General features: G+C 62.5%; 42 protein-coding genes and 2 tRNA genes (1 of these 44 only partly in view). 22 read left to right on the top strand and 22 right to left on the bottom strand.

Annotated features, from left to right (window positions below; all coding sequences use genetic code 11):
* From FGW20_RS05355 to FGW20_RS05370, 4 genes are all read right to left on the bottom strand, one after another.
* Positions 1-788: the 5' portion of a methyl-coenzyme M reductase glutamine C-methyltransferase gene (locus tag FGW20_RS05355; protein ID WP_301677060.1), read on the bottom strand. It extends 520 nt beyond the left edge of the window; 788 of the gene's 1,308 nt are visible here — the first part of the coding sequence; the start codon lies at positions 786-788; the stop codon falls past the left edge of the window.
* A 46-nt stretch (positions 789-834) separates the two neighbouring features.
* On the bottom strand, positions 835-1,512 hold the full coding sequence (locus FGW20_RS05360; protein ID WP_301677061.1) for a hypothetical protein: 678 nt from the start codon (positions 1,510-1,512) through the stop codon (positions 835-837).
* A 66-nt stretch (positions 1,513-1,578) separates the two neighbouring features.
* Complete coding sequence (locus FGW20_RS05365; protein ID WP_301677062.1) at positions 1,579-2,655, bottom strand: ABC transporter permease; 1,077 nt, start codon at positions 2,653-2,655, stop codon at positions 1,579-1,581.
* Positions 2,652-4,457, bottom strand: coding sequence for a PrsW family intramembrane metalloprotease (locus tag FGW20_RS05370; RefSeq protein WP_301677063.1), 1,806 nt, complete (start codon positions 4,455-4,457; stop codon positions 2,652-2,654). Before FGW20_RS05370 ends, FGW20_RS05365 begins: the two co-directional genes overlap by 4 nt.
* Before the next feature lie 80 nt (positions 4,458-4,537).
* Here FGW20_RS05370 and FGW20_RS05375 point away from each other — a divergent pair, with 80 nt between their 5' ends.
* Positions 4,538-5,425: an ABC transporter ATP-binding protein gene (locus FGW20_RS05375; RefSeq protein WP_301677064.1), complete on the top strand. Its 888-nt coding sequence runs from the start codon at positions 4,538-4,540 to the stop codon at positions 5,423-5,425.
* 436 nt (positions 5,426-5,861) lie between these two features.
* Here the strand turns inward: FGW20_RS05375 and FGW20_RS05380 are convergent.
* Positions 5,862-5,934, bottom strand: a tRNA-Lys gene (locus FGW20_RS05380).
* A gap of 113 nt (positions 5,935-6,047) precedes the next feature.
* On the opposite strand from FGW20_RS05380, the gene FGW20_RS05385 reads away from it, so the two are divergent.
* The 3 genes from FGW20_RS05385 to FGW20_RS05395 all read left to right on the top strand — a co-directional run bounded on the left by FGW20_RS05385 (position 6,048) and on the right by FGW20_RS05395 (position 9,925).
* Positions 6,048-7,508 (top strand): DHH family phosphoesterase, encoded by a 1,461-nt coding sequence (locus tag FGW20_RS05385; RefSeq protein ID WP_301677065.1) that lies wholly within the window; start codon positions 6,048-6,050, stop codon positions 7,506-7,508.
* Positions 7,505-8,125: a 6-hydroxymethylpterin diphosphokinase MptE-like protein gene (locus tag FGW20_RS05390; RefSeq protein ID WP_301677066.1), complete on the top strand. Its 621-nt coding sequence runs from the start codon at positions 7,505-7,507 to the stop codon at positions 8,123-8,125. The genes FGW20_RS05385 and FGW20_RS05390 overlap by 4 nt, the downstream gene beginning before the upstream one ends.
* 150 nt (positions 8,126-8,275) lie before the next feature.
* Positions 8,276-9,925: a radical SAM protein gene (locus FGW20_RS05395; RefSeq protein WP_301677067.1), complete on the top strand. Its 1,650-nt coding sequence runs from the start codon at positions 8,276-8,278 to the stop codon at positions 9,923-9,925.
* A 591-nt stretch (positions 9,926-10,516) separates the two neighbouring features.
* Here the strand turns inward: FGW20_RS05395 and FGW20_RS05400 are convergent.
* The gene (locus tag FGW20_RS05400; RefSeq protein ID WP_301677068.1) at positions 10,517-11,653 is read right to left on the bottom strand and encodes a CBS domain-containing protein; all 1,137 of its coding nucleotides are present in this window, start codon (positions 11,651-11,653) and stop codon (positions 10,517-10,519) included.
* A 52-nt stretch (positions 11,654-11,705) separates the two neighbouring features.
* Between FGW20_RS05400 and FGW20_RS05405 the strand changes: the two genes are divergently transcribed.
* Both FGW20_RS05405 and FGW20_RS05410 read left to right on the top strand, forming a co-directional pair.
* Positions 11,706-11,969 carry a PRC-barrel domain-containing protein gene (locus FGW20_RS05405; RefSeq protein ID WP_261596342.1) on the top strand — a complete coding sequence of 88 codons (264 nt, stop codon included), beginning with the start codon at positions 11,706-11,708 and terminating at the stop codon, positions 11,967-11,969.
* 32 nt (positions 11,970-12,001) lie between these two features.
* Positions 12,002-12,736 carry a tRNA(His) guanylyltransferase Thg1 family protein gene (locus FGW20_RS05410; RefSeq protein ID WP_301677069.1) on the top strand — a complete coding sequence of 245 codons (735 nt, stop codon included), beginning with the start codon at positions 12,002-12,004 and terminating at the stop codon, positions 12,734-12,736.
* On the opposite strand, the gene ileS is transcribed toward FGW20_RS05410, so the two are convergent.
* Positions 12,719-15,892, bottom strand: coding sequence for an isoleucine--tRNA ligase (gene ileS, locus FGW20_RS05415; RefSeq protein ID WP_301677070.1), 3,174 nt, complete (start codon positions 15,890-15,892; stop codon positions 12,719-12,721). The genes FGW20_RS05410 and ileS overlap by 18 nt on opposite strands.
* A gap of 554 nt (positions 15,893-16,446) precedes the next feature.
* Between ileS and FGW20_RS05420 the strand changes: the two genes are divergently transcribed.
* Complete coding sequence (locus FGW20_RS05420) at positions 16,447-16,929, top strand: TIGR00725 family protein (protein ID WP_301677071.1); 483 nt, start codon at positions 16,447-16,449, stop codon at positions 16,927-16,929.
* On the opposite strand, the gene FGW20_RS05425 is transcribed toward FGW20_RS05420, so the two are convergent.
* Genes FGW20_RS05425 through FGW20_RS05435 form a run of 3 tightly spaced genes read right to left on the bottom strand, consistent with a single transcriptional unit; the run spans position 16,856 to position 20,141 of the window.
* Positions 16,856-18,766: a molybdopterin biosynthesis protein gene (locus FGW20_RS05425; RefSeq protein ID WP_301677072.1), complete on the bottom strand. Its 1,911-nt coding sequence runs from the start codon at positions 18,764-18,766 to the stop codon at positions 16,856-16,858. The genes FGW20_RS05420 and FGW20_RS05425 overlap by 74 nt on opposite strands.
* The gene (locus FGW20_RS05430) at positions 18,760-19,962 is read right to left on the bottom strand and encodes a molybdopterin molybdotransferase MoeA (RefSeq protein ID WP_301677073.1); all 1,203 of its coding nucleotides are present in this window, start codon (positions 19,960-19,962) and stop codon (positions 18,760-18,762) included. Before FGW20_RS05430 ends, FGW20_RS05425 begins: the two co-directional genes overlap by 7 nt.
* Complete coding sequence (locus FGW20_RS05435; protein WP_301677074.1) at positions 19,959-20,141, bottom strand: hypothetical protein; 183 nt, start codon at positions 20,139-20,141, stop codon at positions 19,959-19,961. Before FGW20_RS05435 ends, FGW20_RS05430 begins: the two co-directional genes overlap by 4 nt.
* A gap of 93 nt (positions 20,142-20,234) precedes the next feature.
* Between FGW20_RS05435 and FGW20_RS05440 the strand changes: the two genes are divergently transcribed.
* The 9 genes from FGW20_RS05440 (at position 20,235) to FGW20_RS05480 (ending at position 28,191) form a co-directional block, all read left to right on the top strand.
* Positions 20,235-21,548, top strand: a complete 1,314-nt coding sequence (locus FGW20_RS05440) for a D-aminoacyl-tRNA deacylase (RefSeq protein WP_301677075.1) — start codon at positions 20,235-20,237, stop codon at positions 21,546-21,548.
* Positions 21,545-22,642, top strand: coding sequence for a cell division protein FtsZ (gene ftsZ, locus FGW20_RS05445; protein ID WP_301677076.1), 1,098 nt, complete (start codon positions 21,545-21,547; stop codon positions 22,640-22,642). The genes FGW20_RS05440 and ftsZ overlap by 4 nt, the downstream gene beginning before the upstream one ends.
* A gap of 6 nt (positions 22,643-22,648) precedes the next feature.
* Positions 22,649-22,858, top strand: coding sequence for a protein translocase SEC61 complex subunit gamma (locus FGW20_RS05450; protein WP_301677077.1), 210 nt, complete (start codon positions 22,649-22,651; stop codon positions 22,856-22,858).
* Between the two features lie 5 nt (positions 22,859-22,863).
* Positions 22,864-23,337 carry a transcription elongation factor Spt5 gene (locus FGW20_RS05455; protein ID WP_301677078.1) on the top strand — a complete coding sequence of 158 codons (474 nt, stop codon included), beginning with the start codon at positions 22,864-22,866 and terminating at the stop codon, positions 23,335-23,337.
* Between the two features lie 188 nt (positions 23,338-23,525).
* Complete coding sequence (locus tag FGW20_RS05460; RefSeq protein ID WP_301677079.1) at positions 23,526-24,002, top strand: 50S ribosomal protein L11; 477 nt, start codon at positions 23,526-23,528, stop codon at positions 24,000-24,002.
* Positions 24,003-24,053: 51 nt separating this feature from the next.
* Complete coding sequence (locus tag FGW20_RS05465; RefSeq protein WP_301677080.1) at positions 24,054-24,695, top strand: 50S ribosomal protein L1; 642 nt, start codon at positions 24,054-24,056, stop codon at positions 24,693-24,695.
* On the top strand, positions 24,695-25,723 hold the full coding sequence (locus tag FGW20_RS05470) for a 50S ribosomal protein L10 (RefSeq protein ID WP_301677081.1): 1,029 nt from the start codon (positions 24,695-24,697) through the stop codon (positions 25,721-25,723). Before FGW20_RS05465 ends, FGW20_RS05470 begins: the two co-directional genes overlap by 1 nt.
* Positions 25,724-25,751: 28 nt before the next feature.
* Positions 25,752-26,072 carry a 50S ribosomal protein P1 gene (gene rpl12p, locus FGW20_RS05475; protein ID WP_301677082.1) on the top strand — a complete coding sequence of 107 codons (321 nt, stop codon included), beginning with the start codon at positions 25,752-25,754 and terminating at the stop codon, positions 26,070-26,072.
* Between the two features lie 415 nt (positions 26,073-26,487).
* Complete coding sequence (locus FGW20_RS05480) at positions 26,488-28,191, top strand: RNA-binding domain-containing protein (protein WP_301677083.1); 1,704 nt, start codon at positions 26,488-26,490, stop codon at positions 28,189-28,191.
* Between the two features lie 292 nt (positions 28,192-28,483).
* Here the strand turns inward: FGW20_RS05480 and hypF are convergent, their stop codons facing one another.
* Positions 28,484-30,691: a carbamoyltransferase HypF gene (hypF, locus tag FGW20_RS05485; RefSeq protein WP_301677084.1), complete on the bottom strand. Its 2,208-nt coding sequence runs from the start codon at positions 30,689-30,691 to the stop codon at positions 28,484-28,486.
* A gap of 57 nt (positions 30,692-30,748) precedes the next feature.
* Here hypF and FGW20_RS05490 point away from each other — a divergent pair, with 57 nt between their 5' ends.
* From FGW20_RS05490 to FGW20_RS05500, 3 genes are read left to right on the top strand one after another with little or no spacing between them, the layout of a single operon-like run.
* Positions 30,749-31,261, top strand: a complete 513-nt coding sequence (locus FGW20_RS05490) for an ArsR family transcriptional regulator (protein ID WP_301677085.1) — start codon at positions 30,749-30,751, stop codon at positions 31,259-31,261.
* Positions 31,245-32,054: a DUF7839 domain-containing protein gene (locus FGW20_RS05495; protein WP_301677086.1), complete on the top strand. Its 810-nt coding sequence runs from the start codon at positions 31,245-31,247 to the stop codon at positions 32,052-32,054. Before FGW20_RS05490 ends, FGW20_RS05495 begins: the two co-directional genes overlap by 17 nt.
* A complete protein-coding gene (locus FGW20_RS05500; protein ID WP_301677087.1) occupies positions 32,051-34,060 on the top strand; it encodes a DEAD/DEAH box helicase in 2,010 nt (669 codons plus the stop codon). Before FGW20_RS05495 ends, FGW20_RS05500 begins: the two co-directional genes overlap by 4 nt.
* A gap of 477 nt (positions 34,061-34,537) precedes the next feature.
* On the opposite strand, the gene FGW20_RS05505 is transcribed toward FGW20_RS05500, so the two are convergent.
* From FGW20_RS05505 to FGW20_RS05550, 10 genes are all read right to left on the bottom strand, one after another.
* The gene (locus tag FGW20_RS05505; RefSeq protein ID WP_301677088.1) at positions 34,538-35,554 is read right to left on the bottom strand and encodes a PAS domain S-box protein; all 1,017 of its coding nucleotides are present in this window, start codon (positions 35,552-35,554) and stop codon (positions 34,538-34,540) included.
* 346 nt (positions 35,555-35,900) lie between these two features.
* Positions 35,901-37,094 carry an MFS transporter gene (locus FGW20_RS05510; protein WP_301677089.1) on the bottom strand — a complete coding sequence of 398 codons (1,194 nt, stop codon included), beginning with the start codon at positions 37,092-37,094 and terminating at the stop codon, positions 35,901-35,903.
* Between the two features lie 116 nt (positions 37,095-37,210).
* A complete protein-coding gene (locus tag FGW20_RS05515; RefSeq protein WP_301677090.1) occupies positions 37,211-38,047 on the bottom strand; it encodes a class I SAM-dependent methyltransferase in 837 nt (278 codons plus the stop codon).
* On the bottom strand, positions 38,044-38,892 hold the full coding sequence (locus FGW20_RS05520) for a polymer-forming cytoskeletal protein (protein WP_301677091.1): 849 nt from the start codon (positions 38,890-38,892) through the stop codon (positions 38,044-38,046). Before FGW20_RS05520 ends, FGW20_RS05515 begins: the two co-directional genes overlap by 4 nt.
* Positions 38,893-38,908: 16 nt before the next feature.
* Positions 38,909-40,144: a 2,3-bisphosphoglycerate-independent phosphoglycerate mutase gene (locus tag FGW20_RS05525; protein ID WP_301677092.1), complete on the bottom strand. Its 1,236-nt coding sequence runs from the start codon at positions 40,142-40,144 to the stop codon at positions 38,909-38,911.
* Between the two features lie 27 nt (positions 40,145-40,171).
* Positions 40,172-40,645, bottom strand: a complete 474-nt coding sequence (locus tag FGW20_RS05530; RefSeq protein ID WP_301677093.1) for a hypothetical protein — start codon at positions 40,643-40,645, stop codon at positions 40,172-40,174.
* Positions 40,646-40,771: 126 nt separating this feature from the next.
* Positions 40,772-41,365, bottom strand: a complete 594-nt coding sequence (locus FGW20_RS05535; RefSeq protein WP_301677094.1) for a 30S ribosomal protein S3ae — start codon at positions 41,363-41,365, stop codon at positions 40,772-40,774.
* 4 nt (positions 41,366-41,369) lie between these two features.
* On the bottom strand, positions 41,370-41,672 hold the full coding sequence (locus tag FGW20_RS05540; protein ID WP_301677095.1) for a KEOPS complex subunit Pcc1: 303 nt from the start codon (positions 41,670-41,672) through the stop codon (positions 41,370-41,372).
* Complete coding sequence (locus tag FGW20_RS05545; protein ID WP_301677096.1) at positions 41,669-42,886, bottom strand: single-stranded-DNA-specific exonuclease RecJ; 1,218 nt, start codon at positions 42,884-42,886, stop codon at positions 41,669-41,671. The genes FGW20_RS05540 and FGW20_RS05545 overlap by 4 nt, the downstream gene beginning before the upstream one ends.
* Before the next feature lie 6 nt (positions 42,887-42,892).
* Positions 42,893-43,351 carry a 30S ribosomal protein S15 gene (locus FGW20_RS05550; protein ID WP_301677097.1) on the bottom strand — a complete coding sequence of 153 codons (459 nt, stop codon included), beginning with the start codon at positions 43,349-43,351 and terminating at the stop codon, positions 42,893-42,895.
* Between the two features lie 346 nt (positions 43,352-43,697).
* On the opposite strand from FGW20_RS05550, the gene FGW20_RS05555 reads away from it, so the two are divergent.
* Positions 43,698-43,768: transfer RNA gene (locus FGW20_RS05555), tRNA-Gly, on the top strand.
* Positions 43,769-43,795: 27 nt separating this feature from the next.
* Here FGW20_RS05555 and msvR read toward each other — a convergent pair.
* Positions 43,796-44,614: a transcriptional factor MsvR gene (msvR, locus tag FGW20_RS05560; protein ID WP_301677098.1), complete on the bottom strand. Its 819-nt coding sequence runs from the start codon at positions 44,612-44,614 to the stop codon at positions 43,796-43,798.
* A gap of 326 nt (positions 44,615-44,940) precedes the next feature.
* On the opposite strand from msvR, the gene FGW20_RS05565 reads away from it, so the two are divergent.
* Together FGW20_RS05565 and FGW20_RS05570 are read left to right on the top strand one after the other, a co-directional pair.
* Entirely contained in the window at positions 44,941-46,254 is a 1,314-nt protein-coding gene (locus FGW20_RS05565) for a formylmethanofuran dehydrogenase subunit B (RefSeq protein ID WP_301677099.1), read from the top strand.
* 3 nt (positions 46,255-46,257) lie between these two features.
* Positions 46,258-46,792 (top strand): amidohydrolase family protein (locus tag FGW20_RS05570; protein WP_301677100.1); only part of this gene is annotated, 535 nt, incomplete at its 3' end.

The following is a 46,792-nucleotide window of genomic DNA, read 5'->3' on the forward strand; positions in this document are numbered from 1 at the left end:
CGGACGGCGTCCAGGATCTCGTCGGTGATGCAGTCGACGCGGATGTCCGGGGAGGAGACGTTCTTTTGTCCCATCACCTCCGCCATCGAACGAAGGAGGGCGATGAAAGCTTCCGGGTTCATCTCCCCGCCGGTGGAGCCGTAGAGCGATCCCGTCCCCCCGGAGACCGAGAGCCTTGTCGCTCCGTGCGCCGCAAAGGCCTTCACCTCCTCGATGATGCTTCCGAGCGGGCGGCTCCGGACCGCCCTCCCGAAGAACCGGGGGACCTGGCAGAAGGTGCACCCCCCGATGCACCCCCGATGGGTCTCGATGTAGGCGCTCGCTCCCCTGACGCTCTGGCTCCCGATGTCGTCCGGGATCAGGGGGAGCGGACGATCCATCGACGCCGGTGGAGCGGGCGGCGTCACGACCGGCCGGTCGGCGTCGAGGAACGCGATCCCCAAAAGATCGGGCGACACCCCTTCTTCGACGAGCCGCACCACCGTCTCCTCACCCTCGCCGACGACCACCGCGTCGGGGGCGAGCTCCCCGAGCACCATCTCCGGAGCGGCCGAGACCGGCCCCCCGATGTAAACCTTACCCCCCTGCTCGCGGTGAGTCCGGACCAGGTCCCGGATCGCGGGGTCGAGGAGGTGCTGGGTCGAGAAGAGGCTCATCAGCAGGACCGAGTCGGCCGGCACGGCGGGCGTCCGGGTGAGGGTTACCCTGTGTCCTGCGTCGCGGAGGACACCGCCGATCAGCATGGCGCCGTAGGTGTAGATGCCGGGGGAGAGGATCGTGATCTCCATGATACAGTATCGCCGGAACAGTATACAAAAGGTAGTGATCTGCCGGTCAGAGCGGCGCGGGCTGCCTGAACCGCCGGGCCTCGGCGACGGTATGGGCGGCCCTGTCCGATGCAGCGATCAACCGTGCCTGGAGTCGCATGATGTCGGCGATGATGGGTTGCGGGTGCTTCTCCAGCGCCTCCGCGACAACGGTGCGGGCCTCCCGGAACCTCCCCGCCCTGCGGAGCAGATCGGCGAGAACGGCTTCGTCTGCCCCCTCAAGGGCGGCCAGGCGCTCGCCCTTCTCCCACGCCCGCCGCAGCAGGTCGGCAGCACGCTTCCGGCAGATCCGGGCGGGCACATCCTCCCCCTCGTCGTCGCAGACCCAGGCGGCATGGAGGGACGCCCACGCTGCCTGGGCCGGGGCACCGAGATCCTCCTGGATGATTGACCAGCAGAGGAAGGTGTTTGCGATATTCGGAAACTTCCGGGCGTCGAGTTGCCAGCGGTAGCGCGGGAGTTTCGCCACGTCGGCCGCCCCTTTTGGGGCCTTGCCCGGGTCGGGTGCACAGTAGCCGCAGGACGGGCACCGTTTCACCCATGCGTAGATGGTGGACCGCAGCGGCTCGGCGGGGCGGGTGTCGAGGTCGCGCGACCCGACGCTGCCCGTGGCCTCGGGAATGGTGAACCGGCAGGCCTCGCCGCAGACTGCGCAGGTGGTATTGAGGTGACGGAGGGGGATCATCGATGGGCTGAATGACCTATCCGCCGATATATAGTTTGCCCACGATGGAATGCGGCGAGATGACGGCTACGCTGGAACCCCTTCCCCGACCCGGCGGGCGTAGGCCGTTACCGCCCACCCGAGGAGCGCCGTTACGCCCGCGACCAGAAGAAGGATCAGCCAGTGGACGGGACCGGCGGTGTCCACCGCGAGCCTGACCATGAGGTTCAAGGGGTTGTAGGGGACGGCCATGACGAGGAGGAAGACCACGACGAGCGCGGTCGAGAAGATGAACTGGGCGCTCGTCCGTTCGCGGTAGTGGAGCGCCACGAGAGCTCCGAGCAGGATGAGGAAGAGCCCGCCCGCCGAGGCGTGGAGGAGGATCGCGGCGGCGTTATCGACCGCGATGCCGTTGAACCCGAGGAGGAGGAGCCAGGCTCCGGCCTGAACCGGGACCAGAACCTCGCAGGCGGCAACCTTCCCCCAGACCATCTCCGCGAACGTGACCGGCGTCGACATGAGCGTCTCGAGCGTCTGGCGCTGGTATTCTTCGGTGATGAGGTCGATGATCAGGGCGGCCGAGACGATCGCCGGGAGAAGGACGAGCAGCGGAATGAGGAGGCCGTAGACGAACTCGAAGAAGTTCTCGCCGCCGCCGGACTCGGGGAAGTTCAGCGAGACCGGGAAGGCGGTCATCCGGTCGGCCCGGACCTCCCGCAGTTCCTTCTCGTAGCCCTGGAGCACCTCTTTTACCTTGACGTTGATGACGCTCGACTGCAGGTCGTTCTGGATGAGATAGAGCGTGACCATGACCGGCCCCTCGGCGTCGGGCGGGGTGTCCGGGACGTAAACCACCGCCGAGACCGCTCGTTCGCGGAGCGCCGCAAGCGCCTGGCTGAGATCCATCCGGTGGAGGATGAGGTCGTCTCTCTTCTCGAACTCGTCGATGAGCGGTGAGTCCGCCCCTGCGTAGCCGACGCCGTAGGTGACCGTCGAGTAGCCCTCGATCGCCTCCGGGTCGTACATGGCGGTGAGCCCCACCATCAGAAACGACGAGAACATCGCGATGAAGACCTGCAGGAGGATCGCAAAGACGATCGTCTTCTCCGACGAGAGACCCAGGAGTTCTTTCTTCGCGATAAGGCCGATGTTTCGTCTTTTCACAGGAGCGCCCCCATCAGGAAGTAGAGGTTGTAGAGACTGTGCACCATGCACGCCGCGATGAGCCCCGGCCCGTAACCCTGCCGCCCCCAGAGCAGGAGGAAACCGCCGGTGACGAGCACTCCCGCGATGTGGAGGAGGAGCGGCATCCAGAGCACCTGGAGGGAGAGGAAGAGGACGCTCCCGAAGATCGACTCGGTGATCTGGGCGAGCGTGGCGAAGAGGAGGAGTTTTTCACCGGCCAGGAACCCGAACCCGATCGCGACCGCCCCGAGGAGCAGGTTCTTCGGCGTCAGGAACCCGGGCCGCTCCCGTGCCACCGCGTAAAGCCCGATCGACTTCGCGAACTCCTCGATGAACGCCGCGGAGACGGTCAGGAGAACGAGAGAGAGCGGCATCGGGATGTTGAAGAAGAGGACAAGCGTCAGCATCTGGGCCATGAAGACGAACGGTATCGTGAAACCGGCGATCAGGAAGAGCGAGAGGTGCGGGTGGTCGCGACTTATCCCGCCCGAGACGAAGTCCGCGAGCCTCGATGCAAGCGGCTTCTGCGAGAAGAGGCGTTCCTCGCGGAAATTCGCGATGCCGACGTAGAAGAGGATGATGCTCGTTGCAAAGAAGAGCACGGTCGAGTAGACATACTCCATGGCGGTGAACCCGTCACCCTGGATATCGAGGACGACCAGGGTGAGGGGCGAGATGATGCTGATGACGTGGGTGTTCGCAAAGACCGTCGGGAAGAAGAGGTACGACGTGGCGAGGGTCGAGAAGAAGATCGAGACGAACGAGAGTTCCTTGAAACTCCGGGAGGCCATCCCGATGATCAGGGCGTTTGCGAGGAAAAAGAGGATGACCGGGAGGAGCGGGAGGAGGATTGTCATCGGCGCTCCGGCAAAGAGGGTGATCGCGACGGCGATGAGGAGCATGATCGTGAAGTAGGGGAGCGCTTTGCCGACGACGATCGCGGCCGGCCGGACGGGAGTGGAGAGGAGGGCTTCCCCGGCCCTTCCCACCCGCTCGTTCATCACGCTCATCATGAAGAACTGCGAGGTGAAGTAGAGCGGGAAGATGAAGACGAATACCAGGATGATTGCATCGAAAGGAAGCGGTGGAGAGAGCTCCGAGGGCGTCCTGAACTGCTCCATGGCGGAATCGCCCGAGATGACGCCGGTGTAGCGCTCGATGGGGTGTCCGCTCCCCGTGTCGGCGAGGTGCTCCCGAAGGACGTCCTCGGAGATGGGCATTGCCGACGCCGGCGGTGTCACCGTTTCGACCGGGCCGGGGGGAGCAGGAGGTCTTCCGGTATCCGCCGGGGCACCGACCTGCTGCCCGCTCTGGGTCGCCAGGAAGTCGATCTCACTCTTTACGTATTGCAGGTCTATCCAGAGCGGGTAGGCGGCGAAGAGGTCGGGTTCTCCTGCGGCCACGTAGGAGACGTAGCCATCGTAGTCACGTTCGAGCGTTTTTAGCGCCGCTCGCCCTTTGTCCGTATCGGCGGCATAGACCTCGCCGTTCAGGACGACGACGTCGTACGCGAACCGGTTCTCCCAGAGGGCCGCCCCATTGTCGAGGTAGGGAGTAAAACGGCTGTCGGGAGCGACGATCCTGGCGATCTCGGGGTCGTCGATGCCGATGCGGTACATGCCGTCCTGCATATGGACGCCGCTCTGGGCGGCAAACGCTGTTACCAACATCAGGAGGACGAGAAGCCCCGCCGCGAGCGGGAGGACGCTTCTCCCCATCGTGGTCATCGACCGGTTCATCTCCCAGGCGGCGATCGTCCGAATGGAGGAGGCAAGACTCATAGTAATCCCTGGCGGCGTTAGAGAACCATACTTCTGTGCAGCAACCTATTAGTAGGCATCGGAGACATAAGGGATACCGGATGATCACGGCCCGCTCTATTATCAAGCATTACGGCGACTTCCCGGCTCTCGACGGCGTCTCTTTCGACCTCGACGATGCACGGATACTTGGGGTTATCGGGCATAACGGCGCAGGGAAGACGACGCTCTTGAAGATCATGGCCGGCCTTATCTCGCCGACGGCAGGAAGCCTCGTCATCGACGGGGTTGACGTTGTCAGAAGGCCGCTCGACCTGAAACAGAACCTGGGGTACCTCCCCGAAGAGTCGCGTCTCTACGAGACGATGACCACGGACGCGTACCTCGCGTTCTTCGGTGAGATCTACGGTCTAACGAAAGCGGCTATCCGGGACCGGCGTGACGAACTCCTCGATTCGCTCGCGCTCGATGCGGACAACAAGAAGATCGGGGAACTCTCGAAGGGGATGAAGCGGAAGGTCGCGATCGCGCGGTCGCTGATGCACGATCCGGGGCTGCTCATCTACGACGAGCCCACCTCCGGTCTCGACCCCATGACCTCGCGGTCGGTGCTCGACTACGTCAAGGATCTCCGCGAACGGGGCAAGACGGTGATCTTCTCCGCCCACAACCTCTTCCAGGTGGAGGAAGCCTGCGACCACGTCCTGATCCTGCGCCGGGGGAAGGTGGTGGCGAAAGGCACCATGCCCGAACTCCGGGAGACCTTCGGCTCGCTCACCTACCAGGTCTTCTTCCGGGTGCCCGATCCGGCGACGTTCGCGACAGCGATCGATTATGCGGCCTCCGACGGCCGGTACCTTGCCGAGGCGCGTTCCGTCGAAGAACTGAACCGGACGACCGCGGTGCTTGCGGCCGACGGTGCGACGATCGAGCGGATCGAGTCCCATTACCCGACGCTCGAAGAGATGCTCTTGAAGATCGGGCAGTAAGCCCGGGCCGGCGCGGGACGGCGCCGTGCCGATGAGTGGAGTATTCCAGCCCCCTGCACCTGGGAACCGCGGCCCCCACTCTACCGGCGTGAAGTGTCGAGAATCCGCTCTTTTTTGACCCTGCCGTCTTACCTGCGTGAGGGGGTGTGAAAGAGGTATCTCGGGGCCTCTCCTTCCTGTGCAACGCTCTTGCGGGTTTTCCGCCGGGGCAGAATATATATAGCAGCGGCATATATGTGCCTTCACAACCTTGTTCCCGTTGCAGCAACCGGGCTCCCGTGAGAAAACCCGGCTCGGGCGGAGGGCGGCGGGGGTTGGTCGGACGACCGGGCGTCCCGTCCGTAATGGAGAAACCGCTCTGCGGAGTATGAACGCGCGAACCGAATGTAACCGAAGATCATCTCGGGTGCAAGGATGGGAAAAATCGGGTGTTCGACGGGCCTGAAGGGATTTGAACCCTTGGCCTACGGATTAAGAGTCCGTCGCTCTGCCAACTAAGCTACAGGCCCATACGTCTGACCTAACAGTGTTGCATGGGAAAAGGTATAAACTTTATGGAACCTCCCCAAAAATCGCCGAAATGGAATCCCTTAATACCATGAGAAGTTACACCATTGTACGCATGCCTGAGGCGGTCCAGAACGTTTCAAAGGAACGTATCAAATACATCATTCTTGGCTGCGGGAGCACCGGCTATAACGTCGCCGAGGAGCTCGAGCAGGAGAGCGAAGATCTCATCATCGTCGATAAGAACGAGAAGCGGGTGGAAGACCTTCGCGATCAGAAGTACGAAGCGCTCGTTCGCGACCTCCTTGACCCGGGTTTCATGGAAGGGCTGCCCGTGCCGGAGGTCGCGTTCATCCTCGCGAACGACCGGGAGGCCAACCTGACCGCGCTCAAAACCGTCAAGAACCGGTACCCGGCGACATACGTCATCGCACGCGCCACCGACCCGGTCAGCGTCGACCTCCTCCACCAGGAAGGCGCCGATATCGTCCTCTACCCACAGGAGGTGGTTGCGAGAACCGCCATCCACCACATCAGGAAGCTCCAATCATCGAGGCTCGCCCTGCGGCTCTACGACATGCTCGCCTCCTGGGAGGGGACGCTCTGCATCGTCACCCACTTGAACCCTGACCCCGACTCGATATCGAGCGCCATGGCGCTCTCGATGATTGCACGGCACGCGAGCCGCAACAAGCTCAACTGCCGCATCGTCTACGAAGGGGACATCGGGCACCAGGAGAACCGGGCGTTCATCAATCTCCTCGATATCAAGCTGGAGCGGCTCACCCCCCAGATCCTCGAGGAGTGCGACTACATCGCCCTGGTCGACTCGTCCGGGCCCGGCGTGAACAACGAGCTCCCCAGGTCGACCCGGGTCAACATCATCGTCGACCACCACAAGAACGGCGAGCACCCGTCCACGGTCGCTGACTTCATCGATATCAGGCCGGGGGTCGGCGCCACGGCGAGCATCATGACCCAGTACCTGATGGAACTCGATATCCCGGTGAACAAATCAGTGGCCACCGCGCTCCTGTATGGTATCCGGGCCGACACCCGCGACTTCAAGCGCAACGTCACCCCCCAGGACCTCAACTACGCGGCGTTCCTCCTCCCCCTGACCGACTCGGACCTTCTCGATAAGATCACCTCCCCCTCCATGTCGCTTGAGACGGTGGAGATCATCGGGAACGCCATCCGGAACCGCCGGCTCAAGAGCGGCTATCTCTTCTCGAACGTCGGCTACATCAGGAACCGCGACGCTCTCCCGCAGGCTGCCGATATGCTGATCCACCTCGAGGGCGTGAACACGGCGCTGGTCTACGGCATCAGCGACCGGAACATTGTCATCTCGGCGCGGAACAAGGATATCCGGCTCCATCTCGGCAACGTGATGGCCGAGGCGTTCGGGCCTATCGGTGAGGCCGGCGGGCACGCCACGATGGCGGCGGCCATGATACCGCTCAACTACTTCTCCATGGCGAAGGAGAAGGAAGGCCTGCTCGAGCTCATCATCGATCCGATCCTGAAGAGGTTCTCGAGCATCGTCGGCCTGGACGACGAGGACGGACAATGAGGTTCTCGGACTGGGAGCCTCACTACACTGCAATTTTAGAGTATTTCGGATTCGAGCGCGAGGCGGACGAGGCGGCCGCCCGGGTGCTCGCAGATCTTACCCGGCGTGACGATCTCGGGTTGCTCGAAGCGCTCATCCGGGAGAGGCCGGTGACGGTCTGCGGGAATGCACCCTCTCTCCCGGAGGAGCTCGACCGGATCGAGGGGACGGTGCTTGCTGCCGATGCGGCAGCGGAGGTGCTCGCGGATCACGGGATCCGGCCGGACGCGGTCTTCACCGACCTCGACGGGGCGACGGATATCTTCATAGACCTCTCGGAGCAGGGGACGGTGATGGTCGTGCACGCCCATGGTGACAATCTTCCGCTCCTCCGTCACTGGGTTCCGCGTATCCCCGGCCCGCTGGTCGCGACCACCCAGGCGGCACCGCTCGCGCACATCCACAACTTCGGCGGGTTCACCGACGGCGACCGGGCGGTCTTTGCCGCCGACGAACTCGGGGCGGCGAGTATCCGGATCATCGGGTTCGATCTTGCCGACAAAAACGTCGATCCCCTCAAGCGGGGAAAACTCTACTGGGCGGGGGAACTCCTGCGCCTGATCGGGTATGACCTCTAGTGGACCATCGTACCCGGCATCGCATGTGCATCGTGGCCTCGCGCGAAGCCGCGAAGGACGCGAAGGGAAGGTACCAGGGGGCATCAATTGCATGGTCTTCGCGGTTTCGCGCTCTTCGCGTGAGTCTGCCCGGGAGGGGTGAAATCGAAGATGCCGCGATCGACTAACGCCCTCATCATCGACGGCTACGTCGACGAACCCGCGTGCCTCGGCGTTTCGCCCTACGTCTCCCCGTACATCCGGGAGGTCGCCGGGGTTCTTATCGGGCATGGCTATGCTCCCCGCTACGTCACGATCGACCAGGTCCGGGCCGATCCCGCCCTTGCCACCTCGCCCGGCCGCGGCGATCTCGTGGTGATGATCGCCGGCCTGACCGTGCCGGGAGCATACATCGGGGGGAGACCCGCGACCCTGACGGAGATCCAGCAGATCGGGATCCTGCTCCGGCAGCCGACCACCGCGATCGGCGGGCCGATCGCCTTCGGCTACGCTCCCGGGGGTGGGAAGAAGGCGATCCGGCAGGCGATCGCCGGGTTCGACGTCACGCTCTCCGGATCGCCCGCGGTCGCGCTCGACTCCTGGCTCTTGGGCGGGGAGCCTGCCGGCGCGGGCGATTACTCCCTGACCGACCCCTGGGCCGCAGCGGGCGCCGGGATCATCGGTGGGCACCCGGCATTCCCCTACGTGATCTGCGAGCTCGAGACCGCGACCGGGTGTTCGCGGGCGACGGTCGGAGGATGTTCGTTCTGCACCGAACCGTTCTACGGGCTTCCGCGCTACCGGAGCATCGAGGGGATCGCGGAGGAGGTCGCGGCGCTATATGCGGCGGGTGCCCGCCATTTCAGGCTCGGCCGCCAGCCGGATCTCCTCGCCTACAAGAGCGGCGGCGGGGAGTTCCCGGTCCCCCGCCCCGAGGCGCTCGCCGAACTCTTCTCGGCCGTCCGGGAGAACGCCCCGGACTTGAAAACCCTGCACATCGACAACATCAACCCGGGCACCATCGCCCGCCACGAGGACGCGGCACGGGCGGCGCTCGAGGTGATCGTCGCCGGCCACACCCCCGGCGACACCGCGTCCTTCGGGATGGAGACCGCCGATCCCGCGGTTGTCGCGGCAAACAACCTCAAGGCAATGCCGGATGACGTCTTTCGCGCGATCGAGGTCGTGAACGAGGTCGGGGGGAAGCGGACTCGCGGCATCCCCGAGCTCCTGCCGGGCCTGAACTTCATCGTCGGCCTCGCGGGGGAGACGCCGGCGACGTTCGACGCAAACGAGGCGTTCCTCCGGCGGGTGCTCGATGCCGGTCTTCTCGTCCGGCGGGTGAACATCCGGCAGGTGATGCCGTTTGAGGGAACAAAGGCCTACACCGAGAACACCCTCGGGAAGCACGATGCCCGGTTCCGCTCCTTCAAGGAGTGGACGCGCAAGGAGTTCGACGAGCCGATGCTCCGCCGGGTCTTCCCCGTCGGCACCGTTCTTTCGGAGGTCGTCGTCGAAGTTCCCGGGAAACCGTCGTTCGGGCGGCAGATGGGCTCCTATCCCATCCTTGTCGGAATCCCGCTCGAACTCCCGGCACGGGCGGTGATCGACACCGTCGTGGTCGACTGGGGGATGCGGTCGGTGACGGCGCTTCCCTCTCCGGTCGAGGTCAACACCCTGCCGGCAGCGGCACTCCGGTGGATCCCGGGGGTGGGGAAGAAGAGGGCCGCGACCATCGCCGCCCGCCGCCCGTTCGGAAGCGTCGAAGAGTTCCGGGAGGTTGCGGGGGAGACGGGGATCGAGGGCGTGATGAGGTTTTAGGGGGGACTCTTGTGTCTGGTGTTGTATCTTTTGGCGGTGGGCTGGTGCCTTGCGGTGCCCGGATTCTGACGGTTCTATCCGATTTTCTTTAAATTGGGTTTGATTGACGTTAGAATTCCTAAATTCTTTTGGATCGTTGTTCAGTAACCATGCACGGCTTCCCGGGGAGTATCGCCACGCACTGCCCGCCCCCCTTAGGGGGGCGGGAGGAGCGCGAAGCGCGGGTGGTGGGGGGTTTCTGAGGAGGGGCTTGTAGATGCCCACGTAGGAGAGCGCTCCTATCTTGGAAAAGCCGACGGATAACGCCTGAGGCGTGATATGGCCGAAGAGTGTGAGACAGGGGAGGGGGGATGCTCCCCCCTCCCCGTCAGCCCTACCCCCAATGGCGATATCCCCTAGAAAGCCGTGCACCGGGAGAACCGATGTTCTGATAGGAAGCAGTTATCTGCAAGACCGAGAGTTTGAGGAGCTGGGAGGCATCTCAAGCCCCGTCGTTCAGTATATCGCACCTTTGGTAGGTCGCCAATCGCACCTGGCGGTGCTCCAGATCCTGCCCATCGGGCAGTCGCATTCCGGAGGAAGATTGCCTGGTCATTCCTTCTCCCGCAGTTCCATCACCCGCAGAACGTCCGTCCGGGTCACGATCCCGACCAGGTCGCCATCAGCGACCACCGGGATCCTCCCGATGTTCTGGCCGGTTATGATCCGGAGCGCGTCGATGAGCGACGCCGACGGCGGGAGGGTGGTCGGGTTCCGGGTCATGACGTCGCGCACCTGCATCGCTTCCCGGTCGATCGGCGAGGTCTTGTGGATGTCGGCGAGGGCGACGATCCCCACAAGCGACCCCCGCTCCATCACGGGAAAACCGAGGTGCTTTGTCTCATACATCATCTCCACCACCCGGGGCAGCGGCATCGTCGGCTCGACGGTAGTTACAGGACTGCTCATCGCGTCCGCCACCGTGACGTCCTGCAGCAGGATGTTGTAGCGGAGGGAGGTGGCCTCCTGGTTCGCCCCGATGTAGATGAAGAAGGCGATGAGGATCAGGATCGGGTTCAAGAGCAGGAACCCGACGAGCCCGAAGAGGACGGCAAACCCCTTCCCGACGTCGGCGGCGATCCGGGTCGCCCGGGAGAGCGGCATCCGGCGGGCGAGCCATGCCCGCAGCACCCGCCCGCCGTCCATCGGAAACGCCGGGAGGAGATTGAACCCGAAGAGCAGGACGTTCAGGAGCCCCAGGTAGCCGAAGGTGAAGATCAGGACGCCGGCGACCCCCGGGTCCAGATTGATCGCCGCAACGACGTAGACGAGGGCGGAGGAGACGATGCCGACCCCAAGGCTCGTCAGCGGCCCCGCGAGCGCCATGGGGAGCTCGATCTTCGGGTCCGGCATCGTCTCCTCCATCTGGGAGACGCCGCCGAGGATGAGAAGCGTGATGCTGTGGATCTCGATCCCCTTCGCCTTCGCGATGAGCGAGTGGGCCATCTCGTGGATGAAGACGCCGAAGAAGAGGCCGAGCGCCACGACGGTCCCGAGGATGTAGGGGTTGAACCCCGCCGTGATCAGCGTCATGTCGATCGGAACACCGAAGAGGACCGCGATCAACTCGGTCGTGAGCACGATCTGGCTCCCGATGATCCAGGCGAAGAGGGGGATCACCAGAAGGAAACTCCAGTGCAGTTTGACCGGTATTCCGGCCAGGTTTCCAATCTGTAGCGACGCTTCCATAAGAAAGAGTATCTTTTTATCATTTATAGTAATATACCTTCAGAGGATACCGATGAGAACACAGATCACAGAGATGTTCGGGTTACGCGTCTATACCGACAGGGCTGTCTTTATCGGGAATGTTGACGATGTCGTACTCGACGTGGACCAGAAGAAGATCGACGCCCTTGCAGTCGGCGAGCTCAACCCCGAGATCGGAGAGGTGAAAGGCTACACCGGGCTGCAGATACCCTTCCGCATCGTGAAGAGTGTCGGCGATATCGTCATCGTCCGCCACATTCCCGGGCTCTTCAAGTCCCCGACCAAAGAAGACTGACCACGATGTCCGGGGCTCCCTGTCGATACAATATGGATACCGGGGATCGCGAGATCTTCTCGAACCTCACGATCTTCCCCCCCGTTTTTGTCCGGCTCGACGGCCGAGCCTTCCACCGCCTGACACGTGCGCTCAACCTCAAAAAACCGTTCGATCCCGCCTTCAACGAGAGCATGCGGTCGGTCTGCCGCTACCTCCTCATGGGGAGCGGTCTCTCTCCCGCGTTCGCCTACACCTTCTCCGACGAGATCAGCCTCTACTTCCCGACGCTGCCGTTCTCGGGGCGCGTGGAGAAACTCGACTCCGTGACCGCCGCGGTCGCGGCGAGCAAACTCACGATCGAACTCGGGTCTGCCGAACCGCTTGCGTTCGACGCCCGGACGATCCCCGCGGCGGGGGAGTTTGCGGTCGAGTACCTGATCTCGCGGCAGAACGAGGCGTGGCGAAACCACATCAACGCCTACTGCCAGAACGCGCTGATCGAGGAGGGGATGACCTCCCGTCAGGCTGCCGCGGCGCTCCGGGGGATGCAGTCCGGGGCGCTGCACGAGATGATGTTCGAGCGGGGCATCAACCTGGCGGAGACGCCGGCCTGGCAGCGGCGGGGAACGCTCCTCTATCGTGAAGAGTGCATAAAAGAGGGGTATAACCCCCTTACGGGGGAGACTGTGCAGGCTGCAAGAACCTGCATCCGGGAACCGGAGGAGACGCCTCTCTTCTCCACCCCGGAGGGCGAGGCGCTGATCCGGTCACTCACCGGCGCGTGAGATGCCGATCCGCATCTGCACGCCTTCCACGTCCCAGTCCTTCTCGAGGGCGAAGGGCCCTGCCGATCTCTCACTGCTACGGCGGACGGTGAGGGTTGCCGCCCGCACCTCGCCGGCGATCTCCTTCTGCCACTCCTCGGTCGCGATCAGCGAGGCCACCCGCTCGTCGGCGACACCCACGGCTGCGACGATGAAGTCGTCGACGTTCAGGTCGAGCTGGCGGCGCATCTCCTGGACCCGCCGTATCACCTCGCGGGCGTACCCTTCGGCCTCCAACGCCGGCGTGAGGGTGACGTCGACGTAGACCGTCGCGTCCTTCATGGGCGCGGCAAAGACCCCCTCGGGGAGGGCTTCCGCGAAGGTGACATGGCGCTCTGTGATCTCGTAACCGTCGAGCTGGGCCTTTCCATCCCGCTCGATCGCGGCCTTCAGGGCGGTGCCGTCTGCGTTCTCTATCAGCGCCTTGACCTTCGGCCCTTCCTTCCCGAACTCCGGCCCGATCGCGCGCATCACCGGTTCGGCCTTCCAGAGGATCCGGTCCCAGGTCCCGGTGACGACCCTGACCGTCCGGGTGTTCGCCCGGCTCAGGGCGAGGTCGTTCAACCCCTCAAGACCCCTCCTCACCTCGCTACTTCCCGTGACCACGACCGTCTCGGAGACCGGCCAGCGGAGTTTCCGTCGCCCATTTTGCCGGGCGGTGGCGACCGCGTCGTCGAACGACTGGACGATCTCCATCTCTGCCTCAAGGCGCTGGTCGATCAGGGTGCCGTCCGCCGCCGGCCAGTCGAGCATATGGGCGCTCTCCGGGTCGCCTGCGAGGCGGAGGTTCTGGTAGATCTCCTCGGCGATATGGGGGGTGAACGGCGCAAGGAGCGCGGTCAGGCGGCGCATGACGTAATAGACGGTCTCGTAGGCGTACCGCTTCTCCATTGAGTCCTCTTCGAGCCACATCCTCGGCCGGACGAGCTGGACGTACCAACGGGAGAGATCCTCGAGGATGAAGGAGGCAAGCGCCCGCGTCACCCTGTGGAGGTGGTACTCCTGCATCTCCCCGCTCGTCGTCCGGGCGAGCGAGTTTACCCGGGAGATTATCCAGCGGTCTTCCTCAGGCATATCCCTGATATGCGACCGGACGAACGAGTCGTCCCAGCGACCTCCGGCGGATGCCGGCTCGAACGAGTCGAGAACCATGTAGGGGAGCGGGAACCGGTAGACGTTCCAGAGGATGTTGAGCGTCCGGTGGATGGTCTTGACGCTGTCCCAGTTGAACTTCATGTCGTCCCAGGGAGCGTTCGCCCAGAGGACGTAGAACCGCAGGACATCGACGCCGAACTGGTTCATCACCTCTTCAGGCGTCACCACGTTGCCGAGACTCTTGCTCATCTTGCGCCCCTCGGCGTCGAGAGCGAACCCGTGCATCAGGACGCTCTTGTAGGGGGCGCGGCCGAACGCCACGGTGCTCGCCCCGAGCTGGGAGTAGAACCAGCCCCGGGTCTGGTCCTGCCCTTCGGTGATGAAGTCCGCCGGCCAGAGGCGGTCGAAGGCCTCGCGCTCCCGGGGGAACCCGAGGGTCGCCCACGACGCGACCGCCGAGTCGAACCAGACGTCGAAGATGTCGGCGACCCGGCGCATCTCCCCGCCGCAGGAGCACGGGATGACGATCTCGTCGACGTAGGGGCGGTGCGGATCGGTAACCTTTGTGCCCGACCGCTCCTCGAGTTCGGCGATGGTGCCGATGACGACCCTCTCGGCGCACTGCTCGCACTGCCAGATGGGGATGGGGATGCCCCAGTAGCGCTGCCGGGATATGCACCAGTCTCGGGAGTCCGCGACGAAGTCGTGGAACCGGGCGCTCCCCGCCCAATCGGGGTACCACTTCACCTTCGCGATCTCCTCGAGCATCGAGTCGCGGATCTCGGTTGCCTTCAGGAACCACTGTGCGGTCGCACGGTAGATGATGGGGGTCTTGCACCGCCAGCAGTGACCGTAGCGGTGGGTGATCGTCCGCCGGGCAAGGAGGTAGTCGCCGAGCGCTTCGATGACGAGGTCGTTTGCGTCCCGGACGTACATGTCCTCGAACGCCCCGGCCTCCCGGGTGAAGCACCCGCCGGCGTCGACCGGGCAGAAGACCTCGAGTCCTTCCTGGAGGCCGATCAGGTAGTCGTCCCACCCGTGCCCGGGGGCGATGTGGACGAGACCGGTGTTCTCGAGCGCGACGTAGTCGGCCGCGACGACCCGGTGCCGGATCTCCGCCTGGTGTGGGACCTGGCCGGCGAGCGGCGACGTGTACTCCGTCCCGACGAGGTCGCTGCCGCTCGCCCGCTCAAGGACGGTGTAGTCCTGGTAGCGGCCCATCTTCAGGACGGACTCGACGAGTTCGTCGGCGATCCAGAGGATCTCTTCGTGGCCGTCCTTCTTCGCCTGCACCCGCGCATAGGTGAACGCGGTGTTGACCGCCACCGCGACGTTTGCAGGGAGCGTCCACGGCGTGGTCGTCCAGATCACCAGGTACTCGTTCTCGCGCCCGTTGACCGGGAACTTGACGAAGATGGAGGGGTCGGTCTCGTCCCAGTACTCCACCTCCGAGTCGGCGATCGCCGTCTCGCACCGGGGGCACCAGTTCACGACCCGGTGGCCGCGTTCGAGGAGACCGCGTTCATTCGCCCGCTTGACCGCCCACCACGCGGACTCGATGTACTCCGCCTTGATCGTCTGGTAGGGGTCGTCGAAGTCGAGCCAGATACCGAGCTGCCGGAACTGGTCGCTCATGATATCCATGTGCGTCACGGCGAACGTCCGGCACTGCTCGATGAACGCGGCAATCCCGTAATCCTCGATATCCTTCTTGGAGGTGAATCCGAGCTGGTGTTCGACCTTCACCTCGATAGGCAGGCCGTGCATATCGTAGCCGGCCCGCTCGATGACGTTCCTCCCCTGCATCCGGTGGTAGCGGAGGATGGTGTCTTTTATGATCTTGTTCCAGGCGGTGCCGAGGTGGATGTGGCCGGTGGTGTACGGCGGCCCGTCGACGAAAAAGAACGCTTTTCCATCCTTGCGCACTTCCTGAACGCGTGCATAGGTATTCTCCCGTTTCCAGTAATCCTGGACTCCCGTCTCGAGTTCGCGCGGGTTATAACTGCCGGTGACCTCTTTCACCTTATATCCCTCATATTCAGCACTGTGGTGTACCGTTTGTTGTTGGGGGACAAAGTGTTTCGTACTATGGGGAGTGGTGCAGACTCATGCGAAGCCGTGAAAGGGCGCGACTCGTGACCGCGTGCGATCCCGAGGGGGGATGGTCAAGTGGGGAACTTGTTGGGGGACGAAGTAAGCGAAGCGAGGGGAAAAACCCGGTACACTGGACCGTGGGGGTATCGCCATTTGGGGAGGCGGCTCGCGGGGTTCCATACCATTCGTCACCCCACTCCGCCCGCGCTTCGCGCTCCTCCCCCGCCCCTGAGGGGCGGGGGCAGTCCGTGGCGATATCCCCTTGAAATCCGTATATAGGGATTGAAATGGGTCCGGTAATTCACTATCATTTTTGAGACTATCCCCGGGAGGTCAAACCCTCGACTTCCTTTCGCGTTCTTCGTGGCTTCGCGTGAGTTTTCAGTACGGGGCGATGGAGCTTCACGCGAAAGACATGACGCCGCGAAGGCATGTTCGCTTCACCCCACCCCTTTTATCCCCTGCTCCCCGACCTCTCCCCCATGCAGATCGCAGTCATCGGGAGGGAGGACTGCTCCGCTGAGGAGTATGAAGCGGCTGAGACCATCGGCTACCTCATCGCCGGGAATCACGAGACCGTCTGTTGCGGCGGCCTCGGCGGGGTGATGGAGGCCGCCTGCAGGGGCGCAAAAGAGGGCGGCGGAAGGACCGTGGGCATCCTCCCGCATACTGGGGAGGGGAACCCCTACCTCGACGTCGTCATCCGCACCGGGATGGGCCACGCGAGGAACGTCGTCCTCGTCAACTCGGCCGAAGCGGTGATCGCCGTCGGGGGAGGCTACGGCACGCTCTCGGAGATCGCAGTCAGCCTCAAGACGGAGAAGCCCGTCTTTGGCCTTTCGACCTGGAAGATAGAGGGGGTGTTTGTCTGCGCCACGCCCGAGGAAGCAGTCATCCTCGCAGTTCGCGCAGCACGCCTGTCCCGGCCGTCTCGTAGCCCCCGAGGTCCCGGAGAATCTTCTTGAACGCCTCTGAGGAGACGATCTCGATGAGGGCCGCGATCCGCGGGTCGTCGAGCATCTCGTGGTGCATCGCGAGCTCGTAGCGCTCCGTCGCCACCGGGACGAACGCGAGACCAAGCGCTTTTGCGGCGCTGTAGACGCCCATCCCCGCGTCGACCTCCCCGGTCCGGACGGCAAGCGCCACCGCAAGGTGCGTCGTCACCTCGCGCTCGTAGCCGGGGATGGACGCCGGGTCGATACCGTGCTCTGCAAGGTGGTGGTCAAACAGCATCCTTGTCCCCGATCCCCTCTGCCGGTTGACGAACGTCCGGCCGGGCAGGTCCTCAAACCCGAGGCCGTCGCGGGAGATGACGCCCTGCTGGCGCTCCGCCACACAGAGGAGAACGAGATCGGCGTCCGGCATGTAGCGCTCCAGGTAATGGGTATTGTAGGTGCCGTCGGGGGCGAGGAGGTGCATCGGGGCCGCGTGGCACTCCTGCTTCTTCAGTGCGATAACCCCGCCCATGCTCCCGACGTGGGTGGAGTGGATATCGACACCGCGCGGCCGCACCAGGTCGGCCAGGTGGTCAAGGGCGGGGTCGTGGCTGCCGGTGACGAGCACCGCCTCCTCCGCCTCCGCGCGGGGGACGGTGAGCCGGACACCCACGGTCTCCCCCGCCTCGGCCCCCTCCTTCTGCGATGGGATCTGCGTGTAGCCGTTCGCCCGCACCGCGCTCATCTGGACGCCCGCGCCCCGTGACTGGGGCACCGCCACCCAGCGGTCGCCGATCCTCCCGGTCGAGAGGAGCACGAACTCGTCGGTTCCGATATCGGAGTGGAGGCTTGTGGTCAGCCGGGCAGCGACGTGTTCGGGCTCGCGGACGAAGAGGCCGTAGCGGGCAACGAGGGGCATGACAAGCTCGCGGAGCACCGTCGCCGCCGCAAGGGGGTAGCCCGGGAGGCCGATCACCGGCTTTTCCTCGATCCTGCCGATGATCACCGGCTTTCCGGGTTTGATGGCGACCCCATGCGCCAGAACCTCGCCGAGATCTGCGATGATATCGGCGGTGTAGTCCCGCGTTCCGGCGGACGACCCCGCCGAGACGAGCAGGATGTCGTTCTCCGCGACGCCGCGCCGGACGGCCTCCTTGATCATCTCGCTGTCGTCCGGGACGATTCCGTAGCGGTGCGTCTCCACGCCCGCCTCCGCGAGGACGGACGCGGCCATCAGGGTGTTGCTCTCCACCACTTTCCCGGGCGGAGGCATTTCGCCCGCCGGCACGAGTTCGCTCCCGGTGGGGATCAGGCCGGCGCGGAGGTTCATGACCCCAACCTCCGTGACACCGTAGTTCGCAAGCGCCCCCAGATCGTGCGGCCGGATCCGGTGCCCCCTCGGGAGGATCATCTCAGACTCGCCGATATCCTCGCCGACCGGGCGGATGTGCTGCCAGGGGCTGACCGGCTTTCGGACGGTGTAGGTCTCGCCGTCGCGACGTTCCACGGGAGCGGAGCGGGAGAAGTCGTCAGACTTCGACCCGACCCAGACGTCCTCGATCATCACCACCGCGTCGTAGCCGGGCGGGACGATGTTTCCTGTATTGACCCTCACCGCGTCCGGGAGCGTCACCGGGTTCTGTTCGCTCGCGCCGACGGTGTCGGCACTTCTGACCGCAATCCCGTCCATCGCCGAGAGGTGGATGGCGGGGACCGAGAACCGGGCGAATATAGGCTCCGCGGTGATCTTCCCCACCGCGTCGATCGTCACCGGGATCCGGGCGACCCCCGGAACCGCCGAAAAAGAGGACTCTACAAGTGCCCGCGCCTCCGCGAGCGATATAACCGAGAGGTAACGTTTCACCACAGGATCACCTCGATATCTTCGCCGACCTCGAATCCCTCGCTCGATGCCGGGATCCGCACCAGCCCCTCGCTCTGCACCAGGGTGTTGAGGAGTCCCGACTTCCCAAAGACCGGTGTCGCCTCCCCGGCGCTGAGGCTGACCCGGACGTAGTCCTCCCGCCCGCGGGTGGAGGGGATGTTCTGGGTCAGCCGCGCGCGGATGGTCCGCCGGGATACGGCGGTCTGCCGCATCGCCGCGAGCAGGTGGTCGACGACGGCGACGAGCACGACGAAGGCCGAGGCCGGGTGGCCGGGGAGCCCGATGACCGGTTTTTCCCGCGCCATCCCGATGATGGTGGGTTTCCCCGGCGCGATGGCGATCCCGTGCACCAGCACCTCGCCCAGTTCTGCGACGACCGCTGCGGTGTTATCCCGTTCGTCCTTCGAAGACCCTCCCGAGACCAGAACCGCGTCGCACCGGTCAAGCGCAGAAGAGACCGCCCGTCTCAGCACGGCCTGTTCATCCCTGACGATCCCGAAATATACCGGATGACAGCCCCGTTCGGTCACGAAGGCGCCGGTGAGGTAGGAGTTCGCGTCTCGCACTTCGCCCGGCCCGGGGGTCTCGGCGACGGGGACAAGTTCGTTCCCCGTAGAGATGATCCCGATCCGGGGCATCTTCACCACGCTGACCCGGTCGGCGCCGATCGCCGCGGCAACGCCGATCTCGCGGGGGGTCAGCACGCGCCCCCGTTCCAGGGCAACCTTCCCTGCCCCGAAGTCTTCGCCGCAAAAAACCACGTTCTCGCCGGGCGCCACCGGGCGATGCACCAGGATGTCGTCCCCGATCTGCTCGGCGTGCTCGATCATCACCACCGCGTCTGCGCCCACGGGAAGAGCCCCGCCGGTGGGGACGTACTGGCACGAGCCAGAAGAGATGCTCCCGGCATCCGCGCTCCCCATCCCGACCCGGCCCCGACACAGGAGCATCGCCGGGATGGCCTCGGACGCCCCGGTGGTCTCGGCCGCGGCGACCGCATAGCCGTCGACTGTCGAGCGGTCGAACCCCGGGATGTCGATATCGGCGCGGACATCCCTCGCGAGAACCCGGTGCAGGGCGTCTTCGAGCGGAACATCCTCGCATCCGGGCGCCGGTGCGATCCTTTGCACCGCCTTAACTGCCTCAGCGACGGATACGACCTCGAGGAAAAGCCTCATTTGAAGCAGCCCAGCTGACAGCCGCGGATCTTTATTCTCGGTTCGCGCTGGTTGCAGTACCGGGCGATATCCATCTTCGGGATGCTGTACTTCTCCGATATCTCGAAGGCCTGCGGACAGGTAATTTCATGTTCTATGCCGTACGCCTCGAAGGCCTTCCGTATCTTATCTTCATCCATAGTACTCACATGATTCCCCTGCAGGGAGATAGGATTTACTGTAGCACCAGTCAAGCACTACCATTTAGCATCCCTGCGACCCACGTGTATCCGATGCGGATCGCGCTGATCAATTCAAAACAGGACGCCGCAGGGGTAAACATCAGGCATCACCTCGACACCCTGCTCGCGGCGGGTGGACGGTGGCCGCTTGCGGAACAGCACGAACTGACGTTTTGCGAGGTCGCAGGAAGGCTGATCCACCAGGATCGGATCGACGAGGAGGTCGATGCCGATCTCATCATCTTCATATCCCGCCACTCGAGCGTACACCCAACACCCGCCCTGACCGTACACGTCACCGGCAACTACGAGGCCGCCGACCTCGGCGGGGAGCCGGGGAAACTCGCTCCGGCGGCCCCCGCATGGATGCACGCAATCCTCGGCAACCTCGCCGCCCGGGCCCCGGAGGGCTACCGGGTCTCCTACGAGGTGACGCACCACGGCCCGACGGCACTCTCGATCCCCTCGCTCTTCGTCGAGATCGGGTCGGCCGCGAGCGAATGGGCCGATCCTGCCGCTGCAAGGGCGGTGGCGGAGAGCATCCTCACCGCGGAGCCGCAGGAGACGATCAACCTCGTCGGCTTCGGCGGCACCCACTACGCCGTACGCCAGACCGGAATCGCCCTCTCCTCCCGGGGCGCCTTCGGGCACATCGTCCCGACCCGGCAGATCGGTGCCGTGGATCGCGAACTCCTCCGGACGATGCAGGAAGCGAGCGGCGCCGTGGCATCCTACATCGACAGAAAATCACTCTCCAAAGACGACGCCGGGCGGATCGAGCGGATGCTTGAAGATACCGCCCTCCCCCTTCTCTCCGAGTCGGAGATCCAGGAGGCGTCCGGCCTTACGTGGACAACCTACCTCCAGGCCAGGGATCTTGCCGAAGAGATTGCTCCCGGGTCACGCGTCCGCATCCACGATCTTAGAGGAGAGGGAACCCCCACCGTGGTGCGGATTGCCCCTGAGTTGATCGAAGAAACAATCAAATCAGACAGATCGGGTTTTCTCAACGGTCTCGACGAAATGCCGGTCGCTCATCTTTCGGAAGGTTCAAGGGGAGTTTTATCAACGTTTATCTGCTTTGAAAACGAGTCGTCCCGACTCGCAAGAGATATAACTACCCTGTGTGTAAAACTCTTACTTATCTGTGAAAATGCTGTTATCGACGGTGATCACCTTGTCCTCCGGAAGATGCGGTTTGACCCCGAGAAAGCGCACAGACACGGGGTCCCCGAAGGGCCGCTCTTTGGCATGCTTGCTGGCGGAAAAGCGGTCGAGATCGAGGGGCGAAGGATCACACCCGATGCAGTGCAGACAACCAGCGTGAAACGGATACATATCCCGGGATTGGAGAATTACATATGAAATCCATCGTAGAAGAAGCACTTTCACGGGCGCAAGAGGAACAGCGTTTTGCTGAGCCCACGGAGGTCGACAAAGATCTTGAAGACCTCCTCATGGAACTCCAGACGGAGATTGCAGTCGTCGGGTGCGGGGGCGGCGGTTCGAACACGGTGGCCCGGATGGCGGATGAAGGCATCAACGGGGCGCGACTGATCGCTCTTAACACCGACGCGCAACACCTAATCAGGACGCTTGCAGAAACCCGGATTCTCATCGGAAGACAACGAACCCGTGGTCTTGGCGCGGGCTCGATCCCCCAGGTTGGTGAGGAGGCGGCCCTCGAGAACGAGGACGACATCAAGCGCGCTGTCGAAGGATGTGACATGGTCTTCATCACCACCGGGCTTGGAGGCGGCACCGGTACCGGGTCCGCACCCGTGGTCGCGAAGGCCGCCCGGGAGGAGGGCGCACTGACCATCGCGGTGGTCACCCTGCCGTTCACGGTGGAAGGTGCTATCCGGGGTCAGAACGCGGAGGCCGGCCTCGAGCGGCTCCGTGAGGTGGCGGACACCGTCATCGTCGTCCCGAACGACCGTCTACTCGAAGTCGTCCCCCGGCTTCCGCTCCACGCCGCGTTCAAGGTCTCGGACGAGGTGCTGATGCGGGCGGTCAAGGGCATCACCGAACTCATTACGATGCCCGGACTCGTGAACCTCGACTTCGCCGATGTCCGGACGGTCATGGAGCGTGGAGGCGTCGCGATGATCGGGATGGGCGAGAGCGACAGTGAGGACAAAGCCGCCGACTCGGTCAAGAAGGCGCTGCGCTCCCCACTGCTCGACGTCGACATCTCCGGGGCGAGCGCGGCCCTCGTCAACGTGGTCGGCGGGCCTGATATGACCATGTCCGAAGCGGAAGGCGTCATCCAGGAGGTCTACGACCGCATCGATCCCGACGCCCGCATCATCTGGGGTGCCCAGGTCGACCCCGATATGCAGGGCAAGATGCGGACGCTGCTCGTGGTCACCGGCGTCCGGTCACCACAAATATATGGGAGAAACGAGAAGAGTATGCCGCGCATGATGAAACAGTTTGAGATCGACTTCCTGAAGTGAGCCGGTATGATGGATTACAAAGAGACGTTGAATGAAGTAAAGTCGTTCAAGATCGAGGAGGAACTCTTCAAGAAGTACTGGCGGGTGCTGAAACTGGCACGGACGCCAACTCGCGACGAGTTCACCAAGATCGCCATCGTGGCGGCGGCCGGGATCATGCTCATCGGCCTTGTCGGCTTTATCATATACGAGATCATGCTGGTACTGCCCAAATGATGGATATGGTTGAGAGCGAAAACAGGATATACGCGATAAAGACGACCGCGAAGCAGGAGCGGACGGTTGCCGACAACATCGAGAAGGTGACCCGGGAGCAGAAGGACATCCACGTGATGGCCGTCATGGTTCCGGAGGAACTGAAGGGCTACGTCCTCGTGGAGAGCCCGGACTCCATCGCCAGGATTGAGCAACTGGTGGAGTTGATCCCCCATGCGCGCGCGGTGGTTCAAGGCTCGACGGCCCTCTCCGAGGTGGAGCATTTTCTGGTACCGAAACCGGTGGTCAGCGGCATCACCGAGGGCACCATCGTCGAGATCATCGCCGGCCCGTTCAAGGGTGAGAAAGCAGTCGTCAAGCGTATCGATTCAGGAAAGGAAGAGATCACGGTCGAACTCTACGAGAGTATGGTTCCGATCCCGATCACCGTCCGCGGCGATTCCGTTCGCGTCGTGGAGCGCTCAGAAGACATTTCCTGAAGAATACAACGCTAATACTCTTTTTTGCCCTGCCGCGTCCCACTGGCAATACGATTCTCGATTGCCGGGTATACCTGCTCATGCACGCCCCGTGTGCCACCCGGGTGCTGTACTTTAAATCCTCTCACGTTGACCTTAGATAACCCAGGCAACTATTCCCCTGAGGAATAATAAGCTGGTGAACTTGTATGGCAGAAACGGTCGAGGTATTGGTACCCGGTGGCAAGGCAACAGCAGGTCCGCCGCTGGGGCCCGCGCTCGGACCTCTTGGTATCAACGTGAAGGCTGTCGTCGACGACATCAACAAGAAAACAGCCGAATTCAACGGCATGCAGGTGCCGGTGACGGTAACGGTCGACGATAAGAAGAACTTCACGATTGAGGTGGGCATTCCGCCCACGACGGCGCTCGTCATGAAAGAGGCCGGCATCACAAAGGGGTCTACAGAGCCGGGTGCTTTGGTGGCAGGAGATCTGCCGCTAGAGGCCGCTGTCCGTATTGCCCGTATGAAGTTTGATGGCATGCTCTCGTACGATCTGAAGTCCGCGGTCAAAGAGGTCCTCGGAACGTGCGTGAGCGTCGGTGTCACCGTCGAGGGGAAGAAGCCCCGCGAGATGATCCAGGCCGTCAACGACGGGGAGTACGACGGCGTACTCGTCGCATAGATGTCAAACAACCATAGAAGATCGTGAGGTCGTGTACTATGGAGGCAAAGGATGGTTGATAAAACCAGTATACAGGAAGCCGTGAAGACGGCGCTGGAGAAGGCTCCGGAACGGAAGTTCAAGGAGAGCGTGGATATCACCGTCAACCTCAGGAATATCGATATGTCCCAGCCCAAGAATCGTATCGATGAGACGATTCATCTCCCGAACGGTTTTGACAACGTCAAGATCGCAGTTCTCGGGAAGGGCGACATTGTCACCCAGGCAAAAGAGGTGAATGTGGACCTCATCATCGGACCTGAGGAGATCGAGCGGCTCGGGGGAGAGCCCCGCGAAGCGCGCAAGGTGGCGGGTGAGTACCGGTTCTTCCTTGCCGAGACGGCAATGATGCCTCTCGTCGGCCGTTATCTCGGTGTCAGGCTCGGTCCGCGCGGACGGATGCCGATGCCGGTTACGCAGGGAATGGATATCCGGCCCATCGTTCAGCGTCTGAGGAGCTCCGTGAAGATCCGGACGAAGGACAAGAAGGTCTTCCACACGAAGGTCGGAACCTCTGGCATGGAGCCCGAGCAGATCGCCGAGAACATCGACGCCGTCCTTCACAGGGTCGAGTCCGTCCTGGAGAGCGGAACGATGAATATCCACTCGGTTTACGTGAAGACGACCATGGGGCCGGCAGTGAGGGTGATCTGATGGCACTCTATACGCACCACCTGCCCCGGTGGAAGAAGGAAGAAGTAGAGGAGATCAAGCGCGGTATCGAGGAGCACACGCTCGTCGGCGTCGTGGACATGTACGGCATTCCCGCCTCGCAGGTCCAGCAGATCCGGCGGAACCTCCGCGGCACGGTGAGGGTGAAGATGGCCCGCAACACGCTGATCGAGCACGCCTTAAACGAGCTCGGCGGCAGCGTCGTGACCTTAAACGACCACGCCGAAGGCCAGAGCGCCCTGATCTTCACGAACGAGAACCCTTTCAAGCTCTTCAAACTTCTCGAGAAGACCAAGACGAAGATGGCAGCGAAGCCCGGCGAGACAGCTCCCGAGGATATCGTCATCCCGAAGGGTCCGACCAGCTTCAAGCCCGGCCCGATCGTGGGCGAGCTCCAGCAGGTGGGCATTCCCGCGGCTATCGAGGGCGGAAAGGTCAAGATTCGCGAGACGAAGACGGTCGTGAAGAAGGGCGAGGTCATCAACAAGAAGGTTGCCGAAGCTCTCGTGAAACTCGGCGTCAAGCCGATGGATGTCGGCCTCATTCTGCAGGCCGCATACTACCGGGAGACTATCTTCACGCCGGATCTTCTCGCTATCGATGAGGAAGCCTACGCGAACAACATCGTGCTCGCGGCCCAGCAGGCGTTCAACCTCTCGGTCAACGCCGTCATCCCGACCAAACTTACCGCCGCGGCCATCATCAGCAAGGCGGTGAGCGAGGCCCGGAACGTGGGCGTCGAGGCGAGCATCTACGAGAAGGACATCGTCGACCTGATCATCGGGCGGGCACAGCGCGAGATGCTGGCCATCGCGCTCGCGGCACAGGGCCGTGGGTTCGAGCTCGATGAGGCGACCCTGAAAGCCGCATCGGCTGCGACCGCTGCGGCACCCGCGGCAGCAGCCCCGGCGGCAGCCGAGGATAAGGCCGAGGAAGAAGAGACGGAAGAGGAGAAGAAGGAAGAGGATGAAGAGGGCGGCATGGCCGGTCTCGGCGCCCTCTTCGGCTAATATCATTTCAAAAAGAGGTGAATGAACTATGGAGTATATCTACGCTGCACTGCTCCTGCACAACGCAGGCAAGGATGTAACTGAAGAGAATGTGACTGCTGTCCTGAACGCGGCCGGTGTCGAGGTCCAGGACGCCCGCGTGAAGGCGCTCGTCGCCGCACTCGAGGACGTGAACATCGAGGAGGCCATCAGCAAGGCCGCCGTCGCGCCCGTCGCCGCTGCCCCCGCCGCAGCCGCTGCCCCGGCAGCCGCCGCCGAGCCCGCAGCCGAGGAAGAGGCCGAGGAAGAGGGCAAGAAGGAAGAGGAAGAAGAGAGCGGCATGGCCGGTCTCGGTGCCCTCTTCGGCTAAACCCTTTTTTTCGCCGGTAGTTGGCCGGTGTTTTATCGAACTTTGTTTCACTGTAGTCACTCGTTGAGCGGTATCTCCTTTAGCAGATTACCCGGTAATCGCAGGCTACAGGGGATGGCTCGTTTAGGCGGTCTGTTCCGAAAATGAGTTGGGAAAGAGGTTTATACGGGTGATATTGGTTGAGATGTCGGGCTGATTTTTCCTGCATTGATCGTTGCACCTTCGTCCGGGAAGCCCCTCAGAAATGCCGATCCAAGATTTTATTTCGGTCAGAGGCTACTTATTGGTATTCACCAACCTTGCCGGGATGAATTGCGGATAAGAGCGTTAATGAGAAATTATCGACTGAACAGAACCTCCTTACCGAATATATCCCTGACAACCCACAACGCAGGTTGGAACTTTGCAGCGTAACGTGATCGACGAAACAGGGGCAATGTCTGGAGATATGAATGTTCAATTGCGGGAGATAATGTGTCTTCCAGCCGAGACCGAGTGGATCGAGTTCAAGGAAGCAAAAAATAACTATGATTTCGATAAAATTGGAAAATACTTCTCAGCATTGAGCAATGAAGCCAACCTGAACGAAAAGCCTGCAGGCTGGCTTATCTTTGGTGTCACCGACAAACTGCCCAGAGAGATTATCGGTTCAAACTATCGGCTCACTCCATCTGGCCTTGACCGCCTCAAAGAGGAGATTGCACGGCATACGAATCACCAAATGACATGTTCCGCCATTCATGAACTCATGATCGATGGGAAGCGAGTGATTATGTTTGAAATCCCTCCAGCCGCACGCGGCATCCCGACAACATGGAAAAGTGTTGCCTATGGTCGTATCCATGAGTCACTCGGACCTCTTGGCCTCCATGAGATTGAAGTGATACGCAGACAGGCCCCTCTGGATGACTGGTCGGCAAAGGTGTGTGAGGGAGCCACTCTTGCGGATCTCGATCCTGAGGCAATTGCCTTTGCACGGGAAAAGTACAAAGAGAAACACCAGGAATTTGCAAGCGAAGTGGATGAGTGGGACAACATTTCGTTCCTTGCCAGGGCACATGTCTGTCGTCAGGGTCGGATTACGAATGCTGCAATAGTTCTCCTGGGAAAGAGTGAGGCCGCACATCTTCTTTCACCAGCAATTGCGCACATTACCTGGGTTCTCAGGGATAAGGACGAGGTGGAGATCGACTACGCCCATTTCGAGCTGCCACTGATACTCGCCGTCGATAAGATTTTTAGCAAGATCAGAAACCTTACTGTCCGCCATATTTCGGGGGAGACGCTGTTCCCACTTGAGGTAACACAGTACGATCCCTGGGTCGTCCGTGAGGCGCTACACAACTGTATCGCCCATCAGGATTACCCACAATCTGCCCGCATTACCGTGACTGAGAGGCCGGATTCCCTGATGTTCACGAATCGTGGCGATTTTATTCCGGGAACTGTCCAGAGCGTAATCGAGCGTGATGTGCCACCGGACCAGTATCGGAATCCCTTTCTTGCTGGCGCGATGGTAGAGTTGAAGATGATCGACACCATCGGCAGTGGGATCAAAAGGATGTTTCGGATACAGCGGGATCGTAATTTTCCGATGCCTGATTATGACCTTGGTGAAACCGGGGTGGTGAAAGTCACAATTCCCGGCCGGGTGATTGATGAGAGATACACGCGGATGCTCATCAAACGGAAGGATCTGACGCTGATGGATGTGATTACTCTCGATAAAATACAGAAGGGCTACTCCATCACGCCTGAAGAAAGAACCGGTCTCCGGAAGAAGAAACTCATTGAAGGGCGGCATCCGAATCTCTATGTTTCGGAGAGTGTTGCGGCCGAAACCGACACACGCGCCGATTATATCAGGAAGCGGTCGTTTGACAGGGCGCATTTCAAGAGTCTGGTGGTTGCGTACCTAAAGGCCTACCATGAGGCAAACAGAGCGGAGATTGAAGACCTGCTGCTGGACAAGGTCTCAGATGCGCTGAACGAGGAACAGAAACATCATTTCATCAGGGATCTACTTCAGGAGATGCGCAAAGATGGGACAATAATGCCTATTGGGAGGACTAAAGCTGCAAAGTGGGTTCTTGTCCCTGATCAGGTGCATGATGCATGATTGTTGAATGGATTGTAGATGATTGTAGAAATGATCTCAGATGTCCTGCCATTTTTTGTTAGATTGAGGCTGGATCTTGTGTAATTTTTAACTGCGGTTGCATCAGATTGTATCAAATTGCATCAAATTATATCAAATTACATCTGATTACGTACATTGCACCAGAATTACTCCTAACCGAAAGATGTGGACAAAGGGAGTGTTAAATTTCTGCAAAATCAGTGACGCTCAGGGCCTTCATCCTATCCATCTCAGTCCGTATCCATCCTTCAGGCATCCCCGGATTCCCCCTTCACTCCTCCACGCTCCCCCCGTAGACAACCTGCCCGAAGCTGATGCACCCGTCGCCGAGCGGATAGTCCTTATTCATGACGAATTCAAGCCCGGCGGCGAGCACGCTGTCCCGGATCGTCTCCCGGATCGCCTTATTATACGCCACCCCGCCCGAGAGCGCCACCCGCGGAATCCCCCGCTCCTCTGCCGCCCTGACGGCCATCGCGGCGACACCCCGGGCGAGGTTGTGCTGGATTGATGTAGCGAGATCTTCGACCCGCTCCCCTGCGACGGACCGCCGGTATGCCTCAGAAAGGAGCGCGCGGGTTGAGAGAACCTCGCACCTGCCTTCCCGCAGGAATTCGAGGTCCCAGGCCGAGGGTTTCCCGGCATGCGCCGACGACTCGAGTTTCATCGCCGGCTCCCCGTCGTAGGTCCGCTCCCGGCAGATCCCGAGGAGGGCTGCGGCGGCATCCAGCACCCTCCCCGTGCTCGAGGTCGCGGCGACGTTCAGGCCCCGCTCCACCTGCCTGACGAGGACGGCAAGCTCGATATCGCTCCAGCCCCGTGATGCAAGGAGATCCCTCACCCCAGATGTCGGGAGAATGCCGTAGAGCATCCGCTCCGGGAACCGGGTAGCGAGGTCGCCGCCCGGCATCGGGACGACCTCGAGGTGGGCGACCCGGTCGAGGTGGGGGACCTCTCCCGCAAACACCTCGCCGCCCCAGATCGTGGCGTCGTCGCCATAGCCCACGCCGTCGATCGCGATCCCGACGCACTCCTCCCGGGTCGTGGCGGCGATATGCGCCCGGTGGTGCTGGACGGCGAGGAGCTCCGCCCCGACCGCTTCGGCAACCTCCCTCGCGTAACGGGTCGAGAGGAACTGCGGGTGGAGGTCGTGGACAACCCGGTCGTACCGGGCGCCGGTGAGCCCGCCGAGCCGTTCAGCCGTCTCCTGCAGGTAGGCGAGCGTCTGGGGGTTCCTGACGTTCCCGACGTGGGGGGAGGTGATGCAGAAACCGCCTTTGTAGATGGAGATGTTCGCGTTCAGTTCCGGGCCGACGCCGAGGATGCATCCTTTGCCGAGGTCGATCGCCTCCCGTTTCGGGGCGAGGCCGCGGGAGAGCCGGATGATGTAGCCGTCCCGGACGACGGAGTCGTCGCACCGGTTGACGATCCGGCGGTCGTGGGTGAGGATGTAGTCAACCTGCCCCGGGAGCCGTTCAAGCGCGGTATCGAGATCGGTGATCATCGGGTAGCCCGGCAGGTTCGCGCTCGTCATCACGAGGAGCGGGTGGGCGAGGTTCGCGAAGAGGAGGTGGTGCAGCCCGGTGTAGGGGAGCATGCACCCGATGGTGTGGAGGCTTGATATCGTCGGGTGGGACGCGGGATCGCGCTTTTCGAGCACCACGATCGGTCGTTCCCGGGAGTGGAGAAACGCCCGCTCTTCGTCCGAGATGACCGCGATCCGTTCAACTTCCTCTGCGGTTGCCATCACCGCGAGGGGTTGCTCCGTCCGCCCGAGGCGGCGTTTCAGAATCCCTGCCGCCTCCCCGGTGCAGGCGACATGAAATCCCCCGATCCCACGGATGGCGACGATCGAGCCTGCGTCGAGGAGGGCCGCCGCTTCCCGGATGGGATCCCCCGCCACCGGTGTTCCGTCGGCCCGGAGGAGTGCAAGACCCGGCCCGCAGGCCGCACAGGCGATCGTCTGAGCGTGATGACGGCGGCACGACGGGTCGGTGTATTCGCTCTCGCAGGCAGGGCAGGCCGGGAACTCCGCCATCGACGTCCGCTCCCGGTCGTAGGGGATGGTGTTGATGATGCTGTACCGGGGCCCGCAGTTGACGCAGGACGTAGCCCAGTAACCCTCGTATCGGCCGCCCTGCGTGAAAATATCGGCGATGCAGTCGTCGCAGATGGCGACGTCGGTCGGAATGAACCCCGAGAGGCTCCCGGAGTTGCTCTCGAGGATGGTAAACCCTTCGGCCTGCCCGCCGCGCAGATTTCGGACATCTACAGAATCGATTTGAGATAGTGGCGTCCCTCTAGAAACAGCCTCCAAAAATTCCTCGAAGCAGTCCCCGGATGCATGGATCTCGACCTCGCTCCCGAGATTTTTGACCGTCCCCGTGATCCCGAATTCCCGCGCTTTTGCATAGACAAAGGGACGAAATCCGACTCCCTGGACGATGCCCCGGATGATGATTGTGCCACTGGTACGCATTGAGATTTCAGCAAAAATTTATGGAGTTATACCACCATATAACAATAGGGTATCGCAGTGACGGGACATATTAAAATTCTTAACGACCCAGTGGAGCTGGTTCCTCTTCTCATAACGTTCAATAATGCTGACTATAAAAAGATTTACGAACTCCTGAACAAGGCCTGGTTGACCGAGGAAGATCTGGCGGCGCATGCCGGCCCCTCGACGGTGACCGAGTGCCTCTCTATCCTCAAGAAGGGGAACCTGATCGAAGAGCAGTGGCGGATGCCCAAGCCCGGAGAAAAGCCGATGAAGGAGTACCGCGCGACATACAGCAAGTTCCGCGCCAGTTTCCAGTGTTCCATGGGGGATATCGGAGATCTCCTGCACATCGCCATCTCGAACGACGAGAGCCTCCGCACGATTGTGGACTCGGTGCAGCAAGAGATCGTGGCCGGAACCTCCTCCATCGGTGATATCTCCCGAAAATACGGGGTCAGCCCCATCTTCATCAAGGGACTGGCAAAGAGGATCCCCGGTCTCGACGTGAAAGGGCAGGGAATGGTGCTGCTTGACCGACTTCACTGACGACCCTCTTTACGTCATCCTGCGCAGCAAACGGGAGGCCACCCGATTCCAGATTCTCGTAGAGATAGCCGAACACCAGCCGGCCGTCCGCCAGCAGGAGATCGCCGCGAAACTCGGCGTGACGCCTCAGGCTGTCTCCGAGTACATCCGGGAACTGGTGGACGAAGGGCTGGTCACTGCTCATGGCCGGGGGCGCTACGAGGTGACGAAGAGCGGGATCGAGTGGGTCCTGCATCACGCCGAGGCACTCGAAGCCTACGCCCGCCACATCAACCGCGACGTCATTCAACAGGTGGCGGTCTGGACGGCCATCGCCCGGGACGAAATCCGGAAGGGAGACACGGTCGGTGTCTTCATGCGGGACGGGTGGCTCTATGCAACGAAAGAAGAACAGAGTGCCACCGGCTTCGCGACCATGGATGCGGCACCGGGAGAAGACCTCGGGGTGGCCCAGTTGAACGGCATCATCCAGCACGAAGAAGGGACTATTCACGTCTGCAAGGTGCCGCGGGTGGAGCGGGGCGGATCCCGGCAGGTCAGCCCGGATCTCCTCCGGGAGGCCGTCCGGGACGCCGAGATGGTGGGCGCCGTCGGCCTCGAATCCTACGTGGCCCTCAGGAAGGCGGGCATCGAGCCGGATATGTTCTTTGGCTCAAGGGAAGGTGTCGTCGAAGCGGCGTTTCATGGTCGGGAGTGCGCAATTCTTATCGTCGATGAGGAGTTTACTGATTTCCTCAAACGTCTGGAGACGGTGGGGCTCACCTACACAATCCACGACCTGATCCCGTCATGAACGTCATCGTCCAGCCTCAGAAAGGCACGTATAAACTGTTGTTCGTCGAAGGCGGCCGCGTCAAAGGTTCAGGGTTCGTCGATCTGACCGCGACCCCGAAGGGCCACCGGCCGAAGAACTTCAAGATGCGCCGACGCGGAAAACAGCTCAAGCCCACCCCGACCCGGGACCTCATCGCACTGCTGCGCCGCTCTTCAGTGCTTCTTGCGGCAAAGAGCCCGGAGTTCGAGTCGTTCCTCGCCGATCTCCAGATCCCGTCGTCGAGGATCGATATCTGCCGGTTCTGCCAGATCGAGGACCGGTTCGTCCCGGTCAATAAGGCAACCGGCGTCCGGTACGGCGGCGAGTGGATCTGCATGGAGTGTGCAAAGCGCGAGATGCGCCGGGAGCTCGGTTACCTGGGGAAGTTCGGCGGCTCGGTGCTCGTCCACCTGGAGAAACTCCTCGCTCAGGTCCGTGATCTCGACCGGGTGCTGGCGTCGGTGGGTCCCGAGCACCCCGACCGGAAGCGGACGCTCTTTGACCGGCTCGAGGCGCACGAGGTTCAGAAGACCGCCCATATCACTGAACTCCCGCTCCCTCCCGCATTTGCAAAGGCCGCCGGGGTGGAGTACCTGATGCCCGTCCAGCAGCTCGCCGTCCAGAACGGCCTCCTCGAAGGGCAGCACCTCTTGGTCGTCGCGGCCACCGCGAGCGGCAAGACGTTCATCGGGGAGATGGCCGGGATGAAGAACTTCCTCGAAGGCCGGGGGAGGACGCTCTTCCTGGTTCCGCTGGTCGCGCTCGCGAACCAGAAATACCAGCGGTTCCGCGACCGCTACGGTCACCTGGTCCGGGTCACCCTGCAGACCGGAGTGAGCCGCCTCAACCTCCCCGAGACCCGGGCCGCAGGGGTTCGGGACGTCAACGCTCCCGTGGTGGTCGGAACCTACGAGGGGATCGACCATGCTCTCCGAACCGGACGGCCGTTGAAGGACATCGGAACCGTCGTCATCGACGAGGTGCAGATGCTTGAGGACCCGGAGCGCGGTCACCGTCTCGACGGGCTGATCGCCCGGCTCAAGCACGTCGCTCCCGAGGCGCAGTTCCTCTACCTCTCGGCCACGATCGGAGCTCCCGGGCTGCTTGCGGAGAAACTCCGGGCAAACCTTGTCCGCTACGCCGACCGGCCGGTTCCGCTCGAACGCCACCTCATCTTCGTCGAGCGAAGCAAGAAGATCAACTTCATCAAGCAGATGGCCGTCGAGGAATACAAGATACGGTCGTCAAAGGGCTATCGTGGCCAGACGATCGTTTTCACGAACTCCCGCGCCCGCTGCCACGTCATCGCCGACGCTCTCGGCAAGAAGGCTGCTCCCTACCACGCGGGCCTCTCTTCCCAGGAACGCCGGGACGTGGAGCGGCGGTTCGCGAACGGGGAGATCTCTGCCGTTGTGACCACGGCGGCGCTTGCCGCAGGCGTCGATTTCCCGGCATCCCAGGTGATCTTCGACGCCCTGGCGATGGGCATCCAGTGGCTCACCGTCCAGGAGTTCCACCAGATGATGGGCCGGGCGGGCCGTCCGGACTTCCACGACCTCGGCCGGGTGGTCATCCTGGCGGAGCCCGGCGGATCCTATTCCCGGAAGTCCGGGAAGACCGAGGAGGAGGTCGCCGTCGGCCTCCTGCGCGGCGAGATGGAGGAGGTCGCGCCCGAGTACGACATGGAGCAGAGCACGGAGGAGTTCGTCGCGAACGCCGTGGTCTCGAACGGCGACGAGCAGCAGATCATCAGGATGACCCACACGATGGTCGGGACACTGGAGCCCGCCCTCCCCACGCTCCTCGACTACGGGCTGGTCCGGCGTCGGGCGGGGCGGATCGAACTCACCGACACGGCCCGGGTGATGGCCGAACATTTCATCGGCGCCGAGCGGTTGATGGAGATCATGGATCTCGTCCGGCGCATGGACGATGCGGCCGAGATCGTCGCGGAACTCGAGTGCGCTGAGGAGACGACGCCGTAGGTTTTTTTCTCAGGGTTTCCGGGGAACCCGCCTGGAAACCCCCCTCCAAAAAACCACATTTATTTGTGTTCTTCAAGAGTCCTTGTCCCCTGGTTTCACGTTTCGTGACATCGCAAAGCCCATGTACGGATTTCCACCGGATATCGCCACGCACTGCCCCCGCCCCTCGGGGCGGGGGAGGAGCGCGAAGCGCGGGTGGGGTGGGGGTTACAGACATTCATTCCGACGTGGAGACAGGGGAGGGGGGATGCTCCCCCCTCAAAGGCCTTCGGCCTTCTCGTGCTCCGTTCCTGTCGGAACATCGCACTCCCCGTCAGCCCCACCCCCACGTGGCGATAGCCACCACGGTCCACTGTATTGGGACTCTCTTGTCTCAACAGGTCTATTGGCGATCAACAGCACTGCAGTATTCTCAACCATCACTGTAGGTTCACTGGCTCCTCAAACCCCGGCCGGGTACAGCCCAAAACCCTCTCCCTACCGGTACCGCTCCAGGTACTCCCGCACCTTCTCCGACTCCACCCAGCCTTCATCGAGCTGCTTGAGGATCGCCTTGATCTGCCTGACCTGCTCGCGGATCTTCTCCGCCCGCGGATCGTCGATAAGGTCGGCCATCCCCTGGACGACCTGGAGGGGGTTTCGGATGTGGTCGGTCAGGACCGCGAACTGTTCGGTATTCCTCTCGATCTGCCGGTATGCCTCCATCCTCTCCCGCTCGATCTTCTCCCGCTCCTTCATTTCGCACCTGAGACTCTCGTTTGCCGTCCGGAGTTCATCTGTTCGTTGTGTCACCAGTTCCTCAAGGCGGTAGCGGTAGTCCATCAGCTCCTTCTCGACCCGCCGCCTCTCCATCACGTCGCGGGCGATGATGAGGATCGCCGGCGTGCCCCCGAGGGTGATGCGGTGAATACTCGCCTCGACAGGAATCCGTTTGCCTTCCCGGGGGATCAGGTCGGCGGAATGGAGACGTTGGTCACCCTTCTTGAAGTCGCTCCGGACGAGGATGACCGAACCGGGGGTGAGAGCGAAGAGTTCGTCCCGGGTATACCCGAGGGACCGGCAGGCGAGCGCGTTGGCATCCAGTATCCGGTAGGGCGTCCCCTCCCTCCCGACGGCGCATACCAGCAGAAAATCGTTCCCGCTCTCGAAGAGAAGACGGTAGCGGTCCCTGCTCTCCTGGAGTTCCTGCCGGGAACGCTCCAGTTCCCCGAGCATCAGGTTGACCTCATCGACAAACCGTGAGACCGGGTCGCCCTCGACGGCAGGGAGGCGGGGTGGGACACTTTCCGCTGTCCTGATACCCTTGATGCTTGCATCCATGCCGGCGAAGCGGGCTGCCACCTCCTGCTCCTTGAACCAGACGCCGAGCAGCCCGAAGGCGATGCATACGATGAGGAGTTCGATGAACAGGACGCCGGGAGAGGCAAGGGGCTCCCAGGAGATGCCGAACGGGAGAATGAGTGCGAGGGGTGCCTGATCCCGGGGCCGAGGCATGCAGTGGGCTGGAGGGGGATAAGCCGGGAACAGGGATTGATCATTGCGGGAGGCCATGCCGTTATACCAAGTCGCATATGCCAGGGAGATTCCTGCCCGTGGCCTGCAGGACTGATCCGGGAGGCCGTCCGGTCACCCTGCAGGTTTTACCGTGGCGATTCCGGCGCGTTTTCTGTCCATGCGCCTTCGTACCCCATGATAGTGGATTAACTATATAATTGCTTCCCATGCAGAGGAGAAGTTTACAGTGTAAATTCCGTTTTTTGTGTCGGTGGAGGGGATGTTACAGGACAACAGAAGAGGTATGCCGGCCTTTTGGCCGGCGAAACCGGGGGGTGGAGGGAGCCTACCCGGATCCCGGAATATCTTTCCTATCAGCTGCGCGCGCGTTTCTCTGCATCATCACCGCGAAGATCGCGGTCCCGAGGAGGCTTATCGCACCGCCCACGTAGAAGACGGCGTCGATGCCGACGTAGTCCATGAAGACACCTCCCATCAGCGGTGCGATGATCATGCCGAGCCCGAAGACCGTGTTGTAGGCACCCATCGAGGTCCCCATCCCGATAGTCCGGCCCGCATCGACCGTCAGGGCCATGATGGCCGGCTGCTGAATGGCGCCCCCGATGCCGACGAGGGAGGTGATCGCGAGCAGGGGCCCGAACGACCCCGAGAACGGAATCGCAGCGATCGCCAACGCTGTTATCGCCGACCCCGTGACGATCAGGACGACCTTGTTGCCGATGTCGGTGATCCTCCCCATCGGGACCTGGAGGAGCGCCATCAGGAAGGTGTTCGCGGAGAGGACGATGCCCACCTCGGTGGGACTGATCGCGATCAGCGGCCCGAAGACCGGGATGAAGACCATCATGCCTCCGCGCCCGAGGGCGCTGATGAAGGCGAAGACCATGACCCCCCGCATCACCGGGAACGTGAGGATCTCCCGCATCAGGACGGTTTTCCCTTCCGGAACTGTGAACGTGCTGCGTTTTGCCTCCGGAAGGGAGATGGCGACGAGGATCGTGGCGAACGCCGAGAGGGCGGCCATGACGTAGAAGACCGAATCCAACCCGAATGCATCGTTCAGGAACCCCCCGAGCAACGGCCCCATCCCCATGCCGAGGAACATCGAGATGGAGAAGTTCCCCATGTGGCTCCCCTCTCTTCCCTTCTCCGAGAGGTCGGCGACGTAGGCCATGGCTATCGGAACGACCATGGCCGACGCGAGGCCGTGGGCGAAGCGGACTGCCGTGAGCGAGTAAACGCTGTCGGCGATGATGTACGCAAGCGACAGGATCGCGTAGGCGAACATGCCGATGAGGATGATCCATTTCCTCCCCCGGCGATCCGATATCCGTCCGATGACGGGCATGAAGACCGACCGGGAGAGCGCGAAGGCTGAGAAGATGATGCCGAGCCAGATGCCGGTCGCGCCCAGGTTCTCCGCGTAGATGGGCAGCAGCGGACTGACGATGCCGAGCCCGAGCATGGTGGCGAAGACGGAGATGAATAAGACGTTATAGATGCGTTTTGCGGTATTCATGCAGGTTACACTCGAATAGCGATCAGGCCCGCGATCGGGTCTGTGGGGGTTATTCTACAGTTGCAAGGAAAAGAGTTGGTGCTACTGCGGCATATATATTAGGTCGCAGGCCGAGATCATTCCGGCTGCGTGACGCAGCACCACCGGTCGTAGAGCGGGTCGCGCCGATTTTCGAAGACCTCGGTCGCTCTGCCCTCCCACGTGCACCACTCCTGCACCCTTGCCGCCTCCTCCTCCGTGCCGACGGTGATCAGCGTCTCATCGGTGAGGGCGAGGAGGTTCGCGACGATCGATCTCCAGAGGGCCGTGTTGTAGGAGTAGATCTCGCCGACCATGAAGGCCGCACCGAGGGGCACTGGCGCGATATAGTGGGACGCCTTCTGCGCGTCGATGCACATAGTGTCGGAGGGCGCGAGACGGCCCTTCGAGAGGCCGAGCGCGAGGAGCGCCGGGTCGTTGTCGTAGGCGAGCGCCCGCACCCCTCCCGCCCGGAGAGCCGCGGTGCCGACTCCCGACCCGCAACAGCAGTCGAGACAGGGGGTTCCCGCACGGTCGCCCCAGACCTCTTCGAGGAGGTCGCGGATCTTTCCCTCCCGGTCGGGGCGCAGGTCCTCAAGGGCGGGGAACGTGGTCTGCAGGAGTTCCGCGCTGTAGTAATCGCGGACGGCCGAGAGCCATACCTCCCGGCTCTCCTGGTAGATGTCGCCGCCGACCGCCTCGAAGCACTCGATGGCGGCGAGTGTCGGCTCCCGGAAGAGGAACGAGGCGGCGTGCCACCCCTCGTCGTCGTGGAGCGCGAGCGCGATCGGCTCCTCTTTCTCGTCGACCAGAAGACGGGCCTCGTCCGGCATTATCCGGAGCAGCAGCGCCGTGCATGAATCTATCGCCAGTTCCGCAAACGACGGTTCGACCAACCGGCACCCGTCGACCTCAAGAATATCTGCAACGTTCATGTTGTCCGCCTCTCGATCTTCATGCCGCCCGGTGCACGGATGACCCCGTCCACGCGTGCTTCCTCGTGCAGGGTGAGACGCGTGCAGGAGACGTTCCCGAGGACATGCACCTCCTGCTCGATCGTCACGTCACCGTCGCTCTGGATGTCGCCGTGAACGACCGTTTCTCTGGCGATGCTCACGCCTTCGCGCGCATGGAGGCTCCCGAAGATCGTCGTCTCCTCCCGGACGGCGATCGAGCCGGCACGGATGTTCCCGTGGAGCCGGCACCCTGCCCCGACAGCCATCTTCTCCGGGACGGAGAACGTCTGCATGTTGAGGACGGCGCTGCCCGGGATCATCAGCGGTGTCGCCGAGGGAGCTTCGTCATCACCGAAGAGTTTTTCGAGGACGGAACTCAGTTCTTCCTCCTTCTCGATCCCGAGGACGGCCACCAGGTACATCACGATGTAGATGACGACCGGCATCGGGTTTCGGATGGAGATCCAGCCTTTCGCCTCGAACCCGCGCTCGATCTGGACGTTGTCCCCGATATCGAGATCGCCCTTGACGACCAGCTTGCCCTGGATCTTCACCCCTTCGCCGAGGTAGGCGTCCTCCTCGACGACGACGTCCCCGTTGATCTCGCACCAGTTGTCTATTCTGGCGTCGCCGCTTGTAACGATGTCGCCGTTGATCTTGCTGAATTCGCAGACCACGACATCGTTACCAAAGAGGCCGTAATCGATCCGGCACCGCTCACCGACGACGATATCTTGATCGGTCTTGAGCGTCCTCTCCTGGAGTTCGGTATGATCCGGGAGGGTGCAGCCCTTGATCCAGTCGTGGTCTCCTGTCGGTTCCATTTACCCGGTATAATCTTCATGCGCCATACTTATGACTCTTATTAATTAGATCCAGGGTGATCGGCATGAGATCGCGACCGCGGATACGGTGAAGGCCGCCTTCCGCACACGAAACCTCGTCGAACCGGTTCGTCCGGTCGACCCGGACGCCGGGCCCCCTGATGACGACCGGAACAGGGTCGGCACTGTGGTCTTTGACCGAGCAGGGCGTGCTGTGGTCGGCGCAGATGACGATCAGCGTCCCCTCGAGATTGAGCAGCGGCGCGAGCGCCGCGTCGATCACCTCGATGAAGTCGCGTTTCAGGATGCCTTTGCCGTCGTGGCCGGCTTCGTCCGCACCCTTGATGTTCATCAGCACGAAGTCCTTCCGGCTGAGTTCCCCTATTGCCGCCCGCACCTTGGCATCGAGATCGGAGTCGGCCGACCCGGTCGTCCCCGGCACCGGGATGTGCTCGAGCCCCACGACCTTCCCGATCCCGGAGATGAGGGTGGCTGCTGAGATGACGCTCCCGGAGAGCCCGTAGCGCTCGGAGAACTGTGGGAACGTGCCCATCTTCCCGACGCCCCGGATCAGGAGGAAGTTTGCGGGCGGCAATCCTTCCTCCATCCGCCGGACGTTCAGCGGGTGGCCGTAAAGGATCTTTCCTGACTGGCGGATGAACTCGTTGCAGGCGCGGGCGGTCTTCGTATCCGCCGGATCGTCGGTGCCGGGCCGGATTGTGAGTGGCTGTGCTCCCTCTTTCTTTGGATCGTTCGAGGAGACCTTATCCCCGAGCCCCTCCCCGATGAGGGCGAGGGCCGCCCGGTGCCCGGCGCCCGCCTCGAACAGGATCTCGACGCCGAGATCCGAGAGGTCGACGCCCTCCCGGATGGCCTCCGCAAGTGGTTCCGTCCCGGAGATCCGGCCGGCCCGGCGGTCGGTGACGAGGCCGTCCGCGTCCACGGTTGCGAAGTTGCACCGAAACCCAATCATCCCGGTGGTCATGTGGATGCCGGTCCCTTCGGCCTCGAGGGGGCCGCGACCGGTATAGAACTCCTGCGGCGGGTAGCCGAGCAGGGCGAGGTGGGAGGTATCGGACCCGGGCCGAATACCGGGCGCGACGGTGTCCATGATCCCGCATATGCCTTCAGCGGCGAGCCGGTCGAGAACCGGGGTTTTTGCGGCGGTGAGCGGAGTCACTCCGTCCAGCGCTTCGCAGGGGCGGTCGGAGATCCCGTCCAGTACCAGGAAGAGAACCTTCTCAGCAATCATCGAGAACAGGTGAGATCCAGAACGTGATTACTCTTCCCGGTGAGTGCCGGAGATCCGGGTTGCTGCCGGACAGCCCTTCCCTTTCTGGACGAGTGTCAGACACCACTCAATCCGGAGAACCGCCTCCTTTGCGAGGGTTTCGCTCTCCTCGCGGCACTCCTCCCCACACCCGAGCATAATGAGGACATTTGCCGTCTTGATGATATCGGCCGAGAGGCACCGGAGTTCTCCGGCGAGTTCCTCGCCGAGGACTGTCTGCATGTCACATGCGGTGTTGTAGAGCTGGTGCGAGCACCGGTCGAGCATCGCATTCGAGGCGAGAACCCGGGCGCTACCGCTCTCCCTCTCCCGGATTTCGCCCCACTCCCGGTGGAACTGGATAAGCATCCTCCTGATGATCCCCCGGGCCACGGTCTGTCGCTCGTTGAAGTCCCGATGATTGAGGACGATCCGGTTTGTTCGCCGGACACCTGCATGCCGCTCTTCGACCATCACTGCCATCACCTCCCTTGTATGTTCCGGCGGAGGTATACCCCGTCATAGGGCATATATCCTTCGTCCCGGTCGTGTCGGTAAGGAGGCGTGAAGGTACGGGAATTGCGAAAAAAAAACGGTGAGCAGCCGGCTTTAGACAGCCGCAACCTGCTCGAGTTTGGACTTGGTGATCTCGACCCGGCGGATCGGGTAGATCGTCTTGACGACCTTGAAGATATCGCGGGCCATGTCGCCGGAGACGATATCCTTGACCAGGGTCTCAAAGTCGCTCTCGGCCGCCCTGGCGGCGAGGGCCTGCGAGATTGCCTGCCGTACGGCGTGGACCTGGCTCTGCTCGGCCCTCGAGAGGGTGAGACAGACGACCGTCACCCGCAGGAGTTTCTTGTCCTTGCTGACGACCGGGTGGATGGTGTCGATGCGGGATGCCCGCCGCTTGACCATCGACCGGAGGTAGTCGCGGGTCACTTCGTGCCCGATGAACTCGGTGTACGCGGCGTCGCCCGCCACGTTGTTGATCCTGAACCTCATCTTGATGTGGGACTTCGAATAGTCCTGCACAACTTCGCCGAGCGTCGCGGTCATGACGCGACCGACCATGTTCTCGGGGTCGGCGGAGATGGCGTCCCCGATCTCGGCTTTGCCGAAGGCGTCGGGTACGTAGACACGGTACCACTTCTTGGCCTTCCAGCCTTCCAACCTTCTTCCAACCTGTTTCTTCTTTGCCATGGTATCACTTCTCTCTATTATTATCGGTTTTTAGCCCATTTGATCCTGATTCCACTCCGGAACTCTCCGTTTTGCTCTGCCGACTTTTCGAGGCGGCGGTGCATACGTCCTCCGCTATCGCCAGGTTCATGAGGTAGTCGTCCACCGAGGCGATGATCGACCGGAGCCTGGTTCCGTCGATCTCGGCCCGCACCCCGCCCTCGATCGTGGTTGTCCGGATCAGGGTGAGGTTGTCGGGTTCGAGTGCCGCCGCCACGCAGCCGGGGAGGGTGTGCGGTGTCTCGATGGCACCCTCGATCCCGATCATGCGGGAATCGCCTCCAGGAGTGCCTGCCTGAACCGGTCTGCCTGATCGGCGGCGATCCGGGCTCCGGCCCTCAGGCGGTGTCCGCCGCCCTGGCCGCCGCACGCCTCCGCGACCGTCCGCATCAGCACCTCGAGGTCGAGGTCGATGCCCGGCGGGCAGCGCGCCGAGATGGAGCACTGGTCGCCTTTCCTGCCGATGACGAAGACGGGACCGGTCTGGACGAAGTCGTTCGCAAGCGCGTCCGCGACGTCGCTCACGACTCCTCCGTCGTCCACCGCAAAGATGGCGACGCGCTCGTCGAGGGGGTGCGCCCCGCGGATGCCGGCGACGACCTCCTGGCGGTAGCGGGCGGCGATCTCCCAGGCTTCCTGGAGCGCGTGGCTTGAGCGGAGACAGAGCGATGCGCCGATATCCCCGTTCCCGGCCTTGCCGCAGGCGTCGACGACGGCCGTGAGATTCAGGGCCTCGTCGATCACCTCCCGCCCAAGGCTGTAGGTGGTGCCCCAGATCCCGCAGAGTGCGGAGACCGAGGCTTTCGGGGCGGCCGCGAGGACGAGCCGGGTGAGGAGCGACTCGGTGTCCATGTCGTCCTCGTCGGTGACCTCTGCAACGAGCGCCCTCGTTCTGTCGGGCTCGCCGGAGAACCCCGTGAGGTAGGGGTCGACGGCGAGCGAGAGCTGCTCGACGAGCCCTCTTCCCGGGAGGCGGAGGCCGCGGCGGGGTGCGATGAACCCATTTGCGATGCCTTCGTTCACGATCTCCCTGTTCGGCCCGTTGAGTGCCTGCCCGTCTCCGATGATCCCGAGGAGCGCGAGCCCCGCCAGATCCCGGTTGTCGCCCATGCGCTGGGCGACGAGGTAGGCCGCGCCGGCCGCCGAGAGGTTCCGGTCGCCGTCGATTCCGGCAAGGTGCGGGTTGACGTGATAGTCTCCCTCAAAGCGGGGCAGGTGGTGATCCACCACCATGACGTCGCCGGGGAGGTCCGTGAGTGCCGATCCGAAGTCGCAGAGAAGCACGCTGCCGTCGCCGGGGAGGTCGGCCGTGGCGATGCCGGGGCGGATCCTCAGCCGGAACCGTCCGCCCTCACGGAACATGGCGTGGCAGAGGATGGATGCAGCGGCTATACCGTCAGCATCATGGTGCGCCAGCACCTCCACAAATTCCTGCTCGAGCAGGCGGTCAGCCAGGCTTGCAGCAGCGGCGTCAAGCGACATGGATCATCAGCGGGTGAGCAGGATCTCCGCGGTCTCCGGTTTGTAGGTCCAGCCTTTCGGCATCCGTCCGGACTTGACGTAGTACTTGACCAGTCTGCGCACCTTGGACTCGGCGATCTGCAGCTGCCGCTTGTTGTGAACGTCTTTGTTATTCTCCGCAAGGTGTTTCCTGATCCCGAGCGCTTTCTCCATCAGGTTCCGAAGATCCTCAGGGATCTCGGATTCAAGCTCATTCTCGCGAAGGATCTCGTTTATACGCTTGCCGGTGGCGATCTTGACGTCGGGGACGGCATACCTGTCACGCAGCACAAGGCCGATCTGGCTGGTCGACATGCCGTCTTTGCGAAGATCAACGACGATCTTCTCGATCTCTGTTGCGTCCGTATTGGACCACTCGGGCGCCTCCTTCCGGTAGGGTCGGACGGAACTGCTGGTTCCGCGACGCCGAGCGTACATTCTTGCCATTCATGCACCTCCGATAGATATACTATGTTAAGTCCAGAAAAGAGTCCTTTAACTGACTAATCTCTGTAATCCCGAGCCCTTGCGGGCAGTGCTTCCGGGAGCACGTCGGACTTACCACAGTCAGCACGTGATCGTGCTGCAACATATTATTCGGGAGGAATCTTAAGGGTATCGGACAGGCGCGCGTGCCGGGGGGCGAAATACGTTGTACGGAGGTTTCCGTGATCTGGAGCGGCACCCGCTGCGTGAAGGAAGGTCGGCCGGAGGAGGGCCGTGCTCCCTTCCGGCGGCGGGCAGGTGAGCCGAATGTTTATGTTCTCCCGGGCCAATATGTACTGGTACCAGTGCGATAGTAGTCTAATGGTAGGACAGGGGCTTCCCAAGCCTCTAGTCCGGGTTCGATCCCCGGCTATCGCATGGCGTTTTCTATCGTTTTTTTGCGTGTTATTCCGGGGTCCGACACTCTTCTCTTCCACCGCCTCCCACACCGATCTCGAACCGGCAGTGATCGAACCCCATCGAGTAGCACCGGGTCTCGATCGCCTCCGCCGGCCGCCCGTAGTGACGGGAGAAGAGCGCCCGGAGGATGCCCGAGTCGAACGCACACGCAGGCTTCCCGGTGACCGGGAGATCGACGCACTCGAAGCAGTCGTAGACGAGGAGGACAAGCGGTTCCGTCTCCGCGACCTCGATCCGACCGAGGCGGTGTTCCTCCCAGAACCGGGCGATGTTCGCGCAGAACGCTCCTGTATCGGGGTCAGCGACCGCCGGGTAGAGCTCCTCGCCGATCCGCTCCCCGGCCCGGGAGAGGAGCGGGTCGAGGAGAACCCCCTCCTGCATGAGCGCCACCCGGATCGTCCGGAACGCGAGCCGGTAGAACGCGTTGGGGTCGCCTGACCCTGCCTGGTACGCCCCCGCATAAGCGGCGAGGTCATCGACCACCCGTTCCTCAGGCGAGACGCTCGCGACGAGGTCGCCGGTGACGAAAAATATCTTCTTCCGGGAGTCCTCCGGGTCGGGCCGCGACCCGATCACGCCCGCCGCCGCGAGGTCCTGGAGGTGCACCGAGACCGTCGACTTGGCCCGTCCCGCAAGGATGACGAGTTCCTCGAACGTATGCTCGCGCTCCCGGAGGGCCGCGAGGATACTACGCCGCACCGGGTTCTCGACCGCCCGCGTCCCTCCCGGCGTCGAATAGAGATCTATGTCACGTTCCGGTCTCGGCCGGCCGGCCCTTCCCCTGCCGATCATTTCTTGTTCCATATATCTGGTCAAAAGGATGATATATCAAATGTTCGGATACACTAGTACGTTCGTATGACCACGAACATTTTGGTGCTTGCTCCAGAACCTGCTCTCGCCGTCCACCGGGCCTGGGCAGCTGGCTGCAACCTGCGGGGGTGCCGCGGCTGCACCCCCCCGGAAAAACCTGCAAGACCGGCCTCGTCCGGGGTGAAAGAACCGCTCACGCCGGATCCTCGATGTGGGTGCCAACGCTTAAAGGCACACCTGTTGAGGTGGAGGTCGCCCGGAACGAACCCATCCCCCGACCCACCGAACCGGTGCGCAAGGTACAGGGGTGAACTCATATGACGAAGACTGTAACCGACGTAATCTGCCCGTTCTGCGGGACGCTCTGCGATGACCTCGAAGTTGTCGTCAGCGATGACGGAAAGGAACTCCTCGAAGTCTACAACGCGTGCGCTATCGGCGCCGAGAAGTTTCTCCACTCCCAGGCAAAGGAAAGGATCACCCGCCCCCGCATGAGGCAGGAGGACGGGTCATGGAAGGAGATCTCCTACGACGAGGCGGTCGAGTATACCGCCAGGATGCTCACCGACGCAAAGAAGCCCCTGATGTACGGCTGGAGCTCCACGAACTGCGAAGCGCAGTCCATTGGGTCAGAGATCGGTGAACTGGTCGGAGCGGTCATGGACAACACGGCGACCGTCTGCCACGGGACATCCCTCATCGCGGTGCAGGATATCGGGATTCCGAGCTGCACACTCGGTGAGGTCAAGAACCGTGCCGACCGTATCCTCTTCTGGGGATGCAACCCGGCGCATGCCCATCCGCGGCACATGTCCCGCTACTCGATCTTCCCCCGCGGATTCTTCACCGGCAAGGGCCACACCGGCCGCAAGGTGATCGTCATCGACCCGCGTCCCACCGACACCGCCCGCATGGCGGACGTCCACCTGCAGGTCGAGCAGGGGCGCGACTATGAACTCCTCAATGCGCTCCGCGTGGCGTTCAAGGGCGAGCAGCTCCCTGACGTCGTCGCCGGCATTCCAAAGGAGCAGATCTACGAGGCCGCTGAGACGCTCAAGAGCGGCCGTTTCGCGATCATCTTCTTCGGCATGGGCGTGACCCAGTCGCTCGGGAAGAACCACAACATCGACGAGGCCATCGCGGTCACCCGTGACTTAAACGAGTACACGAAAGCAGCCATCATGCCGATGCGCGGGCACTACAACGTCACCGGCTCCGGCCAGGTCTGGGGCTGGCAGTTCGGGTTCCCCTACGCGGTGGACCTCTCCCGCGGATTCGCCCGCTACAACCCCGGCGAGACGACCTCCAACGACCTGCTCCGCAGGGACGAGGTGGACGCCGTCTTTGTCCTCGGCAGTGACCCCGGCGCGCACTTCCCGTTCAGCTCGGTCAAGAAGATCTACGACCGCCCGTCGGTCGTTATCGACCCCCACGAGACCCCGACCACCGAGGTCTGCAAGGTCCACGTCCCCGTCGCCTTCGTCGGCGTCGAGGTGGGCGGATGCGCATACCGGATGGACAACGTGCCGATTGAGACGAGAAAAGTCATCGAGCCCCCCGAGGGCGTGATGACCGACGAGGAGTTCCTCGACCGCGTTCTGGAACGCGTCAGAGAGATCAAGAGTGAGTGAGCAATGACAGAATATCTTATCAAGAACGGATTCGTCTTCGACCCGGTTCTCGGGATCAAGGGCGACAAAGCCGACGTCGCCATCAAGGACGGCAAGATCGTCGAGACGACGGCTCTCAGCAGCCCGAAGGTCATCGATGCGGCGGAGAAGGCCGTCATGGCCGGCGGGGTCGATATCCACGCCCATGTCGCCGGTCCGAAAGTGAACATCGGCCGCAACTTCCGCCCCGAAGACAAACTCTTCGGCTACAAGGCTAAAAACGGCATCGAGCGGATGCAGGGCGGATTCTCCGTCCCGACGACGATCCGGACCGGCTACAACTACGCCCGGATGGGTTACACGACCGTGATGGAAGCGGCCATGCCGCCGCTCTACGCCCGGCACGTGCACGAAGAGATACGAGACACCCCAATCCTCGACCAGGGCGCTTACCCGGTCTTCGGGAACAACTGGTTCGTCCTCGAGTACCTCAAGAACCACGAGATCGAGAACACCGCCGCCTACATCGCCTGGCTCCTCAAGGCGACGAAGGGCTACG

Origin of the sequence: Methanoculleus methanifontis (assembly GCF_030464365.1) — an archaeon.
Taxonomy (GTDB): Archaea; Halobacteriota; Methanomicrobia; order Methanomicrobiales; family Methanoculleaceae; genus Methanoculleus; species Methanoculleus methanifontis.

Excerpts from the sequence above, each read along its gene's own strand:
- FGW20_RS05565 (WP_301677099.1), top strand. The coding sequence starts at position 44,941 with ATGACGAAGACTGTAACCGACGTAATCTGCCCGTTCTGCGGGACGCTC.
- FGW20_RS05400 (WP_301677068.1), bottom strand. The coding sequence starts at position 11,653 with ATGGAAGCGTCGCTACAGATTGGAAACCTGGCCGGAATACCGGTCAAA.
- FGW20_RS05410 (WP_301677069.1), top strand. The coding sequence starts at position 12,002 with ATGGATACCGGGGATCGCGAGATCTTCTCGAACCTCACGATCTTCCCC.
- FGW20_RS05515 (WP_301677090.1), bottom strand. The coding sequence starts at position 38,047 with ATGAACGTTGCAGATATTCTTGAGGTCGACGGGTGCCGGTTGGTCGAA.
- FGW20_RS05460 (WP_301677079.1), top strand. The coding sequence starts at position 23,526 with ATGGCAGAAACGGTCGAGGTATTGGTACCCGGTGGCAAGGCAACAGCA.
- FGW20_RS05510 (WP_301677089.1), bottom strand. The coding sequence starts at position 37,094 with ATGAATACCGCAAAACGCATCTATAACGTCTTATTCATCTCCGTCTTC.
- FGW20_RS05405 (WP_261596342.1), top strand. The coding sequence starts at position 11,706 with ATGAGAACACAGATCACAGAGATGTTCGGGTTACGCGTCTATACCGAC.
- FGW20_RS05395 (WP_301677067.1), top strand. The coding sequence starts at position 8,276 with ATGCCGCGATCGACTAACGCCCTCATCATCGACGGCTACGTCGACGAA.
- FGW20_RS05530 (WP_301677093.1), bottom strand. The coding sequence starts at position 40,645 with ATGGCAGTGATGGTCGAAGAGCGGCATGCAGGTGTCCGGCGAACAAAC.
- msvR (WP_301677098.1), bottom strand. The coding sequence starts at position 44,614 with ATGGAACAAGAAATGATCGGCAGGGGAAGGGCCGGCCGGCCGAGACCG.
- FGW20_RS05390 (WP_301677066.1), top strand. The coding sequence starts at position 7,505 with ATGAGGTTCTCGGACTGGGAGCCTCACTACACTGCAATTTTAGAGTAT.
- FGW20_RS05375 (WP_301677064.1), top strand. The coding sequence starts at position 4,538 with ATGATCACGGCCCGCTCTATTATCAAGCATTACGGCGACTTCCCGGCT.
- FGW20_RS05545 (WP_301677096.1), bottom strand. The coding sequence starts at position 42,886 with ATGTCGCTTGACGCCGCTGCTGCAAGCCTGGCTGACCGCCTGCTCGAG.
- ftsZ (WP_301677076.1), top strand. The coding sequence starts at position 21,545 with ATGAAATCCATCGTAGAAGAAGCACTTTCACGGGCGCAAGAGGAACAG.
- FGW20_RS05370 (WP_301677063.1), bottom strand. The coding sequence starts at position 4,457 with ATGAGTCTTGCCTCCTCCATTCGGACGATCGCCGCCTGGGAGATGAAC.
- FGW20_RS05435 (WP_301677074.1), bottom strand. The coding sequence starts at position 20,141 with ATGGATGAAGATAAGATACGGAAGGCCTTCGAGGCGTACGGCATAGAA.
- FGW20_RS05430 (WP_301677073.1), bottom strand. The coding sequence starts at position 19,962 with ATGAGGCTTTTCCTCGAGGTCGTATCCGTCGCTGAGGCAGTTAAGGCG.
- FGW20_RS05535 (WP_301677094.1), bottom strand. The coding sequence starts at position 41,365 with ATGGCAAAGAAGAAACAGGTTGGAAGAAGGTTGGAAGGCTGGAAGGCC.
- FGW20_RS05505 (WP_301677088.1), bottom strand. The coding sequence starts at position 35,554 with ATGCCTCGGCCCCGGGATCAGGCACCCCTCGCACTCATTCTCCCGTTC.
- FGW20_RS05455 (WP_301677078.1), top strand. The coding sequence starts at position 22,864 with ATGGTTGAGAGCGAAAACAGGATATACGCGATAAAGACGACCGCGAAG.
- FGW20_RS05525 (WP_301677092.1), bottom strand. The coding sequence starts at position 40,144 with ATGATTGCTGAGAAGGTTCTCTTCCTGGTACTGGACGGGATCTCCGAC.
- FGW20_RS05450 (WP_301677077.1), top strand. The coding sequence starts at position 22,649 with ATGATGGATTACAAAGAGACGTTGAATGAAGTAAAGTCGTTCAAGATC.
- rpl12p (WP_301677082.1), top strand. The coding sequence starts at position 25,752 with ATGGAGTATATCTACGCTGCACTGCTCCTGCACAACGCAGGCAAGGAT.
- FGW20_RS05470 (WP_301677081.1), top strand. The coding sequence starts at position 24,695 with ATGGCACTCTATACGCACCACCTGCCCCGGTGGAAGAAGGAAGAAGTA.
- FGW20_RS05360 (WP_301677061.1), bottom strand. The coding sequence starts at position 1,512 with ATGATCCCCCTCCGTCACCTCAATACCACCTGCGCAGTCTGCGGCGAG.
- FGW20_RS05520 (WP_301677091.1), bottom strand. The coding sequence starts at position 38,892 with ATGGAACCGACAGGAGACCACGACTGGATCAAGGGCTGCACCCTCCCG.
- FGW20_RS05540 (WP_301677095.1), bottom strand. The coding sequence starts at position 41,672 with ATGATCGGGATCGAGGGTGCCATCGAGACACCGCACACCCTCCCCGGC.
- FGW20_RS05420 (WP_301677071.1), top strand. The coding sequence starts at position 16,447 with ATGCAGATCGCAGTCATCGGGAGGGAGGACTGCTCCGCTGAGGAGTAT.
- FGW20_RS05500 (WP_301677087.1), top strand. The coding sequence starts at position 32,051 with ATGAACGTCATCGTCCAGCCTCAGAAAGGCACGTATAAACTGTTGTTC.
- FGW20_RS05385 (WP_301677065.1), top strand. The coding sequence starts at position 6,048 with ATGCCTGAGGCGGTCCAGAACGTTTCAAAGGAACGTATCAAATACATC.
- FGW20_RS05440 (WP_301677075.1), top strand. The coding sequence starts at position 20,235 with ATGCGGATCGCGCTGATCAATTCAAAACAGGACGCCGCAGGGGTAAAC.
- FGW20_RS05550 (WP_301677097.1), bottom strand. The coding sequence starts at position 43,351 with ATGGCAAGAATGTACGCTCGGCGTCGCGGAACCAGCAGTTCCGTCCGA.
- FGW20_RS05465 (WP_301677080.1), top strand. The coding sequence starts at position 24,054 with ATGGTTGATAAAACCAGTATACAGGAAGCCGTGAAGACGGCGCTGGAG.
- hypF (WP_301677084.1), bottom strand. The coding sequence starts at position 30,691 with ATGCGTACCAGTGGCACAATCATCATCCGGGGCATCGTCCAGGGAGTC.